The organism is Streptomyces sp. NBC_00249, assembly GCF_026342355.1.
Classification (GTDB): domain Bacteria; phylum Actinomycetota; class Actinomycetes; order Streptomycetales; family Streptomycetaceae; genus Streptomyces.
On record NZ_JAPEMV010000007.1, the window covers coordinates 115,012 to 170,730 of the forward strand.

The window sequence follows — 55,719 nt, forward strand, 5'->3', positions numbered from 1 at the left end:
GCCCCGAGGCGCCGCAGGAGCGCGGGTACTTCGTCGCCCCGACCGTCTTCGCCGACGTCACCCCCGACATGACCATCGCGCAGGAGGAGATCTTCGGCCCCGTGCTCGCGATCCTCCCCTACGAGGACGAGGACGACGCCCTGCGCATCGCCAACGGCACCGTCTACGGCCTGGGCGGCGCGGTCTGGGCCGCGGACGAGGAGACGGCCGTGGCCTTCGCCCGCCGCATGGACACCGGGCAGGTGGACATCAACGGCGGCCGCTTCAACGTGCTCGCGCCCTTCGGCGGCTACAAGCAGTCCGGTGTGGGCCGCGAGCTGGGCCCGCACGGGCTGGGGGAGTACCTCCAGACCAAGTCCCTGCAGTTCTGAGCCCCGTAGCCCCGTAGTCCGGTAGCCCGGTAGACCCACAGACACGGAGACGACGACCATGGTCCGCGCCGCCATCCTGCCCGCCGTAGGAGCCCCGCTGGAGATACGGGAGATCGTGCTGCCCGACCCCGGACCCGGGCAGGTCCGGGTCCGGCTCGCCGCGGCCGGGGTCTGCCACTCCGACCTCTCCCTCACCGACGGCACCATGCGGGTGCCCGTCCCCGCCGTTCTCGGTCACGAGGGCGCGGGGACGGTCCTCGCCGTCGGCGAGGGCGTCACCCACGTCGCCCCCGGCGACGGCGTGGTGCTCAACTGGGCCCCCTCCTGCGGGGAGTGCCACCACTGCCGGATCGGCGAGGTCTGGCTCTGCGCCAAGGCCCTGACCGGAGTGGGCGCGGTCTACGCCCATGACGCCGAAGGCACCGAACTGCACCCCGGGCTCAACGTCGCCGCCTTCGCCGAGGAGACCGTCGTCGCTGCGAACTGCGTCCTGCCCGCGCCCGCCGGGATCCCGCTCGCCGAAGCCGCGCTGCTCGGCTGCGCGGTACTGACCGGCTACGGCGCCGTCCACCACAGCGCCCGCGTCCGCGCGGGGGAGTCGGTGGCCGTCTTCGGTGTCGGCGGGGTCGGCCTCGCCGCGCTCCAGGCGGCCCGGATCGCCGGGGCGGGCCCGATCGTCGCAGTCGACGTCTCCCCGGCCAAGGAGGAACTCGCCCGCGCCGCCGGAGCCACCGACTTCGTCCTGGCCTGCGACACCACCGCCAAGCAGATCCGCGCCCTCACCGGCGGACAGGGCGCGGACGTGGCCGTCGAGTGCGTCGGCCGGGCGGAGACCATCCGCGGGGCCTGGGAGTCGACCCGCCGGGGCGGCCGCACCACGGTCGTCGGTATCGGCGGCAAGGACCAGCAGGTCACCTTCCACGCGCTGGAGATCTTCCACTTCGCCCGTACCCTCACCGGCTGCGTCTACGGCAACAGCGATCCGGCGCGCGACCTCCCGGTGATCGCCGACCACGTCCGCGCCGGCCGCCTCGACCTCGGCGCGCTGGTCACCGACCGCATCACCCTCGACGGCATCCCGGCCGCCTTCGACGCCATGCTCGCGGGCAAGGGCGGCCGCTCCCTGGTGATCTTCTGACCCACCAGCCGCCCGCCCCCGTCAGGGGGTCGGGTGGGTGGGTAGGGCTTCGTACTGGAGGGTCAGGCCGTCCAGGAGTGCCGTCAGGCCCGTCTCGAAGGCGCCCTCGTCGACCTCGCGCCGGCGTTCCGCCAGGAGGTGCGCCCGGCCCAGGTGCGGGTAGTCCGCCGGGTCGTACGCCGTCTCGTCGTCCACGAAACCCCGGGCGAAGGAGGCCACCGCCGAGCCCAGGATGAAGTACCGCATCAGCGCGCCGATCCGGGTCGCGTGCCCCGCCGGCCAGCCCGCCGCCGTCATCGCGCCGAACACCGCGTCGGCGACCCGCAGGCCCGCCGGGCGCCGCCCCGGCCCGCGCGCCAGCACCGGCACGATGTTCGGGTGGTCGGCGAGGGCGTCGCGGTAGGAGTGCGCCCAGTCGTGCAGGGCCCCGCGCCAGTCCCGGGAGCCGTCGAACATCGACAGGTCGACCCGCGCGCTCACCGCGTCCGCCACCGCCTCCAGGATCGCGTCCTTGGTGCGGAAGTGGTTGTACAGGGAGGGCCCGCTGACGCCGAGCGCGGCCGCCAGCCGGCGCGTCGACACCGCCTCCAGCCCCTCCGCGTCCACCAGCGCGCCCGCCGCCTCGACGATGCGGTCTCTGCTGAGGAGGGGCTTGCGCGGTCTGGCCATGCGCCACATAGTAGGCCCTGCCCGCCCTAAACTACCGGTGCTAGTTAAAGGCCCGGACCGCGCCCGGAGGCACCCCGTGAACCTGGAGCTCAGCGAGGAACAGGACGCCGTCCGCCGGCTCGCCCGCGCGTTCACCGAGCGCGAGATCGCCCCGTACGCCGCCGAGTGGGACCGCGCCGAGAGCGTCGACCGGGCCATCGTGAAGAAGCTCGGCGACCTCGGCTTCCTCGGCCTCACCGTCCCCGAGGAGTACGGCGGCAGCGGCGGCGACCACCTCTCCTACGTCCTCGTCACCGAGGAACTCGGCCGCGGGGACTCCGCCGTGCGCGGCATCGTCTCCGTCTCCCTCGGCCTCGTCGCCAAGACCCTCGCCGCCTGGGGCACCGAGGAGCAGAAGCGGGTCTGGCTGCCCCGCCTGTGCTCCGGCGACGCCCTCGGCTGCTTCGGCCTGACGGAGCCCGGCACCGGTTCCGACGCAGCCGCCCTCACCACCCGCGCCGTGCGCGAGGGGGACGCGTACGTGGTCAGCGGCAGCAAGATGTTCATCACCAACGGCACCTGGGCCGACGTCGTCCTCCTCTTCGCCCGCACGAACCCCGACCCCGGCCACCGCGGGATCTCCGCCTTCCTCGTCCCGGCCGACACCCCCGGCCTGACCCGCCGCGAGATCCACGGCAAGCTCGGACTGCGCGGTCAGGCCACTGCCGAACTCATCCTCGACGGCGTCCGCGTACCCGCCTCGGCGATGCTCGGCCCCGAGGGCAAGGGCTTCTCCGTCGCCATGTCGGCCCTGGCCAAGGGGCGGATGTCGGTGGCCGCCGGCTGCGTCGGCATCGCCCAGGCGGCGCTGGACGCGGCGGTCTCGTACGCGGCCGGGCGCGAACAGTTCGGCAAGCCGATCGCCCACCACCAGCTGGTGCAGGAACTGATCGCCGACATCTCCGTGGACGTGGACGCCGCCCGGCTGCTGACCTGGCGGGTCGCCGACCTCGTCGACCGCGGGCAGCCCTTCGCCACCGAGGCCTCCACCGCCAAGCTGTTCGCCTCCGAGGCCGCCGTCCGCGCCGCGAGCAACGCCCTCCAGGTCCACGGCGGTTACGGCTACATCGACGAGTACCCGGCCGGGAAGCTGCTGCGCGACGCCCGCGTGATGACCCTCTACGAGGGCACCAGCCAGATCCAGAAACTGCTGATCGGCCGCGCCCGCACCGGAGTCTCCGCCTTCTGAACCCCGCCTTCCGGCCCCGCCCGTGCGACCCGTCCCCCAGGGCGGGTTGAGTACGTACCCGGGTACCCGACCCCATGCGCCCGGCCCCCGCCCCCGGCGACGCTGGACCCATGAACGAGACACCGGTCAAGCAGCAGAACACGGGGGCGTACTACGGCCAGGCCGTCGCCTCCTTCGGCATCGCCATCGGCGCGGTGTCCCTGGGGATCTACAACCTCGACGCCAGCGGCTGGGTGCGGGCCTTCCTCGGCATCGCCGTCCTCTACCTGACCACCTCGGCCTTCACCCTCGCCAAGGTGATCCGCGACCGCCAGGAGGTCACCCAGATCGTCACCCGCGTCGACCAGGCGCGGATGGAGAAGCTGATGGCGGAGTACGACCCGTACGCGCCCAAGCAGCCGGGGCACCCCGCCCAGGCACAGGCCGCCCGGCCCGCACAGCCCGGCCACCAGAGCTAAGCGCTTGCTCACCCTCGGGTAAGGTGTTCATTCCTACAAGGCGAAGAGGGTGAGCGAGCGATGGACAGCGCGGCGGAGACCGGCGGCTACCAGCCGTGGTCGGAGGTCACCCCCGACGCCGCGCGGCGGCTGCTCGTCGCCGCGGTCGAGGCCTTCGCGGAGCGCGGCTACCACGCGACCACCACCCGCGACATCGCCGGCCGGGCCGGCATGAGCCCGGCCGCCCTCTACATCCACTACAAGACCAAGGAAGAGCTCCTCCACCGGATCAGCCGCATCGGGCACGACAAGGCCCTGGAGATCCTGGAGACCGCCGCCGACGGCCCCGGCAGCGCCGCCGAACGGCTCGACCAGGCCGTACGGTCCTTCGTACGCTGGCACGCCGCGCACCACACCACCGCCCGCGTGGTCCAGTACGAGCTCGACGCCCTCGCCCCGGAACACCGCACGGAGATCGTCGCGCTGCGCCGCCAGAGCGACGCCGCCGTGCGCCGCGTCATCGCCGAGGGCGTGCGGTCGGGCGAGTTCGAGGTCCCCGACGTGCCGGGCACCACCCTCGCCGTCCTGTCCCTGTGCATCGACGTGGCCCGCTGGTTCAGCGTCGCCGGGCCGCGCACGCCCGACGAGGTCGGCGCGCTCTACGCCGACCTCGTGCTCCGCATGGTGGGGGCTCGGCCGGAGCCGGCCGCCGCCGCGCCTCAGAAGAAGTAGCGCGACACCGACTGCGCCACGCACACCGGCTTCTCGCCGCCCCGGCGCTCCACGGTCACGGTCGCCGCGACCTGCACCCCGCCGCCCGCCTCGGTGACCGACGTGATCAAGGCGGTGGCCCGCAGCAGTGAGCCCACCGGCACCGGCGCGGGGAAACGGACCTTGTCCACCCCGTAGTTGATGCCCATCCGCATGCCCTCGACCCGCATGATCTGCGGCACCAGGCTCGGCAGCAGCGACAGCGTCAGATAGCCGTGCGCGATGGTGGAACCGAAGGGTCCGTCGGCCGCCCGCTCCGGGTCCACATGGATCCACTGGTGGTCGCCGGTTGCGTCCGCGAAGAGGTCGATCCGCTTCTGGTCCACCTCCAGCCAGTCGCTCGGGCCGAGCGGCTCGCCGACACCGGCGCTCAGCTCCTCGGCGGACGTGAAGATCCTCGGTTCGGCCATGCCCTGCCCCTGTCTGCTGTCTTCCCGCGGCTTCCTGGACGAATAAGCGTTTGCTCAGCATGGTGGGGCCCGTATGTGTATGTCAACGGACCTCCGACTACGCTCGGTCGCGTGCCGCAGATTCCCGAGAAAGTCCACGAACTCACCGTCGGCCAGCTGTCCGCGCGCAGCGGAGCGGCCGTCTCGGCGCTCCACTTCTACGAGGCCAAGGGCCTGATCAGCAGCAGCCGCACCTCCGGCAACCAGCGCCGCTACACCCGCGACGCACTGCGCCGGGTCGCCTTCGTGCGCGCCGCGCAGCGCGTGGGGATCCCGCTCGCCAGCATCCGCGACGCACTCTCCCAGCTGCCCGAGGAGCGCACCCCCACCAAGGAGGACTGGGCGCTGCTGTCGGAGAACTGGCGCACCGAACTCGACCAGCGGATCAACCAACTCGGCCGCCTGCGCGACCACTTGACCGACTGCATCGGCTGCGGCTGCCTCTCCCTGGAGACCTGCGCGCTGTCCAACCCCGACGACGTCTTCGGCGAGCGCATCACCGGCTCCCGGCTGTCGCAGTAGCGCCCGCGAGACGGGTCTCCTCCAGGGCCGCCGCCACCAGTTCGGCATTGGACCGCGCCGGCCTGCCGTCCGGCAGGCGCAGCACGTCCCCCACGCCGGTCCGCGCGCCCGCACCGCACCGCGCGGCGAGCCGCAGCACCGGCCAGGAGGCGGCGTCCCGCCCGTACAGCACCACCGGCACCGGCGGCAGCCAGCACAGCCCGGCCACCAGCGCCGGATCCGGCGCGGCCAGCTCCGCGACCAGCCGTACCGGCCCGCGGTCGGGAGCCGCCCACGCCAGGAACCGGGCCAGCGGCTCCGGCCCGGCCCCGCCCCCCAGCGGGACCACCGCGTCCACCGCCACCCCGCGCGCCAGCAGCACCTGCGCCAGCTCCCGGGCCCCCGGCTCCGCGAACCGTACGGTGGCCCGCTCCGGCAGTACCGTCCAGGACCGCACCCGCTCCAGGCGCGCGCCGGGATCCGGCTCGGCCTCGACATCGGCCGGAACCGACAGAGGTACGCGGACCCCCGCGCCGCGCAACTCCGCCAGTACCGGCCCGACCACGCGGGGCGAGAGGCTCTCCCGCCCGCACGGCGTCCTCGGGTGCACCAGCACCTCCCCGGCCCCGGCGGCGACGGCCGCCAGCGCCGACTCCGCGAGATCCGGCGGGGACAGCGGCACGGCGGCCCCCTCGGCGGCGCCGCGCGAACCGTTCAACACGACCTGGAGCACACCGCCCGGGCCCCCACCCGGGCCCCGGCTCGCGGTCCCGCCCCGCCCGCTCATGCCGCGCCCGCCGACGCCTGGTGGACCAGCGCGGTCTCCGCCAGCGCCGGTCTCGGCACCACGATCCCGCAGCCCCCGCACACCGGCCCGTCCCACGCCCAGGCCCCGGCCCACGCCCCGTGCCCGGCGAGGGGCGCCGGCCAGCTCAGCTCCCGCTCCCCGCACACCGGGCACGCCGTCCCCGGCTCCGACTCCAGCGCCGCGACCAGCCGCCGCAGCACCTCGCCCAGCGTCCCGTCCGGCCGCACCCCCGGATCGGCGCACCGCACCACGGCGTCCCCGCTGCCGCCCCACGCCCACTCCGGCCGGCGCACCCCGTCGTGCTTCTCCCGTCTGCGCCGCGCCGCGAACTGCCGCTCGTACTCCAGCCAGACCGCCCGCGCGTCCTCCAGCTCCTCCAGCGCCGCGACCAGCCGCAGCGGATCCGCCCCCCGGTCCTCGGGGGCGATCCCGTGCCGGTCGCACAGGTGCCACCACGTCGCCCGGTGCCCGTAGGGGGCGAACCGTTCCAGGCAGCGGCGCAGCGAATGGCGCCGCAGGGCCCGGTCGTTGCGCGCGTCGCGCACCTGATAGGCCAGACTCCGAAAACCCGCCATCGCACCTTCACCTCCGCCGTGCCCCTGCACCACACCCGTGTCCGCGCTACTCCGTCGAACGAAGCAGCCCTCCCCGACGTGCCCAACATGCCCTGCCGGATGTGGGCGCATGCGGGGGCGGTCGAGGCGTGCGGGTGGCACATGGCCGGAAGTCAGCGCCCCATGCGCCCCGCGGCAACCACGAGCCGGGCCAGTTCCTCGTGGCAGATGTCGCTGTGCGCCCCCGACGGGGCGCCGCCCCGCCGCACCACGGAGCCCGCGTCCACGCTGACGCAACCGGCCCCCGGCAGCCCCCCGCGCAGAGCGGCGTCGAGGGTCAGGCGCGGAGCGCCCGGTACCGCCTGCACCCCGTCGTGCCCGATCGCGCCCCACCGCTCGTCGAAACCGAGCAGACCGGCCGAATCCCCCGCCATCCGGGAGGCCAGCGGATAGAAGACCCGCAGGGCGGAGTCGTAGGAGGAATGGCAGGCCACCACCGGTCCGTCCACCCTGCTCTGGAGGCCGCCCAGCGCGCCGCCGCGCCGCGTGTCGTGGGGGAGCCGTCCGCTGAAGGAGTAGTGGGAGAAGGCTCCTTGGAGCAGCGTCAGCGACTTCAGGTGGCGGGAGCCCTCCGGTGCGGCGCGCAGCGAGAAGGAGACCGCGCGGGCCCCGAAGCTGTGGCCGACCAGATGGATCCGCAGGGCCGGCCGGCGCCGCGCCAGGTCGGTGAGCACCGGACCCAGCCCGCGCTCGCCGACCACCCCCGCCCGCTTCTTCATCTCGTAGTACGTCGCCTGGCGCAGCAGCTCCTTGGCCCCGCCCCACAGTGCGCGCAGCCCGCCGCCGAGCGCGAGTCCGGGCCGCTCGGCGCCGACGGCGGGCGCGTCTGCCTCGGCCAGGGCGTCCGCCTCGGCCAGGGCGTCCGCGAGGGCCCGGCACACCGCGAGCACGTCCAGCGCGAACAGCGCCGGCACCTCGGCCGCGGCCGCCGTCGGGGCCCCGTCGACCCGCGCCACCTCCCGTACCAGCGCCCCGAACTCGACGAGGGCCGCCTCCGACTCCGGCCGCTCCTCCAGCAGTTCGGCCACCCGGTCCAGCTCCGCCTCCCGGCCGGGCCAGAACGCCCCGAGGGCCGCCCGCGTGTCCGGGTCCAGGGTCGTACCCCGGCCCGGTCCGGCGAGGGCGCCGGGAGCCTCGAAGTCGGGTATCGGCTCGTCGGAGAAGCGGATCGAGGGCCATACGACCCCCACGTACCCCAGCCGCACCCCCGCCCCTACCAGCCCCGGGAACGGGGCGAAGAACCGGTCGTAGAGCCGCGTCGCCGTGGAGCGGTCGCTGTTCCATCCGTGCGCGAAGACCAGCAGGTCCGTCGCCTCGATCCGGGCCACCGCCGCCCGCGTGAGCGGATCCACGTCCCCCTGGGCATCGAAGGTCAGCTCCTCGTACGGACCCACCCCGATCCCGCCGCCGTCCGCCATGACGTCCCCCTCCCCGCCGCGCCCCGCGGCACCGCCCGCCGAGCTCGCAGCATCTCGCCGCGCGTGCCGTCCGGCCAGCCCCGCGGCAGCACGGGATCGGCGACCGAGCGGGGCGGGCGTCCGGGTTCACGGGTAGAGCAGGTACTCCTGACGGACCGCCGCGAACCGTGCGAGCCCCGCCGCCCAGTCGCCCGCGATCTCCTCCACCCCCGCCCCCGCGTCCACCATCGTCCGGACCCGGTCCGATCCGGTCAGCCGGTCGATCCAGTGGTCGGCCCGCCAGCCGAAGCCGCCCCACGTCCGGCGGGCCGTGACCAGCAGTCCGATGCCCGTCCGGACCGGGTCGAAGGCCTCCCGGTCGTGCACGACGAGGCGGACCCCGCCGCAGACCTTCCCGGCGTGCTTGGAGAACGACGGCGTGAACCAGGCCTCCCGGAACCACACCCCGGGCAGCCCCAGCCCGTCCGCCGCCTCCGCCCACCGCCGGTCGACGCCCTCCGCGCCCAGCACCTCGAAGGGCGTGGTCGTCCCCCGGCCCTCCGACAGGTTCGTCCCCTCGAACAGGCAGGTGCCCGCGTACGCGAGCGCCGTGTCCGGGGTCGGCATGTTCGGGCTCGGGGGCACCCACGGCAGGCCCGTCGCCCCGAAGAACGACTCCCGCCGCCACCCGCCCGTACGGACCACCCGCAGCCGCGCCGGCCGGTCGGCCAGGAACTCCCCGTTGAACAGCAGGGCCAGCTCCGCCGCCGTCATCCCGTGCGCGAGCGCGATCGGCTCCCGGCCCACGAAGCTCGCGTACGGCCGCTGGAGCACCGGCCCGGCCGCCCGGCGTCCGCCCACCGGGTTGGGTCGGTCCAGCACCACCACCGCCTTGCCGGCGAGCGCGGCCGCGCGCATGCAGTCGTAGAGGGTCCAGACGTAGGTGTAGAAGCGGGCCCCGACGTCCTGGATGTCGAAGACCAGCGTGTCGATCCCGGCGGCGGTGAAGAGGTCCGCGAGCTTCTGCCCGCTCAGGCCGTACGTGTCGTGCACGGGCAGCCCCGTCGCCGGATCCCGGCCGGCCCCCTCCGAACCGCCCGCCTGCGCCGTGCCCCGGAAACCGTGCTCCGGCCCGAACACCGCGACCAGGTCGACCCGTTCGTCGGTGTGCAGTACGTCGACCAGGTGGCGGGCGTCGGCGGTGATCCCGGTGGGGTTGGTCACCACCCCGACCCGCTGCCCGGCGAGCTCCGCGTACCCGCCGGCGGCGAGCCGCTCGAACCCGGTCCGCACCCGCTCGCCGGCCGCCGCCGGGGCCGCCCCGGCGCTCCCCACCGCCCCTGCGGCCCCCACGGCCCCCGCCAGTCCCAGCACCCCGCGTCGCGACAGCGTCATCCGGACAAGCTAGAGGGCGTGCCCCTTCCGCCCCGACATACCGACTGGTTAGTCTGCCCGGGATCCGGCAGTCTGCGACGAGAGGTGACCCCCGTGAGCGCGTACCAGGACCAGCGAGTCGTCGTCACCGGCGCGGGCGGCGGCATCGGCGCCGCCCTCGCCCACCGCTTCGCCGCCGAGGGGGCCACGGTCGTCGTCAACGACCTCGATCCCGCGAAGGCCGCCGCCGTGGCGGCGGAGATCGGCGCCCGCGCCGTCGCGGTGCCCGGCGACGCCTCCACCGTCGCCGCGCAGGCCCGCGAAGCCCTCGGCGGCACCGTCGACGTCTACTGCGCCAACGCCGGACTCGCCTCGGGCGGCGACGCCTTCGCGGACGAGTCCGTCTGGGAGGCCGCCTGGGACACCAACGTCATGGCCCACGTCCGCGCCGCCCGCACCCTGCTGCCCCAATGGCTGGAGCGCGGCAGCGGCCGCTTCGTGTCCACCGTCTCCGCCGCCGGACTGCTGACCATGATCGGAGCCGCGCCGTACAGTGTCACCAAGCACGGTGCCCTCGCCTTCGCGGAATGGCTCTCGCTGACCTACCGCCACCGGGGTGTGCAGGTCCACGCCATCTGCCCGCAAGGGGTGCGCACCGACATGCTGACCGCCGCGGGCTCGGCGGGCGAACTCGTCCTGACGCCGACCGCGATCGAGCCGGACGCGGTCGCGGACGCCCTGTTCGACGGCATGGAGAAGGGCCGGTTCTTGATCCTCCCGCACCCCGAGGTGGCCGACTACTACGCCGCCCGCGCGACCGACCCCGACCGCTGGCTCGGCTCCATGAACCACCTCCAGCGCAAATGGGAGGCCTCATGACCCAGGCGCCGACCCCTGCGTCCCCGGCCCCGGCCTCGGTCCTGGCCGCCGAGCCGCCGCTCCAGCGGGCCGTGCCGGCGGCTTCGCCCTCGGGCTCCGAGCCGGGGGTCGCGCACGCGGTCCCCGGCTCCCCCTACGCCGCCCGGCCGTGGTTGCGGCAGCTGAGCGCCGCCCAGCTCGCCCCGGTCACGCCACCGCCCAGCGTGTTGCACGCCTTCAAGGACGCCGTGGCCCGCGCCCCCCGCCGCACCGCGCTCGCGTACTTCGACGGCCGGATCGACTACTCCGAGGCCGACGCCCTGTCCGACTCCCTCGCCGGGTACCTCGCCGCGCGGGGCGTCCGCCGCGGGGACCGGGTCGCGGTGATGCTCCAGAACACCCCGCAGTTCGTGCTCGCCGCGCTGGCCGCCTGGAAGACCGGAGCGGTGGTCGTACCGCTCAACCCCATGTACAAGGCCGCCGAGGCCGCGCACATCCTGCGCGACTCGGGCGCCGCCGCGCTGGTCTGCGAGGAGCGGGCCTGGACGGCGTACCTGGGCGGGTGCGCCCGGGACGCGGGCATCCGGGTCACCCTGACCACCCGCGACCAGGACCTCCAGACCCGCGACGACCCCCGCGTCTTCCCGGAGCCCGCCGCCCCGGCCCCAACCGCCGCCCCGGCCCCCGCCCCCGCCGCCCCCCGGCCCGCCGCGAGCCCGGCCCCCGGGTCCCGCGCCGCCGCGAGCCCGGCCCCCGCCCCCCGGCCCGTGGTCGCCCCCGGCGGAGGAGGGGCCGAGGCCGTCGACCTCGTAGCCGTGGCCCGCCAGGGCCACCCCGCTCCGGGCGATCCGCGGCTCACCGCCGCCGACACCGCCCTCATCAGCTACACCTCCGGCACCTCCGGCCCTCCCAAGGGCGCCATGAACCCGCACGGCGCGCTCACCTACAACGCCGTCCGCCAGGTCACCGGCCACCCCCTCCCCGAAGGCGCCGGCTACTTCGCCCTCGCCCCGCTCTTCCACATCACCGGCCTGGTCTGCGAGCTCACCGCCTGCCTCGTCAACGCCGGCACCCTCGTCCTCGCCCACCGCTTCCACCCCGGCGCCGTCCTCGACGCCTTCCTCGAACACCGCCCCGCCTACGCCATCGGGCCGGCCACCGCATTCACCGCCCTCGCCGCCCACCCCGCCGCCACCCCGGAGCACTTCGCCTCCTTCCAGGTCCTCTCCTCCGGCGGCGCCCCGCTCCCGCCCGCCCTCGTCGAACGCCTCCGCGCCTCCTTCGGCTTCTACCTCCGCAACGGCTACGGCCTCACCGAGTGCACCGCCCCCTGCGCCTCGGTCCCCTTCCACCTCGAAGCCCCCGTCGACCCCGCCTCCGGCACCCTCTCCGTCGGTGTCCCCGGCGCGCAGACCCTCGTACGCATCCTCGACGAGCACGGCGCGGAGCTCCCCCTCGGCGAGACCGGCGAGATAGCCGTCCGCGGCCCCCAGGTCGTCCCCGGCTACTGGCGGCGGCCCGAGGAGAGCGCCGAGGCCTTCCCCGACGGCGAACTGCGCACCGGGGACGTCGGGTTCATGGACGCCGAAGGCTGGCTCTACGTGGTCGACCGGAAGAAGGACATGATCATCGCCTCCGGCTTCAAGGTCTGGCCGCGCGAGGTGGAGGACGTCCTCTACACCCACCCCGCCGTCCGCGAGGCGGCCGTCGTCGGCGTCCCGGACCCCTACCGGGGCGAGAGCGTCAAGGCCTACGTCAGCCTGCGTCCCGGCGCCCGCGCCGAACCCGCCGAACTCTCCGCGTACTGCGCCGGACGCCTCGCCGCCTACAAGTACCCGCGCGAGGTCGAGATCCTGCCTGTTCTTCCCCAGACCACGAGTGGCAAGATCCTGCGACGGGAACTGCGCGACCGCGCGGCTGAAAACTGTCGGACGGTCGTACAGCCCATGACAGGCGAGGGATAGGAAAGGAAGGCGAGCGCCATGGCCGCCAGGACCACCACGGAGCCCGACGACGGCAACCGGGAGACCCCGGTTCCGCAGCGGCTGCTGGCCGTCGCCACCAGGCTGTTCGCCGAACGGGGCTACGACCGCACCTCCGTCCAGGAGATCGTCGAGGCGGCCGGCGTCACCAAGGGCGCGCTGTACCACTACTTCGGCTCCAAGGACGACCTGCTCCACGAGGTGTACGCGCGGATGCTGCGCCTCCAGCAGCAGCGGCTCGACGCGGTGGCCGGATCCGACGCACCCGTCGAGGAACGGCTGCGGGCCGCGGCCGCCGACGTGGTCGTCACCACCATCGAGAACCTCGACGACGCGATGATCTTCTTCCGGTCGATGCACCAGCTCAGCCCCGAGAAGTACAAGCAGGTACGGGCGGAGCGCCGGCGCTACCACGAGCGCTTCCGCGCCCTCGTCGAGGAGGGTCAGCGCACCGGGGTGTTCGCCACGGCCACCCCCGCCGACCTGGTGGTGGACTACTACTTCGGCTCCGTGCACCACCTGTCCACCTGGTACCGCACCGACGGCCCGCTCACCCCGCACCAGGTCGCCGACCACCTCGCCGACCTCCTGCTGCGCTCGCTGCGCCCCTGAGCGCGGAGCCCTGAGCGCGGGGCCCTGAGCCTTGAGCCCTGAGCCCCGGGCCACGCCGGCGTCAGCGGGCCGCCAGCGCGGGGTAGTCGTTGTAGCCCTCCGCCCCGTGCACGTGCATCAGGAACTCGGGGCGGATCTCGTTGAGCGGGGCGCCCGTGCGCAGCCGCTCGACGAAGTCGGGGTTGGCGAGGAAGCCCCGGCCCAGCGCGACGAGGTCGGCGCCCTCGGCCAGCAGCCGTTCGCCGGCCCGCTCGCCCCCGTCGGCGGCGACCTCCTCGCGGGACAGCACGGGGTTGCCGATCAGCGTGCCGGGCCAGGACTCACGGATCGCCCGGAAGAGGGGCCCCGCCGGGTCCGAGTGGATCTGGTGCAGGTAGACCGGCTCCAGGCCGGCCAGGGCCGCCAGCAGGGGCGGGTAGATCTCCGCGGTGTCGCCCTCGTGGATGCTGTTGACCTCCACCCCCGGGGAGATCCGTACGCCGACCCGCTCGCGGCCGATCGCCTCGGTGACGGCGCGGACCACCTCCACGGTGAACCGGATCCGCTTCTCCACGGACCCGCCCCAGGCGTCCGTCCGCAGGTTGGTGCTCCGCGACAGGAACTGGTGGGGCAGGAAGCCGTTGGCGGCGTGCACCTCCACCCCCTCGAACCCAGCCTCGACGGCGTTCCGGGCGGCCGCCGCGTAGTCGGCGACGGTGGAGCGGATGTCCTCCTCCGTCATCGCGCGGGGCGTGACCCCGTCCCGGAGTCCGCCGGGAGTCCGGAGCGCCTCCGGGAACCGCACCGTGGACGGGGAGACCGGGACGAGGCCGCTGGTGTCGGGGTGGCTCACCCGCCCGGCGTGCTGGAGCTGGAGGAACATCCGCCCGCCGGCGGCCCGTACCGCGTCCGTGACCCGGCGCCATCCGGCGACCTGGGCGGGGGTGTGGATGCCGGGGACGCGCGGGTAGGTCTGGCCGGCGGCGTTCGGGGTGGTGCCCTCGGCGATGATCAGCCCGGCCGAGGCGCGCTGCGCGTAGTGGGTGGCCATGAGCTCGCCCGGAACCCCGTCGGCCCCCGCGCGGTTGCGCGACAACGGGGCCATCACCAGGCGGTTGGGGAGCTCCAGGCCGCCGAGGCGGGCGGGGGAGAGGAGGGGGGAAGTGGCCGGAACCTGCGGTGAGTTCGTCATGCCGGTACCGTAAAACCTCACACTGATGTCAGATTCAAGACCTGGGGTGGGGCATGAGGATCGGTGAACTGGCGGCGCGCACCGGTGTCGGCGAGCGTTCGCTGCGCTACTACGAGGAGCAGGGCCTGCTGGCCTCCGACCGGACGCCCGGCGGGCACCGGGACTTCCCCGAACGGGCCGTCGACCGGGTCATCCGGATCCAGGAGCTCTACGCGGCCGGCCTGCACAGCGCGAAGATCGCCAAGATCCTGCCCTGCATGCGCGACGAGGACGGCGGCCCGGCGGTACGGGCCACACCGGCGCTGGTGGCCGAACTGACCACGGAGCGGGACCGGATCGACCGGATGATCGGCGACCTGCTGCGCTCGCGCGAGGTGCTGGACGAGGTCATCGCGACGGCGGCGGGCCGCGCGAACACCGGACCCGCCGCCTGAGGACCCGCGGACCGCCATGTGCGCGGTGAAGACGAACCGGGCGACCGGGAACCACCCGGTCGCGACGTGCGCCTGGCCGCCCGGGACCGAAGCCCCCAAGCCCGGCGCCGGCCCCGCCCCGTTCCGTCCCGCGGCCTACCGGTACCTCTTCAGCTCCCGCTGCGCCAGCGAGCGCTGGTGCACCTCGTCCGGCCCGTCCGCCAGCCGCAGCGTCCGCGCCGCCGCCCACAGCTCGGCCAGCGGGAAGTCCTGGCTGACCCCGCCCGCCCCGTGCAGCTGCACCGCGTCGTCCAGGATGCGCACCACCGCGCGCGGCGTCGCGATCTTGATGGCCTGGATCTCGGTGTGCGCCCCCCGGTTCCCGACCGTGTCCATCAGCCAGGCCGTCTTCAGCACCAGCAGCCGCAGCTGCTCCACCGTCACCCGCGCGTCCGCGATCCAGTTCTGCACGACCCCCTGCGCGGCCAGCGGCTTGCCGAAGGCCGTACGCTCCACCGCGCGCCGGCACATCAGCTCGATCGCCCGCTCCGCCATCCCGATCAGCCGCATGCAGTGGTGGATCCGCCCCGGGCCGAGCCGGGCCTGGGCGATGGCGAAGCCCGCGCCCTCCTCGCCGATCAGGTTCCCCGCCGGGACCCGGGCCCCGTCGAAGACCACCTCGGCGTGCCCGCCGTGGTCGTGGTCCTCGTACCCGTACACGGTCATCGCCCGGCGCACCTCGACGCCCGGGGTGTCGCGCGGGACCAGGACCATCGACTGCTGGCGGCGCGGGTCGGCGCCCTCCGGGTCGGTCTTGCCCATCACGATGAAGACCTTGCAGTCCGGGTTCATGGCCCCGGAGATGAACCACTTGCGGCCCGTGACCACGTACTCGTCACCGACGCGCTCGATGCGGGTCTCGATGTTCGTCGCGTCCGAGGAGGCCACCTCGGGCTCGGTCATCGCGAAGGCCGACCGGATCTCCCCGGCGAGCAGCGGCAGCAGCCACTGCTTCTTCTGCGCCTCGTCGCCGAACTGCGCGAGCAGCTCCATGTTCCCGGTGTCCGGGGCCGCGCAGTTGGTGGCCGTCGGCGCCAGGTGCGGGCTGCGGCCGGTGATCTCGGCGAGCGGGGCGTACTGGAGGTTGGTCAGCCCGGCGCCGTGCTCGGCGTCCGGCAGGCTGTGCTGGTCCACGAAGAAGAGGTTCCACAGCCCCTGGCGGCGCGCCTCGGCCTTCAGTTCACCGAACACGGCCGGGGTGTCCCAGGGCGAGGCGAGCCGTGCGCGCTGCTCGGCGGCGAGGGCCTCCGCCGGGTAGACGTACTCCTCCATGAACGCGAGCAGCCGCTCGCGGAGTTCCTCGGTCCGGGCATCGAATGCGAAATCCATGCTGATCGGCTCCTCAGCCTTCCTGGCGGTCCTGGAGTGTGGTCAGGCCGTGCTCGATGAAGACCGGCACCAGTTCGCCGATCCGGTCGAAGCCCGCGCCGACGGTCTGCCCGAGCGTGTAGCGGTAGTGGATCCCCTCGAGGATCACGGCGAGCTTGAACCAGGCGAAGGCCGTGTACCAGGCGATCGCGCCGGTGTCCCGCCCCGAGCGGACGGCGTACCGCTCGATCAGTTCCGCGGGCCGCGGATGCCCCGGCGCCCGGCTGGTCGTGCTGACGGGGGAGTCCGCGAGGCCCAGGTCGGAGCTGTACATCACCAGCAGCCCCAGGTCGGTCAGCGGATCGCCGAGGGTGGACATCTCCCAGTCCAGCACCGCCCGGATCGTGTCGTCCGGCCCGCCGATCAGCACGTTGTCCAGCCGGAAGTCCCCGTGCACCACCGTCGGGGCGGGGGAGGCGGGCAGGGCCCGGCCGAGCGCGGCGTGCAGCTCGTCGACCCCGGCGAGCTCCCGCCCCCGGGAAGCCGCGAGCTGCTTGCCCCAGCGGCGCAGCTGCCGGTCGAGGAAGCCCTCGGGCCGGCCGAAGTCGCCCAGGCCCACCGCTGCGGGGTCCACCGCGTGCAGGTCGACCAGGGTGTCCACCAGGGCGAGCACCGCCCGCCGGGTCCGCTCGGGGCCGATCCCGGCGAGCTGGTCCGCCGTCCGGTACGGGACCCCGTCCACGTACTCCATGACGTAGAACGGCGCGCCCAGCACCTCCTCGTCCTCGCACAGCAGGACCGGCCCGGGCACCGGCACGGCCGTGCCGTGCAGGGCGGAGATCACCCGGTGCTCGCGCCGCATGTCGTGCGCGGTGGCCAGGACGTGCCCCAGCGGCGGGCGGCGCACCACCCAGCGCGAGACTCCGTCGGTGACCGCGTACGTGAGGTTCGACCGGCCCCCCTCGATCAGCCGGCCGCTCAGCGGCCCGGCCACGAGTCCGGGACGCGCGGTGTCGAGCCGGCCGCGCAGCCGCTCCAGGTCGAGGCCTCGCGGATCCTCCGGGGCTGGGGTCATGGTGGGCACCTCCGTGCGCAGTTCTCGGTGACGACGTGACGATGGTCCGCAGCCATCATGCCGACCAGTCGGTATGCCGTCCAGGGGGCGGGCCGGGGAAAACTTCCCCCGGCCCGCCTCAGCTCACGCGTGGCACAGGATCGGCGTCCCGCCGTTCATCACCGTCATGTCCCGCAGGACGGCCATGATGTCGAGCGGCGCCCCCTCCGGCTCCCCGGCCAGCTCCGCGTACGCCCGGTGCACGTTCGCCACCAGCCGCTCGCTCTCCCGCCAGGCCGCGAACTCCCCGAGATCGGCCTGCCGCGCCGTCTCCAGAGGGGTCAGCCCCTTCTCCCGGCCCTCCCGGGCCAGTTCGGCGACGTGGCGCAGGTACCGTGCGGTGGCCTCGTACGCCGACGGGTCGGTCAGCGGCCCGTGCCCCGGTACGACGGTCTCCGCGCCCAGCGAGCGCAGCAGCTCCAGCGCCCGCAGTGAGCCGGCCAGCGAGCCCATCGCCAGGAACGGGGTCCCCTCGGCGAACACCAGGTCCCCGGTGAACACCACCCGCTGCCGCGGCAGCCACACGACGGAGTCCCCGGTGGTGTGCGCCACGCCCGGGTGGATCACCTGCACCTCGCTCGAGCCGACGTGCAGGGTCAGCCGGTCGCCGTACGTCAGATCGGGCGCGGTGATCTCTATCGCGCCGAAGTCGGTGGCGGGCCAGATCAGTTCCAGCTGGTGCCCGGCGGCGAGCTGCTCGGCCCGCGCGTTCTCGTGCCCGACTATGACGGCCCCGGGCGCGAACACCCCGTTGCCGTAGGTGTGGTCGCCGTGGTGGTGGGTGTTCACCACGGTCCGGGGCAGCGGCGCCCCGGCCGCCTCGACCGCCGCCCGCAGGGCCAGGGCCCGCCGCTCGGTGGCGGCCGTGTCGACCAGCAGCGTCCGCCCGCCGTCACTGACGAAGCCGGCGTTGTTCAGGCACCAGCCGCCGTCCGGCTGGACGTAGGCGTACACCCCGGGTGCGGGCTGGACGACGTAAGGCTCTTCGGCGGTCATGGACGCTCTCCCCAGGTCGCGTTGACAGACGCCTCGCATCCTGCCAGCCGCCGCCGGACCCGGGGAGAGCGGGAGGGTCAGTGGTCGTCGTAGTGGCCGTCGTGCTCCGCGTGCCGGTGACCGTCGTGCAGGTAGTCGAGGTGGTCGCCGTGCGGCACCGACTCGTGCCCGCAGTCCGCGCCGTGCGCGTGGGTGTGGCCGTCGTGCGCGGAGTGGCCCGGGCTCTCGCACTCGTCCCAGTGCCCGGAGTGCTCCCGGTGCAGGTGGCCGTCGTGGGCGTAGTCGACGTGGTCGCCGTGCTCGACCGCCCGGTGCCCGCAGTCGGGGCCGTGCGTGTGCGCGTGCGTGGGGTGCTCCTGGTGCAGGGTCGTCATGGCGCAGAGGCTAGTCCGAAACATCCCCGCGTACCCCCTCTGTCCCGCCTCGTGTCGTCGGCGGCCCCGGACCTACCCCGCACGCCTCAGAACACGAGCGCCACCGCGACCACCGCCAGCGCCACCGTGCACGCCACCAGCGCCGACGCCGCCCGGGGCGCGAGCCCCGGGGGCCGGGCCGCCGCCAGGGCCCGGATCCTGCCGTGCGCCACCCCGAGGAAGGCCAGCCACAGCAGCGCGGTCACCGCCGCCCCGGCCACCTCCACCGCCGAACCGGACCCGCGCAGCGCCTGCCGCAGCGCCAGTACGGCCACCACCGAGCAGGCCAGGGTCGTACGCCGCCACGCCAGCCGGGTCCGCTCCGGCTGCAGACCGGCGTCCCGGCCGCCCGCACCGGGACCGCTCACTGCCCGGTCGTCCAGCCCAGCAGCACGACCACCACCATGGCGACCGCGACCAGCCCGACGCCCAGACTCAGCACCACCGGGAACCGCGACAGCGGCAGGTCCTCACCCCGGCGCATGGCCCGCTCGCACCGCACCCAGTGGTTCACCGCCCGCAGCGCGCAGGCCGCACCCACCGCCAGCAGGGCGAAGGCCATGGACACCCGCACCCCCCAGCGCAGGTCCGGCAGGAACTGGTCGACCGCGAACCCGCCGCCCACCAGCGCCAGCGCGGTCCGGATCCAGGCCAGGAAGGTCCGCTCGTTGGCCAGCGAGAAGCGGTAGTCCGGGGTCTCGCCCTCGTCCCTCAGCCGCTGCGGTGCGAACCAGAGGCGCACGTCCTTGACGAAACCGATCATCGGACCAATCTACGGGGACACGCCCCCCGGATCCGGGACCGCCCCGGCCACGCCCACCCCGGCCGCGGCCACCCCCGGCCGAGGTCACCCGGAGCCGCTCACCCCCGGAAAGCCGCCAGCCTCCGGTACGCCTCCAGCCCGTCCGGCACCCACGCCCACTTCCCGTCCGCGACCCGCCGCTCCAGCTCGGCCGGCTCCAGCCACGCGTGCCAGGCCACCTCCGAGACCTGCGGGGACACCGGCAGTCCGCACCGCACCTCGTACACGTACGACCACCAGGCCCCGCCGGGCCCCTCGTAGAGGAACTTGAACAGCGGGAGGGGCCGCTCCAGCCCGCTGACCCCGAGCTCCTCCTCGGCCTCCCGCAGCGCCGCGCCGTCGTAGTCCTCCCCGGTGCCCAGCACCCCGCCCACGAACATGTCGTAGTGCGAGGGGAACACCAGCTTGGAGGCGGTCCGGCGGTGCACGAAGACCCGCCCCCGCTCGTCCCTGGCCAGCACGAACACACACCGGTGGAGCAGCCCCCGCCGGTACACCTCACCGCGCGGGGCCCGCCCGACGACCCGGTCGTCGCGGTCCACCACGTCCAGCACTTCGTCAGCGGCACTCACACCACTCATCCAACCACCCCTGTTGACTGGTTACCGCTCCGTAGCAAAGGATCTGCCCCACCACCGACCGGAGGACGGGCAACCCATGACCTACGACGCTGACGTGATCGTGATCGGAGCGGGCCTCGCGGGGCTCGCGGCCACCGCCGAGCTCGTCGACGCGGGACGCAAGGTGATCCTCCTCGACCAGGAGCCCGAGCAGTCGATCGGCGGCCAGGCCCACTGGTCCTTCGGCGGGCTGTTCTTCGTGAACTCGCCCGAACAGCGCCGCATGCGCATCAAGGACAGTCACGCCCTCGCCCGCCAGGACTGGCACGGCACCGCCGGCTTCGACCGCGAGGAGGACGCCTGGCCGCGCCGCTGGGCCGAGGCCTACGTGGACTTCGCGGCCGGCGAGAAGCGGCCCTGGCTGCACGCCCAGGGCGTCCGCTTCTTCCCCGTCGTCGGCTGGGCCGAGCGCGGCGGCTACGACGCCAACGGGCACGGCAACTCCGTCCCCCGCTTCCACATCACCTGGGGCACCGGCCCCGGCCTCGTCGAACCCTTCGAGCGCCGGGTCCGGGCCGGCGCCGCCCGCGGCCTGGTCCGGCTCGCCTTCCGCCACCGGGTCACCGGCCTCGCCACCACCGGCGGCACGCTCGACACCGTCACCGGCGAGATCCTGGCCCCCTCCGACGCCGTACGCGGCTCCGCGAGCAGCCGCGAGGCCACCGGCACCTTCACCCTGCGCGCCCAGGCGGTGATCGTCACCTCCGGCGGCATCGGCGGCAACCACGACCTCGTCCGCGCCCAGTGGCCCGCCCGGCTCGGCACCCCGCCGTCCCGGATGCTCTCCGGGGTCCCGGCGCACGTGGACGGCCTGATGCTCGGCATCGCGGAGGGCGCCGGCGCGAGCCACATCAACAAGGACCGGATGTGGCACTACACCGAGGGCATCGAGAACTGGAACCCGATCTGGGCCCGGCACGGCATCCGCATCCTGCCCGGCCCCTCCTCGCTGTGGCTGGACGCCACCGGCAAGCGGCTGCCCGTACCGCTCTTCCCGGGCTTCGACACCCTCGGCACCCTCGACCACATCATGAGGACCGGCCACGACCACACCTGGTTCGTCCTCAACCAGCGCATCATCGGCAAGGAGTTCGGCCTCTCCGGCTCCGAGCAGAACCCGGACCTCACCGGCAGGTCGATCCGTGACGTGATCGACCGCGCCCGCCAGGCCGTACCCGGCCCGGTCAAGGCCTTCATGGACAACGGTGCGGACTTCGTCGTCGAACGCGACCTGGCCTCCCTCGTCCGCGGGATGAACGCGGTCACCAAGGAGGACCTGCTCGACGAGGCCACCGTCCGCCACGAGATCGTGGCCCGCGACCGCGAGATCGCCAACCCCTTCACCAAGGACCTCCAGGTCATGGCGATCCACGGAGCCCGCAAGTACCTCGGCGACAAACTGATCCGCACCGCCGCCCCGCACCGGATCCTGGACCCCGGGGCGGGCCCGCTGATCGCGGTCCGGCTCTCCGTCCTGACCCGCAAGTCCCTCGGCGGCCTGGAGACCGACCTCTCCTCCCGCGTCCTGACCCCCGCCGGCGAACCCCTCCCCGGGCTCTACGCGGCCGGCGAGGCGGCCGGCTTCGGCGGTGGAGGCGTCCACGGCTACCGCGCCCTGGAGGGCACCTTCCTCGGCGGCTGCCTCTTCTCGGGCCGTACGGCCGGCCGGGCGGCGGCCGCGGCCACCGCCTGACGCTGCGCCGCGGCGTCACGGCGTCACGGCGCGGCGGGGGAGCGGGAGGGGGCCTCAGGCGAGCCCGGGGCCCTCCACCAGCGCGAACCGCTCCATCACGACCAGGGTGTCGTCGTCCGCCGTGAACCCGGGGTCCCCCAGCTCGGCGCGCAGCGGCCCGCTGTGCCAGAACCCCTCGTGCGCGGAGCGCCATTCGGCCACCGAGGCGAAACCCTCGCCCTCGTCCAGGGCGTGCCGCAGTTCCACCTCGGCCAGCCGCAGCACGCGCACCTCCGTCATTTCCAGGACAGCCAGCGGATGCTCCCGCGAATCCACCAGTGCCATCCGGGTGCCCGGCTCGGGCAGCGGCTCGGCCATGGCCTCGTACCACCGCAGCAGCCCCGTGGTCGAGGTCTTCGCCCCGCTCAGCACCGCCGCCACCAGCCGGTCGCGCTGTTCCCCGGGGAAGCCCAGCTCGAACGGGGGAAGATCGTCAAAGGTCGTCATGCCGTCACCCTACAGAGCCCCGCCCGCGTCCCCCGGGCGTCCGCGACCGCACCAACTCGGCCACTCTCCGTACCAGTTGAAACCCGCCACCCCGGCTGACGGTCCTTGACGCGGAGTCGTACGTACCGCTTTGCTGTGCGTGATCATCCGGATCGCTCACCGGCGTGATCCGGGCGCACCGCGAGCGCCACCGGCACCACCCGCACCACCGGCATCAGCACCGCTCGCCCGGCTCTCCCCGTGCGCCCCCGCGTACGCCGTCCACCCGCGCCGCGCCCTGGAGGGAACCCGCGGATGTCCCCGCCTCCGCCGCCCCTCGGCCGCGCCCGCAAGCGGGACGCCCAGCTCTTCGACCCGGCCCTGGGCGACGCCGAACTGGTCGAGGTGCGCGGCCAGTTCACCCAGGGCCGGTGGTCCAGGGTCCGCTCCCTCCTGGCCGGCACCGGCGACGACTGGGACCGCCGCGGCCACCGCCTCGTCGTCCTCGCCGAGACCCCGGCCGCCACCGCCTGGGCCCGCGAATGGCTCCTCGCCGAACCCGCCAGCGCCGACGCCGCCACCCTCCTCGCCTGCGCCGCCGTCTTCAGCGCCCTGCGCCGCAAGGGCACCCCCGAAGCCGCCGAGGAGGCCTGCCGCCGGGCCGCCGCACTGCACCCCGCCGACCCCACCCCCTGGCTGGGCCTGCTCATGCTCTCCCGCGCCTTCGGCCCCGAGGAGGAGTTCGGCCGCCACTTCGACCAGGTACGGGCCCGCCACCGCGAGCACCACCACGCCCACCACCTGATGGTCGCCCAGCTCGCCGAACGCACCCCCGCCAGCGGCCGCGACCCCCTCCACGAGGTCTACGACTTCGCCGCCTGGGCCGCCGAGGAAGCCCCGGCCGACTCCCCCCTCGCCGTCCTGCCCGTCATCGCCCACGCCGAGCGCTACCGCGTCCTCGCCACCGCCCAGGGCCGCACCGCCCCCGAGGCCGCCGCCGAGCACTGGACCGGCCGACGCGCCCGCCAGGTGCTGCGCACCGCCTTCGACTGGTGGCTGGAGTGGGAACGCGAGGACCACCCCCGCAACCGGGTCGACCTCAACTTCCTCGCCCACGCCAAGCTCTGCGAAGGCCGCCCCGCCGAGGCCGCCGCCCTCTTCCACCGCATCGGCAGCCACGCCACCCGGGCCCCCTGGTCCTACCCGGACCGCGACCCCCACCAGGCCTTCCTCGCCGCGCGCAGCGCCGCGCTCGGCACCGTCTAGCACAGCACCGTCCAGCACCGTCCAGCACAGCACCAGCCCCGAGCCACCTCCGAGACCACGCTCCCGAAAGGACCCCGCCATGCCGACGGGCAGATCCACCACGATCGCGGCCGAGGCCGAGATACGCACCTACAAGGGCCAGGACCGGGCCCTGCGCGCGGACCGCCTCGGCACCGCCGGACTGCTGCTCTCCGTACTCGCCGCCAGCGCACCCCTGATGGTCGTCGCCGGTGTCATGCCCACGATCTTCGGGGTCATGGGCATCGTCGGCCAGCCCCTCCTCTTCGTCATCCTCGGCGTCGTACTGGCCCTCTTCGGCGTCGGCTACGCCGAGATGAGCCGCCACGTCCACAACGCCGGCGCCTTCTACGCGTACATCGCCCGCGGTCTCGGCCCCACCGCCGGAGCCGCCGCCTCCCTCGTCGCGCTCGTCGCCTACAGCGCCATGCAGGTCGGCGTCTACGGCATCCTCGGCTTCGAGGTCTCCGGCCTCTTCGCCACCTACCTGGACACCGAGCTCGCCTGGTGGATCCCCGCCCTGGCCGCCGTCGCCGCCACCGGCGCCCTCGGCTGGCTGAAGATCGACCTCAACGCCAAGGTGCTCGGCGTCCTGCTCCTCGTCGAGTGCGCCCTCGTCGTCGTCTTCGACCTCGCCGCCCTCGGCAAGCCCGGCCCGGAAGGCCTCTCGCTCGGCGCCTTCGACCCCGCCGGCCTCTCCGGCGCCGGACTCGGCACCGCCCTGTGCTTCTGCATCGCCGCCTTCGTCGGCTTCGAGCAGTCCCCGGTCTACGCCGAGGAGACCAGCAGGCCGCACATCGTCGTCTCCCGCGTGATGTTCCTCGCCGTCGGCTTCGTCGCCCTCTTCTTCGCCCTCAGCGCCTGGGCCCTGTCCGTCGCCACCGGCCCCACCGGGATCGTCAAGGCCTCCGCCGACGCGGGCCCCGCCCTGCTCTTCGAACTCACGGCGAGCCGCCTGGGCGCCACCTTCACCGACGTGCTCCACGTGCTCTTCGTCACCGGCATGTTCGCGGCCATGCTCAGCTTCCACAACGTCGTCGCCCGCTACGCCTTCGCCATGGGCCGCGAGGGCCTCCTCCCGGCCCGCTTCGGCCGCACCAGCCCCGGCACCGGCGCCCCCGCCACCGGCTCCCTGCTCCAGACCGTCGTCGCCGCCCTCGTCGTCCTCGCGTTCGCGCTCACCGACGACCTGCCGACCGGCGACCCCACCGCGCCCGTCCTGCACCTGTTCACCTGGATGGGAAGCGTCGGCGCCCTCGGCGTGACCGTCCTGATGGCCGCCGCCTCCTTCGCCGTCATCGCCTTCTTCGTGCGCCGCGGCACCGCCCGAGCCCAGGTGTGGCGCCTCGTCGCGGCCGGCCTCGCCGGAGCCGCCCTCGTCGGCATCGCCGTGTACACCGTCAAGGACTTCGCGGTCCTCGTCGCCGCCGACGAGGGCTCCGCGCTGAGCTGGGCCCTGCCCGGCATCATCGCCCTCGCCGCCCTGGGCGGACTGGCCCACGGACTGCTCCTGAAGTCCCGCCGCCCCGGGACGCACGCCCGCATCGGCCTCGGCAACGAAGCCTTCCGCCTCGACCAGGCCGCGGAAGCCACCGAGCGCACCTGAGGCCCACCACCTCCGATTCCAGCCCGCCCGAAGCCCCCGGCGCCCCTTTCCATGGTCGCCGGGGGCTTGCGTGCACACAGGCCGGATTTTTGCGGTGGCCGGGCCTCGTGGTCTCCTGGGGCGACAAAATCACCGGAACGCGGCACGGGGGACACCACCCAGCTCCCCCGCTCCGCCGCCCGGACCTGCCTGTCCCACCCACGAAGGCGAAGTCCCGTATGAGTGACCGCACCTTGACCACGGCCCCCGCCGAGGCGTCGTCCCGCCATGTCGACGCCGGTGACGAGGGCTACAGCAAGGACCTCAAGTCCCGCCACATCAACATGATCGCCATCGGCGGGGCGATAGGCACCGGCCTGTTCCTCGGCGCCGGAGGCCGTCTCGCCGGCGCCGGCCCCTCCCTCGCCATCGCCTACGCGGTCTGCGGCGTCTTCGCCTTCTTCGTGGTCCGCGCCCTCGGCGAGCTCGTCCTCTACCGCCCCTCCTCCGGAGCCTTCGTCTCCTACGCGCGCGAGTTCATGGGGGAGAAGGGCGCCTACACGGCCGGCTGGCTCTACTTCCTCAACTGGTCCACGACCACCGTGGCCGACATCACCGCCGCCGCGACCTACGCCCACTTCTGGTCGATGTTCACCGACGTCCCCCAGTGGGTCCTCGCCTTCATCGCCCTGGCCGTCGTCCTCACCGCGAACCTGATCTCGGTGAAGTACTTCGGCGAGATGGAGTTCTGGTTCTCCCTGGTCAAGGTCGCCGCCCTGGTGGTCTTCCTGATCGTCGGCATCTACCTCGTCGCCACCAGCCACGACATCGGCGGCACCACCCCGGGCCTCGCCAACATCACCGACAACGGCGGCATCTTCCCGACCGGCGTGCTCCCGATGCTCATGGTCGTCCAGGGCGTGGTCTTCGCGTACGCCTCCGTCGAGCTCTGCGGCGTCGCCGCCGGCGAGACCGAGAACCCCGAGAAGATCATGCCGAAGGCGATCAACTCGATCATGTGGCGCGTGGGCCTCTTCTACGTGGGCTCGGTCGTCCTCCTCGCCCTCCTCCTGCCCTACACGGCGTACTCCTCCGACCAGAGCCCCTTCGTCACCGTCTTCGACAAGCTCGGGGTCCCCGGCGCCGCGGGCGTCATGAACCTGGTCGTCCTCACCGCCGCCCTCTCGTCGCTGAACTCCGGCCTCTACTCCACCGGCCGGATCCTGCGCTCGATGGCCGTCTCCGGCTCCGCCCCGAAGTTCACCGGCGTCATGAACAAGGGCAAGGTCCCCTACGGCGGCGTCCTGTTCACCGCCGCCTTCGGCGTCGCGGGCGTCGGCCTGAACGCCTGGATGCCGGGCGAGGCCTTCGAGATCGTCCTCAACCTCGCCTCCATCGGCATCCTCGGCACCTGGGCGATGGTCATGATCTGCTCGCTCTTCTTCTGGCACCGCTCGAAGAGCGGCCTGGTCGAGCGGCCGGCCTACCGCCTGCCCTGGGCCCCGTACACGCAGATCGTGACGCTGGTGTTCCTCGTCACCGTCCTGGTGCTGATGTGGAGCGACGGCGGCGTCGGACGCACCACCGTCATGTTCCTCCCGGCCATCGCCGCCGCCCTGGTCGGCGGCTGGTTCCTGGTCCGGCGCCGGGTGGCCGAGCTCGCCGCCCCGCGCGACTGACGGGCGTCCGCGCTCCGTAACGACGAAGGACCCCGCCTGACCGGCGGGGTCCTTCGTGTCTCACGCCTCGGGAGGGGGCGCCTCGGGAGGGGGCGGCTCAGGCCTTCTTCACCACGCTCGACTTCAGCTGCATCGCGCCGAAGCCGTCGATCCGGCAGTCGATGTCGTGGCCGTCGACCCCGTCCACGAGCCGGATGTTGCGCACCTTGGTGCCGGCCTTGATCCCCGACGGGCTGCCCTTGACCTTGAGGGCCTTGGCCACGGTGACGGTGTCCCCGTCCTGGAGCACGTTGCCGACGGAGTCGCGTACGACGCGCTCACCGGCCGGCTCCGCGTCCTGGACGCCGTCCTCGGCGGGCACCCACTCGTGGCCGCACTCGGGGCACACGACGAGCGCGTTCATCTCGTAGGTGTAGGCGCAGGAACATTTCGGGCAAGGCGGAAGATTCTCGATCACATCATCAGAATATCCGCACCGGTTGCCCGGCGGACCCCGGGAAGAGGCCGGGAAAAGCAGAGAACCCCACGTGAAGTGGGGTTCTCGCTGTGGTGTCCGAGGGGGGACTTGAACCCCCACGCCCGATAAAGGGCACTAGCACCTCAAGCTAGCGCGTCTGCCATTCCGCCACCCGGACAAGGTGTCTGTCTCGCGTCCCTCGCGGGCCGTTCCGACGTGGAAAACATTACCAAACATTCCGGGGTCCTCGATCACACCCCCTCTGGCCGGGGAACGGCCTTGGGGAGAGGGGCCCGGGGCGGGAGGATGGGGGAGGTAGTCGGTACTGACCAGTGGGAGGAAGCAGCGTGAGCGAATCGGGCGCGGGCAAGACCGTCTCCGGCGAGGACGAGGTCGTCGACCTCTGCCGGGACCTCATCCGGATCGACACCAGCAACTACGGGGACCACTCGGGACCGGGCGAGCGCAAGGCGGCCGAGTGGGTCGCCGAGAAGCTGGCCGAGGTCGGGCTGGAACCGCAGATCTTCGAGTCGCACAAGGGACGCGCCTCCACGGTGGCCCGCATCGAGGGCGAGGACCCCTCCCGGCCGGCGCTGCTGATCCACGGGCACACCGACGTGGTCCCGGCGAACGCCGCCGACTGGACGTACGACCCCTTCGCCGGCGAGATCGCCGACGGCTGCGTCTGGGGCCGCGGCGCGGTCGACATGAAGGACATGGACGCGATGACGCTGGCCGTCGTACGCGACCGCATGCGCAGTGGGCGCAAGCCTCCCCGCGACATCGTGCTGGCCTTCCTGGCGGACGAGGAGGCCGGCGGCATCTACGGGGCCCGCCACCTCGTCGACAAGCACCCCGGTCTCTTCGAGGGCGTCACCGAGGCCATCGGCGAGGTGGGCGGCTTCTCCTTCACGGTGAACGAGAACCTGCGGCTCTACCTCGTGGAGACCGCCCAGAAGGGCATGCACTGGATGCGGCTCACGGTGGAGGGCACCGCGGGCCACGGCTCCATGACCAACAACGACAACGCGATCACGGAGCTCTGCGAGGCCGTGGGGCGCCTCGGCCGCCACCAGTGGCCGGTGCGCGTGACCAAGACCGTACGGTCCTTCCTGGACGAGCTCTCGGACGCCCTCGGAACCCCGCTCGACCCCGACGACATGGACGCCACCCTCGCCAAGCTGGGCGGCATCGCCAAGATGGTCGGCGCGACCCTGCGCAACTCGGCGGCCCCGACGATGCTCGGCGCCGGCTACAAGGTCAACGTCATCCCCGGCCAGGCCACGGCGCACGTCGACGGCCGCTTCCTGCCCGGCTACGAGGACGAGTTCTTCGCGGACCTCGACCGGATCCTCGGCCCGCGCGTCAAGCGCGAGGACGTGCACGGGGACAAGGCCCTGGAGACGGACTTCGACGGACGCCTCGTGGACGCCATGCAGGGCGCCCTGAAGGCGGAGGACCCCATCGCGCGGGCCGTCCCGTACATGCTCTCGGGCGGTACGGACGCGAAGTCCTTCGACGACCTCGGGATCCGCTGCTTCGGCTTCGCGCCGCTCCAGCTGCCGCCGGAGCTGGACTTCGCCGGGATGTTCCACGGGGTGGACGAGCGGGTGCCGGTGGACGGTCTCAAGTTCGGTGTCCGCGTGCTCGACCGATTCATCGACAACGCCTAACGCCGGGGATTCGGGAAGGTGTGCGGATTCCACTGAGAAGAGTGAATGCGCTCATACGCTCGTAGCCCTGGTGATCCCTCCTCGTTACAGGTGGTGCGGTCCGCGGCTGGGACCGCACTTGCCTACTAGGAGGAACAATGTTCAAGAAGGTTGCCGCCGCTGCGGCTGCCACCGGTGGTCTGGTTCTCGCGGGTGCCGGCCTCGCCGTCGCCGACGCGGGTGCCCAGGGTGCGGCCATCGGCTCCCCCGGCGTCCTGTCCGGCAACGTCGTCCAGGTCCCGGTCCACGTCCCGGTCAACGTCTGCGGCAACACCGTGAACGTGATCGCGCTGCTGAACCCGACCTTCGGCAACACCTGCGTCAACGCCTGACGCATCTGAAAGTTCTGGCCCCGGAGCGCATTCCAGCGCTCCGGGGCCACCGGGCTTTCCGGCCCGGATTCTCACTTTCTCGGCGTACCAGGCAGGGGAGCCTGGCCGAGAACACGTACACACCAGGGGACGAGTGCAGATGCGACGACCGGTTCAGGTCACGAGGAAGACGCTGATCACGATGGCGGCGGCGGGGGGTGTTCTCGCGCTGGCCGGTGGTCAGGCGCAGGCCGACTCCGGAGCGTCCGGACACGCCGCGAACTCCCCGGGCCTCCTGTCCGGGAACAACGTGCAGGCACCGGTGGACGCGCCGGTGAACCTCTGCGGCAACACGGTGACGGTGGTGGGAGGCCTGAACCCGGCCTTCGGCAACCGCTGCGCCAACGACTCCGGCAAGACCGGACACCCGGAACACCCGGGCGGCGGGGACGACGAACCCTGCGACGAGGAACCGGGCGGCCACAACCCCGGCACCCCGGGCGGCCACACGCCCGGTACCCCCGGCGGCCAGAACCCGGGCACTCCCGGCGGCCACACGCCCGGCACCCCGGGCGGCCACACGCCGGGTACTCCGGGCGGCCACACGCCCGGTACCCCCGGCGGTCACAACCCCGGCACCCCCGGCGGGCACACGCCCGGCACCCCGGGCGGGCAGAACCCGGGCGGGGGACACACCCCGGGCGGCCAGACCCCCGGTACGCCGGGCACGGGCACGCCCGGTACCTCCACCGGCCCCGGCGCGGGCACCGTCACCCCCGTCACCCACCCCGGCCAGGGGAACGGCGGCCAGGAGGTCGGTCTCGCGGCCACCGGCGCCGGTGACGCGCTGACGGCCGGTGTCCCGCTCGCGGGCGGACTGCTGCTGGCCGGAGCCGTGCTCTACCGCCGCGCCCGCAACGCGGCCTGACGGGCACTCACGACGCGGGCCCGCCACGGCGGGCCCGCGTCACCAGGTCGCGCGGACCTGGCGGATGATCCGGCGGCGCAACCGCACGCGGCGGCTGCCGTCCCGGAACAGGGCGAGACGGTCCAGTTCCCAGTGCCCGTACTCGGCATGGTCGGTCAACAGGCGGGTCGCCTCCTGGCGGGAGGTCCCGCGAGGCACGTACACGTCGACAAATTCGTATTCCGGCATCGCATCTATTGTGCGGGCAGAGCCCCGCTACGGATAGCGTCTGCACTATGTCTGATGCCGCTCTGCCCACTGTTGCCGAGGTACGCGCCGCCGCCGAGGCGGTCAAGGCCGCTCTCGACCGTCACCTCGCCGCGGTCGAGAGCAGGATCGGGGACGAGGACCCGGCCGTCTACGCCGCCTTCAACGAACTCGCCGCCGCGGCCGAGGAGTACGACGAACTCCTCTACGACCGCTACGACGAGGTCACCCCCTTCGAGATCCCCACACCGGAGGACGGGGCCCCGTACACCGGCCCCGCCGAGCCCGCCGCCTTCAGCGTGCTCATCCGCCGCGACTACGCCGTCGTCGAACCCGCCCGGCTGATCGCCCAGGCCGAACGGGTCGCCGCCCACGACCGGGACGCGGAACTCGTGGACGACGGCGGCACGGCCGGAGCGCTCGGCGTGCTCTTCGGGGAGTACGAACCCGACGAGATCGCCTCCCGCTACAAGGAGTTCGGCCTGGAGGAGGGCGACTCCACCCTCTGGATCGCGGCCCTGGAGGAGGTGGCGGAGCCCGGGGACTGGCTCGGCTCGCCCTTCGGGCAGACCGACCCGCAGGACGTCCTGCACCGCTTCGACGTCAGCTCCGTCTTCGACGAGGAGACCGATTTCCTGGAGGACGAGGCCGACGGCGAGGAGGAGACCGCCCGGCCGGGACTGACCCCTGCCTGAGGACGCGTACGCCCCCGCCCGGACACCGGACGGGGGCGTACGCGCACGGGGCGCGGCCCGCTGCTAAGGCTGTGGCTCCTGAGCTTCCGTCAGGGCCCGCAGCAGACCCGTCAGACGGGTCGTGCGCGGCTTCGGCAGCACCTGCGCCACCGCCTGCGCCAGCGCCTGGTCGACCCCGTGCACCACGGACAGGTGCCGCCCGGCCCGCCCGAACGCCGTGTACACCCAGTCCCGGGACAGGGCCTGCGCCGCGTCCCCCGGGAGCACGACGACCACCGCCGGCCAGCGCGCACCGACGGCCTGGTGCGCCGTCACCGCCCAGCCGTGCCGCACCCGCGACTCCACCCGGTCCTTCGGTACGAGGATCCGGGCGCCCTCCGCGTCCTCCAGGTGCAGCCCCTGCGCGTCCGCCGACACCACCCGGGCCGGCAGCGCCCGCCCGGGGGAGGGCACGTACGCCACCCGGTCACCCGGGTCGAAGCCGCCGAAGCGGCCGGGGCCGGGGTTCAGCCGCTCCTTGAGGGCCGCGTTCAGCGCGCGGGTCCCCGCCGAGCCGCCGTGGCCCGGGGTGATCACCTGCACGGCCTCCGCCGGGATCCCGAAGGCCCGCGGCACCGACTCGGCCACCAGCTGCACGGTGCGGTGCACGGCTTCCCCGGCGTCCCGCACCGGAACGATGACGACCTCCTTGCCGGGGGCGTCGACCTGGTTCAGCTCCCCGATCCCGATCCCCGAGACCAGCTCGCCGAGCGGGCCGGGGTCCGGCTTACGGGACACCACCTGGGGGCAGCCCCGGGCCGCCAGGAGATCGGCGAACACCCGCCCGGGCCCGGCCGAGCCGAGCACGCCGGGGTCCCCCGACAGCACCAGACGGGCCCCGTCCGGCACCGACTCCACGAGGGCGGCGGCCGTCTCCACGTCCAGCTGAGGGGCGTCCAGCACGACCAGCAGGTCCAGGTCGAAGCGGCCGTCGGCGTCCCGCCCCGGGCCGTCCGTCCCGGACAGGAGCCCCGCCACGGTGACGGCGCCCGCCGCCGGTACGTGCGCGGCCAGGCAGGCGCGCAGGCCGAGCCCGCGGGCGGCCGCCAGGAGGGCCGTCGGCTCGGCCCGGGCGGCCTCCCCGCCGGTGTGGACGACCAGGCCGTGGCCCGCGACCGCCCGGACCAGCTCGGCGCCGGGGCCGGTGGCGGCCGCGCTCCAGTCCGCCGGGGCGGTGAAGGTGGCCGACAGCCGGGCCAGGCCGTCGGCGAGGCTCTCCTCCGCGAGGGCGTACTCCTCCAGGCCCACCAGGATCCGTACGGGCTGCTCCTCGCCCTCCGCGACGGGCTCGCCGAGCGGCTCGTGGAACACCAGCACCGCGCCGTCCCCGATGGCCGCCTCCAGGGCCTCGGCGGGGGTCGGCACCCCGTACTGCGCGAGTGCCTTCTCCAGCACGGGGGCCTCCAGGGCGGTGTGCCCCTTCAGCGCCGCCTGCGCCAGCAGCCAGCCCACCAGGGCGCCGCCGCGCCGGGCGTCTCCGGGGCCGGCCCCGGCGCCCAGCAGGGCCTGCGCGAAGCCGTCCGCCTGCGTCGGGCGGACCCCGGGGACCCCGAGCAGCAGCCAGGGGTCCTCGGCGAGGCGCTCGGCCGCGCCGTCCCCGAGGGCCTCGGCGGCCGTGGCGGCCAGGGCCTCCGGGGCCCCGCCGCGAGCCAGGACGGCCCGTACGGCGTCCACGTCCCCGGCGGTCACGGCGGCTGCCGGGGCGGGCGCCGGCCGGGGCTGCGGGGGCGCGGGGGCCGCGGCCCTGCGGGGTGCGGCCGGGGCCTCGTCGAAGTACCCGGGGGAGGGCTTGGCGCCGCTCTCCACGGCCCGTACGGCGGCCAGCAGGTCGGCGGCCTTCCCGCTGAGCTTCGCGCCGGCGTCCACGGGGGCCTCGCGTTCCGCCTTGCGGCGGGCGATGCGCTCCCGTTCGACCTTCTGCGCGGCCAGCTCGGCCTGCGCCTCGCTCAACGCGGGCGCCACCGCCTCCCCGCCCCCGGCGGTCCCGTCCGTCACGGCCTCCCCGTCCCCGGCGGTCCCGTCCGTCACGGCCTCCCCGTCCCCGGCGGTCCCGTCCGCCGCGCCTTCGGCCTCCCCGGCGTCCCCGTCCGCCGCCGCTCCGGCTTCCTCGGCGGTGCTGTCCGCCGCGCCTTCGCCGTCCCCGGCGGTGTCGTCGGCGGCGCCTTCGCCGTCCGCGTCGGCGTTCGCGGCGGTGTCGTCCGCCGCCTGTGCCCCGGTGTCTTCGCTCGTGCCGGCCGCGCCGTCGGCACCGCTGTCCGGCGCGGGCTCCCGGTCAACCCGCTCGGGGTCGGCCGGCGCGTCCGGTGCGGCCTCGTCGTCGGGCCCTGCGGGGCTTTCCCCCACCCCGCCCCTTCCCGAAACCGGGGGCTCCGCCCCCGGACCCCCTTCGCCGTCCCCCTCGGCGGGGCCGTGGGAAGCCGGGGCTTCGCCCCGCGCCCCCTCCGCCCCGGCGGGCTCCCCGTCGGGGTCGGCAGGGGCTCCGCCCCGAGCCGCCCGGCCGTCGGCCCCGGGCTCCCCGTCCCCGGTGGGGGAGTCCGGGGCTCCGCCCGGCTCCGCCTGATCGCCGCCGCGCGGGGCACCGTGGCCGTCGGAGCCGGCCGCCCCGTCCCCGCCGGGGGGCACCTCGGCTTCGCCCGAAGGTCCCTGGTCGCCGGAGTCGGAGCCCGTGGCCCCGCCGGGGGACGCCTGGGCTCCGCCCGGGGCCTCCTGGTCGGTGTCGGCGGGGGGCTCCGGGGGTGCCTGCGGGGTGGGGGACGGGGCGGGGGCCTCGTGCGGGTCCTCCGCGGCAGCGGGCTGGGCGGCCTCGGGGTCCGTACTCACAACGTGCTCCAGTCCTGATCGGGGTAGCGGTGCACGGGCGCGGAAACGTCGTCCAGCGCCTGGCAGATCTCCTCCGGAAGACTAAGGGCCTCCACCGACAGCGCCGCCGCGAGCTGCGCGGACGTCCGCGCGCCGACGATCGGGGCGACCACCCCCGGCCGGTCCCGGATCCACGCGAGCGCCACCTGGAGCGGGGTCACCGCCAGCCCCTGACCGGCCGTCACCACCGCGTCCACGATCCGCCCGGCCGCCTCGTCCAGGTACGGGTCCACGAACGCGGCGAGGGACTCCGACGCGCCCCGGGAGTCGGCGGGGGTGCCGTCCCGGTACTTGCCCGTGAGCACCCCGCGCCCCAGCGGGGACGAGGGCAGCAGGCCCACCCCCAGGTCCAGGGCGGCGGGCAGCACCTCCCGCTCCACGCCCCGCTGGAGGAGCGAGTACTCCATCTGGGTCGAGGCCAGCCGGGTCCGCGTCCCCGGGGCGGCCAGCTGCCAGGTCGCGGCCTTCGCCAGCTGCCAGCCGCTGAAGTTGGACACCCCCGCGTACCGGGCCCGCCCGCTGCTGACGGCCAGGTCCAGCGCCTGGAGGGTCTCCTCCAACGGGGTCGCCGGGTCGAAGGCGTGCACCTGCCACAGGTCCACGTAGTCGGTGCCGAGGCGGTCCAGGGAGTCGTCGAGCGCGGTCAGCAGGTGCCCGCGCGAGCCGTTGAACCGCCGGTCCGGGTCCGGCACGCTGCCGGCCTTGGTCGCGATGACCAGGTCCCGGCGCGGGACCAGGGAGCCCACCAGCTGCCCCAGCAGGTACTCGGCCTCACCGCCGCCGTACACATCGGCGGTGTCGACGAGCGTGCCGCCCGCCTCCCAGAACGTCTTCAACTGCTCGGCGGCGGCTTCCTCGCCGGTGTCACGGCCCCAGGTCAGGGTGCCGAGGCCGATCCGGGAGACGCGCAGTCCGGTGCGGCCGAGATGCCTCTGCTCCATGAGCGCTGAGACTACTGGGGCACTGCCGCGCGGCCGCCTGGCGCGCTACAGTCCCCGCAGACTCACGTTACTGATGGGTACACCACACCGCGTGAACCGCGCATCGTAAGGGGACGACACATGAGGCTCGGCATCAATCTCGGCTACTGGGGTGCTGGCATGGACGCCGACAACCTCTCCGTCGCGCAGGAGGCCGACCGCCTCGGCTACGACGTCTGCTGGGCCGCCGAGGCCTACGGCTCCGACGCGGCCACCGTCCTCGCCTGGGTCGCGGCCCAGACCGAGCGGATCGACGTCGGCTCGGCGATCTTCCAGATCCCGGCGCGCCAGCCCGCGATGACGGCCATGACCGCCGCCACCCTCGACTCCCTCACCAAGGGCCGCTTCCGCCTCGGCCTCGGAGTCTCTGGCCCGCAGGTCTCCGAGGGCTGGTACGGGGTCAAGTTCGACAAGCCCCTCGCCCGGACCCGCGAGTACGTGGAGATCGTCCGCAAGGCCATGACCCGCGAACGCCTCTCCTACGACGGCGCGCACTGGACCCTCCCGCTGCCCGGCGGCCCCGGCAAGCCGCTCAAGCTGACCGTGCACCCGGAGCGCGAGCACATCCCCCTCTACATCGCGGCGATCGGCCCGAAGAACCTGGAACAGACCGGCGAGATCGCCGACGGCGCCCTGCTGATCTTCCCCGCCGCCGAGCACCTGGAGGAGACGGCCCTGCGCCACATCCGCGCGGGCCGCGAGAAGGCCGGGCTGACGATGGACGGCTTCGACGTCTGCCCGACCGTCCCGCTGGCCCTCGGCGAGGACGTGACGGCCCTGGCGGACATGTTCCGCCCGTACACGGCCCTGTACGTGGGCGGCATGGGCAGCCCGAAGCAGAACTTCTACAACCAGCTCGCCCAGCGCATGGGCTACGAGAAGGAGGCCGCCGAGATCCAGGCCAAGTACCTGGGCGGCGACAAGACGGGCGCGGCCGCCGCCGTCCCGCACTCGCTGATCGACTCGACCACCCTGCTCGGTTCCGTCGAGCGGATCGCGGACGGGATGCGGGCCTACGCCGAGGCCGGGGTCACCACCCTCACGCTCGCCCCGGCCGGGTTCACCCTGGACGAGCGGATCGCCGCCCTGCGCGCCGGCACCGAGGCCCTGGAGCTCGCCGGCCTGGCCTGACCCGGCCCCGCCGGACGGAGTCCGGCGTTCAAAAGAGGCCCTGCGGCCGTGGTGGGGGCTCGGGGGGTCTTCCCCGCCACGGCCGACACCCGCAACAACGCGCGGCCGGCCCCCGGGGTTACGCCCCGGAGCGGGCCGCGTGTCTGCATCGTTCGGCCGATCGGCGGGACCCCCTCGGTTGCCCGACCGGTAGATCCGCATTTGACTCGTTCCATGCTCTCTGCCCGCAGCCTGTTCCAGGAGATCGTCGACCACGACGACTCCTTCCAGCTGTTCTGCTCCATCGCCGCCAGCGGGGAGTCCCAGGGCGGCTGGGAGAACGCCCGGATCGCCGCCCTCGTGCCCGAACCGATGCGCGCGCTCGCCCCCAAGATCACCCGGCACGGCGCCGACGAGGACAAGCACGGCCGGATCTTCCACGCCCTGCTGCGCAAGCGCGGACTGCCCGCCGTCCCCGTCCCGCCCGAGACCGACTACACGATGCTGCTGGAGCGCCGCGGCATCGGCCTCGCCCACGAGAAGCTGCGCCGCGACGAGGCCCTGACCGAGCGGGACATCGTCGTCTACCTCGCGCACAGCCGCGTCACCGAACAGCGCGCCTCCGACCAGATGCGCCTGCTGGTGCGGTACTTCGGCGACCACCCCGACCTCGGCAGGGCCGTCCGCATGATCAGCGACGACGAGGACAACCACCTCGCCTACTGCCACGAGGAACTGCTGCGCCTGGCCCGCGAGGGACACGGCCGGGCCATCCAGCGGATCCTGCGCGAGAGCGCCCTCGCCGAGATCGCCGTCCACCGGGACGTGAGCCTCGCCGTCATGGACCGCATGGCCCGGCTGCTGCGCTGGCCCGCGCCCAAGGCCGCCGCCCTCGCCGCCGGCATCCGCGCCACGTACGCCTACGAGCGCTTCAGCGGCTGGCACCGGATGGTCGCCCTGCGCCCGCCGGAGCGGGCGGACGCCCTGGGCGCGGCGCCCGCCCCCTCGCACGGGTTCGCGTAGCCCCCCGGCCCTACAGCCAGCCGCGCCGCTTGAACATCCGGTGCAGGCCCAGGCACAGGGACACCATCAGCACCACCACCGCCGGATAGCCCCAGCCCTGCCGCAGCTCCGGCATGTGGTCGAAGTTCATCCCGTAGATCCCCGCGACCATCGTGGGGACCGCCGCCATCGCCGCCCAGGCGGAGATCTTGCGCATGTCGTCGTTCTGCCGGACGCCCATCTGCGCCAGGTGCGCGGCCAGCGCGTCCGACAGCAGCCGGTCCAGGCCCTCGACGTACTCGTTCGCCTTGGTCAGGTGGTCGGCGACGTCACGGAAGAAGGGCTGGGCGTGCTCGTGCACGAACGGCACCTGCCCGAAGGCGAGCCGGTCCATCGGCTGGAGCAGCGGAATCGTGGCCCGGCGGAACTCCAGCACCTGCCGCTTGAAGCCGTAGATCCGGGCGGCCGTGTTCTTCGACTCGGACGGGTTGGGCGAGAAGACCTCCGCCTCCAGCTCCTCCAGATCGCCCTGGAGCTCCGCGGCCACCTCGATGTAGTGGTCCACGACCGCGTCGGACACCGCGTACAGCACCGCCGTCGGCCCGTGCCGCAGCACGTCAGGCTCGTGCTCCAGCCGGCGGCGTACGGCGGCCAGCGCGGCCCCCTCGCCGTGCCGGACGGTGACCACGAAGGAGTCGCCGATGAAGACCATCAGCTCGCCGGTCGTCACAGTGTCCGCGGTCTCGTCGTAGATCACCGGCTTGAGGACCACGAACAGCGAGTCGTCGTACACCTCCAGCTTCGGCCGCTGGTGCGCCGTCAGTGCGTCCTCCACCGCCAGCGCGTGCAGCCCGAACTCCCGGCTCACATGGTCGAACTCCTTCGCCGTCGGCTCGTGCATGCCGACCCAGACGAAGGCGTCCCCGCAGGCCCGCGCCTCGTCGAGGGCGTCGGAGAAGTCCTCGGGCGCCTCGGATCGGCGGCCGTCCCGGTACATCGCGCAGTCGACAATCACCCGGGGCATTCTTCCCTGACCGCGGCCCGCCCGCACACCCGCGGCACCGCATAGGGTGCTTCCATGGCCATGCTGATCCTCGTACGACACGGGCGGTCCACCGCCAACACCGCAGGCTTGCTCGCCGGATGGACCCCGGGAGTGGCCCTCGACGAACGCGGCGCCGAACAGGCCGCCGCACTGCCCGCACGGCTCGACGGCATCCCCCTCGCCGCCGCCGTCACCAGCCCGCTCCAGCGCTGCCGGGAAACCCTGGCCCCGCTGCTCGCGGCCCGCCCGGACCTGCCCCTGCACACCGACGAGCGGATCGGCGAGTGCCACTACGGCGACTGGTCCGGCCGCAAACTCTCCGAGCTCGCCGACGAACCCCTCATGAAGATCGTCCAGCAGCACCCCTCGGCCGCCTCCTTCCCCGGCGGCGAGTCCATGCGCGCCATGCAGGCGCGCGCCGTGGACGCCGTACGCGAGTGGAACGCCCGGATCGAGGAGGAGCACGGCTCCGACGCCGTGTTCCTCATGTGCTCGCACGGCGACATCATCAAGTCCCTCGTCGCCGACGCCCTCGGCATGCACCTCGACCTCTTCCAGCGGATCCACGTCGACCCCTGCTCGGTCACCGCGATCCGCTACACCCCCACCCGCCCCTTCCTGCTGCGCCTCGGCGACACGGGGGACTTCGCCCCGCTGATCCCCCGCCCGGCGCCCTCCGCCGACAGCGAGGCCGAGGGCGGCGGCAACGCCGTCGTGGGAGGCGGCGCGGGCGCGGCCTGATCGAACGGAGCAGTAGGGTGGCAGGGCCAGCGCACGCGCGCAGCCCTGCCCCGCCTCAGACTTGGAGACTGGACGTGCCCCGTCAGGTGTTCCTTTACGACCCGCCGGACCGCTTCGTGGCCGGCACGGTCGGTCTGCCTGGACGCCGTACGTTCTTCCTCCAGGCCTCCTCAGGTACCCGCGTCACCAGCGTCTCCCTGGAGAAGACCCAGGTCGCGGCGCTGGCGGAGCGGATGGACGAGCTGCTCGACGAGGTCGTGCGCCGCACCGGGGGCAACGCCCCCGTCCCGGCCGTGGCCGCCACCGAGGCCGCCGACACCGCCCCGCTCGACGTCCCCGTCGAGGAGGAGTTCCGCGTCGGCACCATGGCGCTCGCCTGGGACGGCGAGGAGCAGCGGATGATCGTCGAGGCCCAGGCCCTCGTCGAACTCGACGCCGACTCGGACGAGGATCTCGCCGAGGCGGAGGAACGCCTGCTCCAGGACGAGGAGAACGGCCCGCCCATGCTCCGGGTGCGGCTCTCCGGCGCGCAGGCCCGCGCCTTCGCCAAGCGGGCCCTGGACGTGGTCAACGCCGGCCGCCCGCCGTGCCCGCTGTGCAGCCTGCCCCTGGACCCCGAGGGACACGTGTGCCCCCGCCAGAACGGGTACCGGCGCCAGGTGTGAGCGCCGTGACCCCGATCGAGGAGCTGCTCACCCGCGGTGAGCTCACCGTCCGCGGCCGCATCGCCGAGGCGTCGAACGCCGTACTGCTGTGCACGGTGGCCTACGAGGGCCGCAGCGCGGAGTGCGTCTACAAGCCCGTCAAGGGCGAGCGGCCGCTGTGGGACTTCCCCGACGGCAACCTCGCCCAGCGCGAGCGCGCCGCCTACCTGGTCTCCGAGGCCACCGGCTGGGGCCTCGTACCGACGACCGTGCTGCGCGACGGCCCGTACGGAGAAGGCATGGTCCAGCACTGGATCGACGCCGGAGAACCACCGGAGGCCTCCCTGCTCGCGCTCGTCGACGGCGAGGAGGCGGAGGAGGGCTGGAAGCCCGTCGCCTTCGCCGAGGTCGGGGAGGGCCGCACCGCCCTGCTCGTGCACGCCGACGACCCGAGGCTGCGCCGCCTCGCCGTCCTGGACGCCGTGATCAACAACGGCGACCGCAAGGGCGGCCACCTGCTGCCCGCCCCCGACGGCCGGCTGTACGGCATCGACCACGGGGTGACCTTCCACACGGACGACAAGCTCCGCACCCTCCTGTGGGGCTGGGCGGGGGAGCCCCTCACCGAGGAAGCCCGGTCCGTACTGGCCTCCCTGGAGGCGCAGCTGGCCGAGGACGGTCCGCTCACCACCCGGCTGGCCGAACTGATCACCCCCGTGGAGCTGGCCGCCGTACGGGCCCGTGTGGCCCTCCTGCTGCGCAACGGGACGCATCCCCAGCCCTCCGGACAGTGGCCCGCGATCCCCTGGCCACCGGTCTGAGCAGGGCGGCTGCCGGACGCACAGATCCAGCCGGACCGCAAGAGTGCCGATCCGGCCAACAGTGCTGGTCCGGTTCGTTTCCGGAACACCCGTCCGGTTAGGCTCGAAGCATGCATGCCTGGCCCGCTTCTGAGGTCCCCGCCCTGCCTGGCAAGGGCCGCGACCTCCAGATCCACGACACCGCGACCCAGGGGACGATCACCCTCGACCCCGGTCCCGTCGCCCGTATCTATGTCTGCGGGATCACCCCGTACGACGCGACCCACATCGGTCACGCGGCGACCTACAACGCGTTCGACCTCGTACAGCGCGTGTGGCTCGACAACAAGCGGCAGGTCCACTACGTCCAGAACGTCACCGACGTGGACGACCCCCTCCTGGAGCGGGCGCTGCGCGACGGGCAGGACTGGACCGAGCTCGCCGAACGCGAGACGGCCCTCTTCCGCGAGGACATGACCGCCCTGCGGATGCTCCCGCCGCAGCACTACATCGGCGCGGTCGAGGCCATACCGGGCATCGTGCCGCTGGTCGAGCGGCTCCGGGACGCGGGCGCCGCGTACGAACTCGAGGGCGACGTCTACTTCTCGGTGGAGTCCGACCCGCACTTCGGCGGAGTCTCCAACCTCGACGCGGCGGCGATGCGGCTGCTGTCCGCCGAGCGCGGCGGCGACCCGGACCGGGCGGGGAAGAAGAACCCCCTCGACCCGATGCTGTGGATGGCCGCCCGCCCGGGCGAGCCCAGCTGGGACGGCGGCTCGCTGGGCCGCGGCCGGCCGGGCTGGCACATCGAGTGCGTGGCCATCGCCCTCGACCACCTCGGCATGGGCTTCGACATCCAGGGCGGCGGCTCGGACCTGGCCTTCCCGCACCACGAGATGGGCGCCTCGCACGCGCAGGCCCTGACGGGCGAGTTCCCGATGGCCAAGGCGTACGTCCACGCCGGAATGGTCGCGCTGCACGGCGAGAAGATGTCGAAGTCCAAGGGCAACCTGGTCTTCGTCTCGGCCCTGCGCCGCGCCGGGGTCGACCCGGCGGCGATCCGCCTGGCCCTGCTGTCGCACCACTACCGCGCGAACTGGGAGTGGACCGACGCCGTCCTCGCCGAGGCCGTGACCCGGCTGGAGCGCTGGCGCGCGGCCGTCTCCCGCCCGGACGGGGTCCCGGCGGACGCCCTGGTCGAGGAGGTCCGCGAGGCCCTCTCCCGCGACCTGGACGCCCCCGCCGCGCTGGCGGCCGTCGACCGCTGGGTCGAGCTCCAGCTCGCCTCCGACGAAACCGACGAATCGGCCCCGGGCCTGGTCTCCCGCACGGTGGACGCCCTCCTGGGCGTAGCCCTGTAACGCCCAGGCTTTCTGGGGCTCCGCCCCGGACCCCGCGCCTCAAACGCCGGCGGGGCTGGATTTCTCAGCCTCGCCGGCGTTTGAGGCGGGAACCGGGGGCACCTCCCAGCGGTAGCTGGGGGAGGAAGGGCGGGTAGGGGACGGCCCCGCGCAGCGGCACCGCCCCCCGCCCACCCGCCCGGCTACGTCTCCGGGGTCCCGGGGGTCTCCGGGGTGTCGTCCCCGGGCTCCTCCGGACCCGCCGTCGGCTCGGGCTCCGGCGCGGCGGCAGGCGGCTGCGGCTCCGGCCCCTCCGGTGCGGCGGCAGGCGGCTGCGGATCCTCCCCGGACAGGTCCGGCCTCCGCTTCGCCGGCTTCGTCAGCCCGCTGGAGGTGTCCCGCAGGTACGAGCCGTCCCCCGGCTCCCCGCCCGCGGACGGGTCCCGCCGCCGCAGGTACCGCTCGAACTCCCGGGCGATCGCGTCCCCGGACGCCTCCGGCAGATCCGCGGTGTCCCGCGCCTCCTCCAGCGTCTGGACGTACTCCGCCACCTCGCTGTCCTCGGCGGCCAGTTGGTCCACGCCCAGCTGCCACGCCCGCGCGTCCTCCGGCAGCTCGCCCAGCGGGATCCGCAGGTCGATCAGGTCCTCCAGCCGGTTCAGCAGCGCCAGCGTCGCCTTCGGGTTCGGCGGCTGCGACACGTAGTGCGGCACCGCCGCCCACAGGGACACGGCCGGCATCCCCGCATGGGTGCAGGCCTCCTGGAGGACGCCGACGATCCCGGTCGGGCCCTCGTACTTGGTCTCCTCCAGGTCCATCGTCCGCGCCAGGTCCGCGTCCGAGGTCACCCCGCTCACCGGTACCGGCCGGGTGTGCGGGGTGTCCCCGAGCAGCGCGCCCAGGATGACCACCATCTCCACACCCAGCTCGACCGCGAAGCCGAGGATCTCCTCGCAGAACGACCGCCACCGCATGGACGGTTCGATCCCGCGCACCAGCACCAGGTCGCGCGGTTTCGCGCCGCCGATCCGGACCACCGACAGCCGCGTCGTCGGCCAGGTGATCTTCCTGACCCCGTTGTCCAGCCACACCGTCGGCCGGTTGACCTGGAAGTCGTAGTAGTCCTCGGCGTCCAGCGCCGCGAATACCTCGCCCTTCCACTCCCGGTCCAGGTGCGCCACCGCACCGGAGGCGGCGTCACCCGCGTCGTTCCAGCCCTCGAACGCGGCCACCATGACCGGGTCGATCAGCTCGGGCACGCCCTCAAGCTCGATCACCCAGGTCTCCTTCCGAAGTTCCCTTGCGTACGTGGGTCAGCCTAAGCCTTGATGAGGCAGCGGCCACAGCCCACGACAGAGGGGCGGTTCCCCTCGGAACCGCCCCTCTTCCCCACCTGCGGGAGAGCTATGCCTTGCGGCCCAGCATCTCCTCGACACGGGCCCGTACGGACGCGTCGTCCAGGCCGCGGACCGTCACCGTCGTACGGCGGCGCAGCACGTCGTCGACCGTCTCGGCCCACTCGTTGTCACGGGCGTACGCGACCTGCGCCCAGATCTCCGGACCGTCGGGGTGGATCCGCTCGGCCAGCGCCGCGTCCTCGTTCGCCAGGCGCGCGACGTCGAAGGCCAGCGAGCCGTAGTGCGAGGCCAGGTGGCGGGCCGTCAGCGGGTCCATCCGGGTGCCGGGCTCGCGGTCCACCAGCAGCCGGTGCGCGACCGCGTTCGGGTTGGCGACACCGGGCAGCGGGACACGGCGCACCAGCGACTTCACCGGCTCCATGTCCTCGGTCAGCGGGCTGCCGGGGAGCTTGGCCAGCTTGTCCATGACCACGCGGCCGATGTGACGGTACGTCGTCCACTTGCCGCCGGCCACGGACAGCATGCCGCCCGCGCCCTCGGAGACCACCGTCTCGCGCTTGGCCTTCTCGACGCCGCCGGGGCCGCCGGGCAGCACCCGCAGGCCGGCGAAGGCGTATGTCATCAGCGAGCGGTCCAGGTCCGCGTCCTTCACCGAGAAGGCCGCCTCGTCCAGGATCTGCTGGATGTCGGACTCGGTGGCGCGCACGTCCGCCGGGTCGCCCTCGTAGACCTCGTCGGTGGTGCCCAGCAGGAGCTGGTCCTCCCACGGCAGGGCGAAGGTGATGCGGTACTTGTCGATCGGGGTGGCCATGGCGGCCTTCCACGGCGACTTGCGCTTCATGACGATGTGCGCGCCCTTGGAGAGGCGGATCGACGGCATCGCGTGCTTGTCTTCCATGCGCCGCAGGTGGTCCACCCACGGGCCGGTGGCGTTGAGCACGACGCGCGCGTCGACACCGAACTCGGTGCCGTCGAGACGGTCCTTGAGCTCGGCGCCGCTGACCCGGCCGCGCGTGGTGCGCAGCCCGGTGACCTCGGCGTGGTTCAGGACGACCGCACCCGACTCGACCGCGGCGCGCACCGTCATGACGGCGACGCGGGAGTCGTTCATCTGGTGGTCGTAGTAGACGGCGACGGCCTTGAGGTTGTCCGTCTTCAGACCCGGGTTGTCGGCGACGGCGCGGGCCGGCGAGATGACCTTGCCGATGCCGTCGCCGAAGGCCGAGAGCGCCGAGTACGCGAAGACGCCCGCGCCCAGCTTCGCCGCGCCGACCGGGCCGCCCTTGTACACGGGCAGGTAGAAGGTCAGCGGGTTGACCAGGTGCGGGGCCACGTCCTTGGCCAGCACCCGGCGCTCGTGGTGGTTCTCGGCGACCAGCTTGACCGCGCCGGTCTGCAGGTAGCGCAGGCCGCCGTGGACGAGCTTGGAGGAGGCCGAGGAGGTGGCGCCGGCGAAGTCGCCGGCGTCCACCATGGCAACCCGCAGACCCGACTGCGCGGCGTGCCAGGCCACGGAGGTGCCCAGGATGCCACCGCCGATGACGAGCAGGTCGTACGTGGCCTTCGCCAGCTGCTCACGGGTTTCGGCGCGGCTCGGGTTCGAACCGGCGGTCGGGTGCGTGCCCAGTGCGGTCACGCTCTGCGGGATGCTCATATCTCTCTTAGCTCCTCGTCGATTGACTCAGCTGAGTGCGGTCAGCTGGCGTCTTCGTCGTCGACCCAGCCCATGGACCGCTCCACGGCCTTGAGCCAGCTCTTGTACTCGCGGTCCCGCTGCTCGGCGGGCATCCGCGGGGTCCACTCCGCCGCGCGGCGCCAGTTGGCGCGCAGGGCGTCGGTGTCGGGCCAGAAGCCGACGGCCAGGCCGGCGGCGTAGGCGGCGCCGAGGCAGGTGGTCTCGGCGACCATCGGGCGCACCACGGGGGCGTCCAGGAAGTCCGAGAGCGTCTGCATCAGCAGGTTGTTGGAGGTCATGCCGCCGTCGACCTTGAGGGCGGCGAGCTCGACGCCCGAGTCCTTGGTCATGGCGTCGGTGATCTCGCGGGTCTGCCAGGCGGTGGCCTCCAGGACCGCGCGGGCGATGTGCGCCTTGGTGACGTACCGGGTGAGGCCGGCGATGACACCGCGGGCGTCGGAGCGCCAGTACGGGGCGAAGAGGCCGGAGAAGGCCGGGACGAAGTAGGCGCCGCCGTTGTCCTCGACGGAGGAGGCCAGGGTCTCGATCTCGGCCGCGGACTTGATCAGGCCCATCTGGTCGCGCATCCACTGGACGAGCGAGCCGGTGACGGCGATGGAGCCCTCCAGCGCGTAGACCGGCTTCTGGTCGCCGATCTGGTAGCCGACGGTGGTCAGCAGGCCGCTGTAGGAGTTGATGATCTTGTCGCCGGTGTTCATCAGCATGAACGTTCCGGTGCCGTACGTGGACTTCGCCTCGCCCTCGGCGAAACAGGTCTGGCCGAACAGCGCGGCCTGCTGGTCACCGAGCGCCGAGGCGACCGGGACACCGGCGAGGACGCCGTCCTTGACGTGGCCGTAGACCTCGGCGGAGGACTTGATCTCCGGGAGGACGTTGAGCGGCACGTCCATGGACTCGGCGATCTTCTCGTCCCAGGCCAGGCTGTGCAGGTTCATCAGCATGGTGCGCGAGGCGTTGGTGACGTCGGTGACGTGCACGCCGCCCTCGGCGCCGCCGGTGAGGTTCCAGATGACCCAGGAGTCCATGGTGCCGAAGAGGATGTCCCCGGCCTCGGCGCGCTCGCGCAGGCCCTCGACGTTGTCGAGCAGCCAGCGGACCTTCGGGCCGGCGAAGTAGCTCGCCAGCGGCAGGCCGGTCTCGCGGCGGAAGCGGTCCTGGCCGACGTTGCGGCCGAGCTCCTTGCACAGGGCGTCGGTGCGGGTGTCCTGCCAGACCAGCGCGTTGTGCACCGGCTCGCCGGTGTTCTTGTCCCACAGGACGGTGGTCTCGCGCTGGTTGGTGATGCCGACGGCCTTGACGTCGGCGGCGGTGATCTCGGCCTTGGCGATGGCCCCGGCGACGACCTCCTGGACGTTGGTCCAGATCTCGGTGGCGTCGTGCTCGACCCAGCCCGGCTTCGGGAAGATCTGCTCGTGCTCCTTCTGGTCGACGGCGACGATGCGGCCGTCGCGGTCGAAGACGATGCAGCGGGAGGAGGTGGTGCCCTGGTCGATCGCGGCGATGAAGGGGCCGGTGCTGCTGGTCATGATGGCTGCTCCTGGCAGGTCTGGTGAGTAGGCGGAATCAGGAGGGCGGTACGGATCTTGCGATCTTTCCGATGCTGATCAGGCGAACGCGATGTTGTACAGACCGCCGGCGAGTGCGGCACCGACGAGCGGGCCGACGACCGGGATCCAGGAGTACCCCCAGTCCGAGCCGCCCTTGTTGGGCAGCGGGAGCAGGGCGTGCACGATGCGCGGACCGAGGTCGCGCACCGGGTTGATGGCGTAGCCGGTCGGGCCGCCCAGCGAGAGGCCGATGCCGACGACGACGAAGGAGGTGATCAGGACGCCGATGACACCGAGGCCCTTGCCGTCGTCCTGGAGGCCCTGGGTCAGGATGGCCAGGACCAGGACGACGGTGCCGATGATCTCGGTCGCGAGGTTCTGGACGACATTACGGATCTCGGGGCCCGTGGAGAAGATGCCGAGCACGGGGCCGGCCTGGTCGTGCGGGTGCGGGTCCTCGGGACCGAGCTTGGCGTCCTTGATGTTCTCGGGGTCCGCCAGGTGCACGCGGAACTGGCCGTAGTAGGTGATCCACATCAGGACCGCGCCGAGCATGGCACCGAGGAGCTGGCCGGCGAAGTAGACGGGGACGTCACCCCACTCGCCGGTCTTGACCGCGATGCCGACGGTGACCGCCGGGTTGAGGTGCGCGCCGGAGAGCGGAGCGGAGACGTACGCGGCGATCAGTACGGCGAAACCCCAGCCGAAGGTGATCGCGAGCCAGCCCGCGCCGCGGGCCTTGGAGCTCTTGAGCGTGAGGGCGGCGCAGACGCCACCACCGAGCAGTGTGAGCAGGGCGGTACCGATGGTCTCGCCGATGAAGATGTCGGAGCTGGACACCCGCGACTCCTTTGTCTTACGTCCAGGGGTGGGCGGACACCGGGTCCCTCCGGTGGTCCACGCACTCGGTGAGTGCTGCACCGGTCCTTGGCCTCGCCATACCCTAACGCGTATTGCCGGTAGGTGTTCGACAATGCCGACCGATGAACGGCAGTTTTCCGCCTAGGTGAAGAACGCGTCAAGGGTCGACCAGGTCAAAGAACCGGATCGTTACCACTCGGTACGATCGCCCAAATTCGGCCATTGAGCGATCCGAAAATGACAAAATCCACCCAAATGGCCCACAAAGTGGCCATCGGGTGGACTGTTGGCATCAGGTCAAGCTCAGAACCGGCCCGCTCCGAGGTCGCGCGAAACCGACCGCGCGCAGTCCCGTACGGAGGCCACCAGCGCCGCCCGCGGCTCCCCGGACTCCCCGCACACCCGCTCCACGGCCCCCGCCACGGCCACCGCACCGACCGGCATCCGGCGCCGGTCGTGGATGGGCGCGGCCACCGAGGCGATGCCCTCCCAGGTCTCCTCCACGTCCGCGGCCCAGCCCCGCGCCCGGGTCAGCCCCAGGACCTCCTCGAAGCCCGCCGCGTCCGTGACGGTGCGCGGGGTGAACGCCTCCCGGTCCGCCTCCACGACCTGGGTGTGCGCGACCGGGTCGTAGGCCGACAGCACCTTGCCCAGCGCCGTGGAGTGCAGCGGCTGCATGGCCCCCACCTCCAGCACTTGACGGCTGTCGTCCGGGCGGAACACGTGGTGCATGATCAGCACCCCGCTCTGGTGCAGCACCCCCACGTACACGCTCTCCCCGCTCGCCCGGGCCAGGTCGTCCGTCCAGACCAGCGCGCGGGCGCGCAGCTCGTGCACGTCCAGGTAGCTGTTGCCCAGCCGCAGCAGCTCCGCGCCCAGCTGGTACCGCCCCGAAGCCGGGTCCTGCTCCACGAAGCCCTCGGCCTGCAGGGTGCGCAGGATCCCGTGCGCCGTGCCCTTGGCCAGGCCCAGGGCGGACGCCACGTCCGACAGGCCCAGCCGGCGCTCCCCGCCCGCCAGGAGTCGCAGCATCGCAGCGGCTCGTTCGAGCGACTGGATGTTCCGTGCCATCGCGCAGCCTCCTGCTGACGTAGTTCGACAATGCTGAACAGTATCGGTCGATGCCGACCTTGTGCATGGTTGGGCGTTTCCCTGTCTGGTGCGACCCACCAGATCCGGCCACCCGGCCGACGAACGGCCCCCCGCGCACAGAATGCAGTCCGCCACGTGGGACAGCCTCACCGGGGCGGGCGCCGCACGGTTACCCTGACCGCGTGCACCCTTGACACAGAGGGGGTGCAAAGCCGACAGCCGTCGCATCCCAGGGAGCTCGCCCATGGCCTCGTTGCCGAACCAGCCCGCAGACACCCAGACCCGGGCAGATGCCCTCCGAGAGGCGCTCGCGACCCGCGTGGTCGTCGCCGACGGAGCCATGGGAACCATGCTCCAGGCGCAGGACCCCTCCATGGAGGACTTCCAGCAGCTCGAAGGCTGCAACGAGGTACTCAACGTCACCCGCCCCGACATCGTGCGCTCCGTCCACCAGGAGTACTTCGCCGTCGGCGTCGACTGCGTGGAGACCAACACCTTCGGCGCGAACTACGCCGCCCTCGCCGAGTACGACATCCCCGAACGCAACTTCGAGCTGTCCGAGGCCGGCGCCCGCATCGCCCGCGAGGTCGCCGACGAGTTCACCGCCTCCACCGGACAGCAGCGCTGGGTCCTGGGCTCCATCGGCCCCGGCACCAAGCTGCCCACCCTCGGCCACATCACCTACGCGCAGATCCGCGACGCCTACCAGATCAACGCCGAGGGCCTGATCTCCGGCGGCGCCGACGCGCTGCTCGTCGAGACCACCCAGGACCTCCTGCAGACCAAGTCCTCCATCATCGGCGCCCGCCGCGCCATGGAGGCCCTCGGCGTCAGCGTCCCGCTGATCTGCTCCGTCACCGTCGAGACCACCGGCACCATGCTGCTCGGCTCCGAGATCGGCGCGGCCCTGACGGCCCTGGAGCCCCTCGGCATCGACATGATCGGCCTGAACTGCGCCACCGGCCCCGCCGAGATGAGCGAGCACCTGCGCTACCTCGCGCGCAACGCCCGCATCCCCATCTCCTGCATGCCCAACGCCGGCCTGCCCGTCCTGACCAAGCAGGGCGCCCACTACCCGCTGAGCGCCCCCGAGCTGGCAGACGCCCAGGAGACCTTCGTCCGCGAGTACGGCCTCTCCCTCGTCGGCGGCTGCTGCGGCACCACCCCCGAGCACCTGCGCCAGGTCGTGGAGCGGGTCCGCGGCACCGCGATCACCCCCCGCGTGCCCCAGCCCGAGGCGGGCGCGGCCTCCCTGTACCAGACCGTGCCGTTCCGGCAGGACACCTCGTACATGGCGATCGGCGAGCGCACCAACGCCAACGGCTCGAAGAAGTTCCGCGAGGCCATGCTCGAGGCCCGCTGGGACGACTGCGTGGAGATGGCCCGCGACCAGATCCGCGAGGGCGCGCACATGCTCGACCTGTGCGTGGACTACGTCGGCCGCGACGGCGTCGCCGACATGAAGGAGCTCGCCGGGCGCTTCGCCACGGCCTCCACCCTCCCCATCGTCCTGGACTCCACCGAGGTCCCCGTCCTCCAGGCCGGCCTGGAGAAGCTGGGCGGCCGCGCCGTCATCAACTCCGTGAACTACGAGGACGGCGACGGCCCGGAGTCCCGCTTCGCGAAGGTCACCCGCCTCGCCCAGGAGCACGGCGCCGCGCTGATCGCCCTGACCATCGACGAGGAGGGCCAGGCCCGCACCGTCGAGCACAAGGTCGCCATCGCCGAACGCCTCATCGAGGACCTGACGGCGAACTGGGGCATCCGCGAGTCGGACATCCTCATCGACACCCTCACCTTCACCATCTGCACCGGCCAGGAGGAGTCGCGCAAGGACGGCATCGCGACGATCGAGTCGATCCGCGAGCTCAAGCGCCGCCACCCCGACGTCCAGACCACCCTGGGCCTGTCCAACATCTCCTTCGGCCTCAACCCGGCCGCCCGCGTCCTGCTCAACTCGGTCTTCCTCGACGAGTGCGTCAAGGCCGGCCTGGACTCCGCCATCGTCCACGCGAGCAAGATCCTGCCGATCGCCCGCTTCGACGACGAGCAGGTGGGCACCGCCCTCGACCTGATCTACGACCGCCGCGAGGGCGACTACGACCCCCTCCAGAAGCTGATGGCCCTCTTCGAGGGCGTCAACACCAAGTCCCTCAAGGCCGGCCGCGCCGAGGAACTCCTCGCCCTGCCCCTGGACGAGCGCCTCCAGCGCCGCATCATCGACGGCGAGAAGAACGGCCTGGAGAGGGACCTCGACGAGGCCCTCCAGACCCGCCCCGCCCTCGACATCGTCAACGACACCCTCCTGGAGGGCATGAAGGTCGTCGGCGAGCTCTTCGGCTCCGGCCAGATGCAGCTCCCCTTCGTCCTGCAGTCCGCCGAGGTCATGAAGACCGCCGTCGCCTTCCTCGAACCGCACATGGAGAAGACCGACGACGAGGGCAAGGGCACCATCGTCCTCGCCACCGTCCGCGGCGACGTCCACGACATCGGCAAGAACCTCGTCGACATCATCCTCACCAACAACGGCTACAACGTCGTCAACATCGGCATCAAGCAGCCGGTCTCCGCGATCCTCGAAGCCGCCCAGGAACACAAGGCCGACGTCATCGGCATGTCCGGCCTCCTCGTGAAGTCCACCGTGATCATGAAGGAGAACCTGGAGGAGCTGAACCAGCGCAAGCTGGCCGCCGACTACCCGGTGATCCTCGGCGGCGCCGCCCTCACCCGCGCCTACGTCGAACAGGACCTCCACGAGATCTACGAGGGCGAGGTCCGCTACGCCCGCGACGCCTTCGAGGGCCTGCGCCTCATGGACGCCCTCATCGCCGTCAAGCGCGGAGTCCCCGGCGCCACCCTGCCCGAGCTCAAGCAGCGCCGCGTCGCCAAGCGCACCACCCCCCTCCAGACGGAGGAGCCCGAGGAGACCGGCGGCCGCTCCGACGTCTCCGTCGACAACCCCGTCCCCACCCCGCCCTTCTGGGGCACCCGCGTCGTCAAGGGCATCCCGCTCAAGGACTACGCCTCCTGGCTGGACGAGGGCGCCCTCTTCAAGGGCCAGTGGGGCCTCAAGCAGGCCCGCGCCGGCGGCGCCACCTACGAGGAGCTCGTCGAGAGCGAGGGCCGCCCGCGCCTGCGCGGCCTCCTGGAGAAGCTGCACACCGAGAACCTGCTCGAAGCGGCCGTGGTCTACGGGTACTTCCCCTGCGTCTCCAAGGGCGAGGACCTGATCATCCTCGACGAGCAGGGCAACGAGCGCACCCGCTTCACCTTCCCGCGCCAGCGCCGCGGCCGCCGCCTGTGCCTCGCCGACTTCTTCCGCCCGGAGGAGTCCGGCGAGACCGACGTCGTCGGCCTCCAGGTCGTCACCGTCGGCTCGAAGATCGGCGAGGCCACGGCCAAGCTGTTCGCCACCGACGCCTACCGCGAGTACATGGAGCTGCACGGACTCTCCGTCCAGCTCGCCGAGGCCATGGCCGAGTACTGGCACGCCCGCGTCCGCGCCGAGCTCGGCTTCGGCGGCGAGGACCCGGCCGCCGTCGAGGACATGTTCGACCTCAAGTACCGCGGCGCCCGCTTCTCCCTCGGCTACGGCGCCTGCCCCGACCTGGAGGACCGCGCCAAGATCGCCGACCTCCTCCAGCCGGAGCGGATCGGCGTCCACCTCTCGGAGGAGTTCCAGCTCCACCCCGAGCAGTCGACCGACGCGATCGTGATTCACCACCCCGAAGCGAAGTATTTCAACGCACGCTGACACGGACCGGCGTACACTGGTCGGTCCCATACAGGCCGGTCACCTGTTCCCCAGGGGGGTACCCCGAGGGGCCGAGGTGACCGGCCTTGTCGTCCCCGGAGAGAGGCGTTACGCATGACCAGCACCGTTCCCGTCCCCGTCGCCCACACGGCCGACGGGCACGCCCTGCAGGCGGTGCTGCTCGACATGGACGGCACCCTCGTCGACACCGAGGGCTTCTGGTGGGAGATCGAGGCCCAGATCTTCCAGGAACTCGGCCACCGCCTCGACGAGTCCTGGCGCGACGTCGTCGTCGGCGGCCCCATGAGCCGCAGCGCCGCCTTCCTCATCCAGGCCACCGGCGCCGACATCGGCCTCGCCGAACTGAGCGTCCTGCTCAACGAGCGCTTCGAGGCCCGCATCGCCGACCGGGTCCCCCTGATGCCCGGCGCCGAGCGGCTGCTGAGCGAGCTGGCCCGGCACAACGTACCCACCGCCCTCGTCTCCGCCTCCCACCGCCGGGTCATCGACCAGGTCCTGCTCACCCTCGGCCGCGACCGCTTCACCATGACCGTCGCCGGCGACGAGGTGCCCCGCACCAAGCCCCACCCCGACCCCTACCTCCTCGCCGCGGGAGCCCTCGGCGCACACCCCTCGCGCTGCGCGGTCATCGAGGACACCGCCACCGGGGTCGCCGCCGCCGAGGCCGCAGGCTGCCGCGTCGTGGCCATCCCCTCCGTCGGCAGCATCGAGCCCGCGCCCGGCCGGACCGTCGTGCGCTCCCTGGAGGAAGTGGACCTGACGTTCCTGCGCTCCCTCATCACTCCGATGAACTGACCGCGCACGCTCCGTACCGAACGGAACAGGGGTAGACCCGAGGTCCCACGGGAGGATCTTCCGCCCCGTGCCCCGGAGGCCGAAATTCCATCCCCTCCGGAACCCTTGCGCCGGGTGACCTTGGTCACCCGGCAGCACCCCCGGACGCCCGCACCCGGCCCCCACGGCCTTCCCAAGTGTCCGGATTGATCATCTCATGACCCCTTCTGCGAAGACTCCCGCATAAGCGGTCAGTCCGCTCCCATCACCGTGCGATTACGCCCCAACTCCTGCCAGTTCCAGCCATCCCGTCCCAGCCCACTAATGTCGACGGCGGGCACTACGCACGCACCTCTGCCGTACCGGACACACACCCCTGTGCCGGCGCCGCGTGGACCGATCGTCACACACCGGCCCGATCGTTCCGCCCTGAACGGGCGACCGCCGCGAAGTGCCCTCTACGCCGCTTTGACCAAGTGCCGGGTGAGGGAGTACTTCCAGCATGAACCGCAAGACCATGGTGCTGACGGCCGCGATAGGCCTGCTCACCCCCGCGCTGTCCGCCTGCGGCAGCGCGAGCGGCGGAGGAGCAGCCTCGGGAGCGATCGTCGTCGGCACCACCGACCGGTTCGAAGCCGCCGACTACGCCCCCGCACCCTTCGACCCCGCCTACGCCTACGACGCCGGCGCCTGGAACGTACTGCGCCAGACCGTCCAGACGCTGATGCACACCCCGCGAGGCGGCGGCCAGCCCGTCCCCGAAGCCGCGTCCGACTGCCGCTTCACCGACACCGGCAACGAGAGCTACCGCTGCACCCTGCGCCCCGGCCTGAAGTTCGCCGGCGGCGACCCGCTCACCGCCAAGGACGTCAAGTTCTCCATCGACCGCGTCCTCGCGATCAAGGACGAGAACGGCCCCTCCTCCCTCCTCTCCACCCTCGACACCGTCGAGGTCAAGGGCGCCGACACCGTCGTCTTCCACCTCAAGACCGCCGACGCGACCTTCCCGTACAAGCTCTCCACCCCGGCCGCCGGCATCGTCAGCGAGAAGAACTACGAGGCCAAGAAGCTCCGCCCCGGCTTCGCCGTCGACGGCTCCGGCCCCTACACGATGAAGGCCGAGGTCAAGGACAACCACCTCGTCCGGGCCGTCTTCACCAAGAACCCGAACTACAAGGGCGACATCAAGCTGCAGAACGACAAGGTCGAACTGCGCTCCTTCGCCGACTCCGCCGCCATGACCAAGGCCCTCGCGGCCGGCTCCGTCCACATGGTCTCGCGCACCCTGTCGCCCGCCCAGATCACCGAGCTCTCCGCCAAGCCCCCCAAGGGCGTCAAGCTCGTCCCCATGCCCGGCCTGGAGATCCGCTACCTCGGCTTCAACACCGAGGCCCCGGTCACCAAGGACAAGGCAGTACGCCAGGCCCTCGCCGCCGCCGTCGACCGCAACAACGTCATCTCCAAGGTCTACGGCAAGTCCGCGCAGCCCCTGTACTCCCTCGTCCCCACCACCGTCACCGGACACGTCAACTCCTTCTTCAACAAGTACGGCGAGGCCAACACCGCCAAGGCCGCCGGCCTGCTGAAGGAAGCCGGGATCAAGACCCCCGTCAAGCTGACCCTGAACTACACCTCGGACCACTACGGCGACGGCACCGCCACCGAGTTCGAGGCCCTCAAGACCCAGCTCAACGCCACCCAGCTCTTCGACATCACCGTCCAGGGCAACGAGTGGACCGACTTCCGGCCCGCGCAGAAGAAGGGCGACTACGCCGCCTACGGGCTCGGCTGGTTCCCCGACTACCCGGACGCCGACAACTTCCTCGCCCCGTTCCTGGAGCAGGACAACTTCCTGGGCACGCCGTACGCCAACAACGCGGTGCGCACCAGGCTCATCCCCGACTCCCGTCGCGCGGTCGACCGCACCGTCGCCCTCCCCGCGATCACGGAGATGCAGGACATCGTCGCCGACGACGTACCCGTCCTGCCCCTGTGGCAGGGCAAGCAGTACGTCGCCGCACGCGACGGGATCACCGGGGTGGAGTGGTCGGTCAACGCCATCTCCGACCTCCAGCTGTGGGAACTCGGCCGCGGCAAGAGCGGCTGAGACCCCAGCAGCAACCGGCGGCGGACGTCGCAGGCCGGCGCAATGATCAGACAAGACTGTGAAGGACATTCGCGTGAAGAGACGTAACCAGTGGTTGGCGGCCCCGCTCGGCGCGGCCACCGCCGCAGCGCTGCTCAGCGGTTGCGGTTCGACCGATGGCGCCAATGCCGGCAGCGGCAAGGGCGTGGTCATGGGGATATCCGACAAGGTGAAGTCCACCGACCCGGCCTCCGGCTACGACCCGGGCTCCTGGCTGCTCTTCAACAACGTCTTCCAGTCGCTGCTCAGCTTCCCCAAGGGCGGCACCACCCCGGAGCCCGACGCCGCCCAGTCCTGCAACTTCGAGGGCGGCGACAGCAAGCAGTACAAGTGCGTCCTGCGCTCCGGCCTGAAGTTCAGCAACGGCCACAGCCTCACCTCCAAGGACGTCAAGTACTCCTTCGAGCGCACGCTGAAGATCAACGACGACAACGGCCCGGCCGTCATGCTGTCCTCGATCGCCGGCATCGACACCCCGGACGAGAAGACCGTCGTCTTCCGCCTCAAGACGTCCGACGCGACCTTCCCCAGCAAGATCGCCTCGGGCGCGGGCTCCATCGTCGACCACGCCGAGTACCCGGCCGACAAGCTCCGCACCGACAGCAAGGCCGTCGGCTCCGGCGTCTACAAGCTCGACTCCATCAGCGCCAAGAGCGCCAGCTTCTCCGTCAACGACTCCTACAGCGGCAAGGCCAAGGCCAAGAACACCGGCGTCACGCTGAAGTTCTTCAACGGCGACCAGGCCGCCC

The 55,719-nt window shown here is 72.8% G+C and carries 53 protein-coding genes and 1 tRNA gene (2 of these 54 cut by a window edge); 28 read left to right on the forward strand and 26 right to left on the reverse strand.

Going from position 1 to position 55,719, the window contains the following annotated elements:
• Together OOK31_RS27815 and OOK31_RS27820 are read left to right on the forward strand one after the other, a co-directional pair.
• Window positions 1-371: the end of an aldehyde dehydrogenase family protein gene (locus OOK31_RS27815; protein WP_267090114.1), read on the forward strand. It extends 1,042 nt beyond the left edge of the window; the window shows 371 of its 1,413 coding nt (coding positions 1,043-1,413); the start codon falls outside the window, past its left edge; the stop codon is at window positions 369-371.
• A 58-nt stretch (window positions 372-429) separates the two neighbouring features.
• Window positions 430-1,509: a Zn-dependent alcohol dehydrogenase gene (locus tag OOK31_RS27820; RefSeq protein WP_267090115.1), complete on the forward strand. Its 1,080-nt coding sequence runs from the start codon at window positions 430-432 to the stop codon at window positions 1,507-1,509.
• 21 nt (window positions 1,510-1,530) lie between these two features.
• On the opposite strand, the gene OOK31_RS27825 is transcribed toward OOK31_RS27820, so the two are convergent.
• Complete coding sequence (locus OOK31_RS27825) at window positions 1,531-2,178, reverse strand: TetR/AcrR family transcriptional regulator (RefSeq protein ID WP_267090116.1); 648 nt, start codon at window positions 2,176-2,178, stop codon at window positions 1,531-1,533.
• Between the two features lie 76 nt (window positions 2,179-2,254).
• Here OOK31_RS27825 and OOK31_RS27830 point away from each other — a divergent pair, with 76 nt between their 5' ends.
• The 3 genes from OOK31_RS27830 (at window position 2,255) to OOK31_RS27840 (ending at window position 4,575) form a co-directional block, all read left to right on the forward strand.
• On the forward strand, window positions 2,255-3,406 hold the full coding sequence (locus tag OOK31_RS27830) for an acyl-CoA dehydrogenase family protein (protein WP_267090117.1): 1,152 nt from the start codon (window positions 2,255-2,257) through the stop codon (window positions 3,404-3,406).
• 110 nt (window positions 3,407-3,516) lie between these two features.
• A complete protein-coding gene (locus tag OOK31_RS27835) occupies window positions 3,517-3,864 on the forward strand; it encodes a YiaA/YiaB family inner membrane protein (protein WP_267090118.1) in 348 nt (115 codons plus the stop codon).
• Window positions 3,865-3,924: 60 nt separating this feature from the next.
• On the forward strand, window positions 3,925-4,575 hold the full coding sequence (locus OOK31_RS27840) for a TetR/AcrR family transcriptional regulator (protein WP_267090119.1): 651 nt from the start codon (window positions 3,925-3,927) through the stop codon (window positions 4,573-4,575).
• Here the strand turns inward: OOK31_RS27840 and OOK31_RS27845 are convergent.
• The gene (locus OOK31_RS27845) at window positions 4,563-5,024 is read right to left on the reverse strand and encodes a MaoC family dehydratase (RefSeq protein WP_267090120.1); all 462 of its coding nucleotides are present in this window, start codon (window positions 5,022-5,024) and stop codon (window positions 4,563-4,565) included. The genes OOK31_RS27840 and OOK31_RS27845 overlap by 13 nt on opposite strands.
• Before the next feature lie 111 nt (window positions 5,025-5,135).
• Here OOK31_RS27845 and soxR point away from each other — a divergent pair, with 111 nt between their 5' ends.
• Window positions 5,136-5,585, forward strand: a complete 450-nt coding sequence (gene soxR, locus OOK31_RS27850) for a redox-sensitive transcriptional activator SoxR (protein WP_267090121.1) — start codon at window positions 5,136-5,138, stop codon at window positions 5,583-5,585.
• On the opposite strand, the gene OOK31_RS27855 is transcribed toward soxR, so the two are convergent.
• From OOK31_RS27855 to OOK31_RS27870, 4 genes are all read right to left on the reverse strand, one after another.
• Entirely contained in the window at window positions 5,560-6,285 is a 726-nt protein-coding gene (locus tag OOK31_RS27855) for a 3-keto-5-aminohexanoate cleavage protein (RefSeq protein WP_323188258.1), read from the reverse strand. The two genes, soxR and OOK31_RS27855, sit on opposite strands and share 26 nt — an antisense overlap.
• Window positions 6,286-6,347: 62 nt before the next feature.
• The gene (locus tag OOK31_RS27860) at window positions 6,348-6,947 is read right to left on the reverse strand and encodes a hypothetical protein (RefSeq protein ID WP_267090123.1); all 600 of its coding nucleotides are present in this window, start codon (window positions 6,945-6,947) and stop codon (window positions 6,348-6,350) included.
• A 152-nt stretch (window positions 6,948-7,099) separates the two neighbouring features.
• A complete protein-coding gene (locus OOK31_RS27865; protein WP_267090124.1) occupies window positions 7,100-8,404 on the reverse strand; it encodes a serine-threonine protein kinase in 1,305 nt (434 codons plus the stop codon).
• Window positions 8,405-8,530: 126 nt separating this feature from the next.
• Entirely contained in the window at window positions 8,531-9,778 is a 1,248-nt protein-coding gene (locus tag OOK31_RS27870; protein ID WP_267090125.1) for a DUF1343 domain-containing protein, read from the reverse strand.
• Between the two features lie 84 nt (window positions 9,779-9,862).
• Between OOK31_RS27870 and OOK31_RS27875 the strand changes: the two genes are divergently transcribed.
• Genes OOK31_RS27875 through OOK31_RS27885 form a run of 3 tightly spaced genes read left to right on the forward strand, consistent with a single transcriptional unit; the run spans window position 9,863 to window position 13,209 of the window.
• Window positions 9,863-10,636, forward strand: coding sequence for an SDR family oxidoreductase (locus OOK31_RS27875; protein ID WP_267090126.1), 774 nt, complete (start codon window positions 9,863-9,865; stop codon window positions 10,634-10,636).
• Window positions 10,633-12,579: a class I adenylate-forming enzyme family protein gene (locus tag OOK31_RS27880; RefSeq protein WP_267090127.1), complete on the forward strand. Its 1,947-nt coding sequence runs from the start codon at window positions 10,633-10,635 to the stop codon at window positions 12,577-12,579. The genes OOK31_RS27875 and OOK31_RS27880 overlap by 4 nt, the downstream gene beginning before the upstream one ends.
• An 18-nt stretch (window positions 12,580-12,597) precedes the next feature.
• Entirely contained in the window at window positions 12,598-13,209 is a 612-nt protein-coding gene (locus OOK31_RS27885) for a TetR/AcrR family transcriptional regulator (RefSeq protein ID WP_267090128.1), read from the forward strand.
• A 61-nt stretch (window positions 13,210-13,270) separates the two neighbouring features.
• On the opposite strand, the gene OOK31_RS27890 is transcribed toward OOK31_RS27885, so the two are convergent.
• Window positions 13,271-14,380 carry an alkene reductase gene (locus OOK31_RS27890; RefSeq protein WP_267090129.1) on the reverse strand — a complete coding sequence of 370 codons (1,110 nt, stop codon included), beginning with the start codon at window positions 14,378-14,380 and terminating at the stop codon, window positions 13,271-13,273.
• A gap of 53 nt (window positions 14,381-14,433) precedes the next feature.
• Between OOK31_RS27890 and OOK31_RS27895 the strand changes: the two genes are divergently transcribed.
• Window positions 14,434-14,814: a MerR family transcriptional regulator gene (locus OOK31_RS27895; RefSeq protein WP_267090130.1), complete on the forward strand. Its 381-nt coding sequence runs from the start codon at window positions 14,434-14,436 to the stop codon at window positions 14,812-14,814.
• Window positions 14,815-14,949: 135 nt separating this feature from the next.
• Here the strand turns inward: OOK31_RS27895 and OOK31_RS27900 are convergent, their stop codons facing one another.
• From OOK31_RS27900 to OOK31_RS27930, 7 genes are all read right to left on the reverse strand, one after another.
• Window positions 14,950-16,182, reverse strand: a complete 1,233-nt coding sequence (locus OOK31_RS27900; RefSeq protein WP_267090131.1) for an acyl-CoA dehydrogenase family protein — start codon at window positions 16,180-16,182, stop codon at window positions 14,950-14,952.
• A gap of 13 nt (window positions 16,183-16,195) precedes the next feature.
• Complete coding sequence (locus OOK31_RS27905) at window positions 16,196-17,236, reverse strand: phosphotransferase family protein (protein WP_267090132.1); 1,041 nt, start codon at window positions 17,234-17,236, stop codon at window positions 16,196-16,198.
• A 123-nt stretch (window positions 17,237-17,359) separates the two neighbouring features.
• A complete protein-coding gene (locus OOK31_RS27910) occupies window positions 17,360-18,271 on the reverse strand; it encodes an MBL fold metallo-hydrolase (RefSeq protein ID WP_267090133.1) in 912 nt (303 codons plus the stop codon).
• A 77-nt stretch (window positions 18,272-18,348) separates the two neighbouring features.
• The gene (locus OOK31_RS27915; RefSeq protein ID WP_267090134.1) at window positions 18,349-18,645 is read right to left on the reverse strand and encodes a hypothetical protein; all 297 of its coding nucleotides are present in this window, start codon (window positions 18,643-18,645) and stop codon (window positions 18,349-18,351) included.
• An 86-nt stretch (window positions 18,646-18,731) separates the two neighbouring features.
• On the reverse strand, window positions 18,732-19,052 hold the full coding sequence (locus tag OOK31_RS27920) for a DUF202 domain-containing protein (RefSeq protein ID WP_267090135.1): 321 nt from the start codon (window positions 19,050-19,052) through the stop codon (window positions 18,732-18,734).
• Window positions 19,049-19,447 (reverse strand): YidH family protein, encoded by a 399-nt coding sequence (locus OOK31_RS27925; protein WP_267090136.1) that lies wholly within the window; start codon window positions 19,445-19,447, stop codon window positions 19,049-19,051. Before OOK31_RS27925 ends, OOK31_RS27920 begins: the two co-directional genes overlap by 4 nt.
• Window positions 19,448-19,545: 98 nt before the next feature.
• Window positions 19,546-20,067, reverse strand: coding sequence for an NUDIX domain-containing protein (locus OOK31_RS27930; protein ID WP_267090137.1), 522 nt, complete (start codon window positions 20,065-20,067; stop codon window positions 19,546-19,548).
• 76 nt (window positions 20,068-20,143) lie between these two features.
• Here OOK31_RS27930 and OOK31_RS27935 point away from each other — a divergent pair, with 76 nt between their 5' ends.
• The gene (locus tag OOK31_RS27935) at window positions 20,144-21,799 is read left to right on the forward strand and encodes an FAD-binding dehydrogenase (RefSeq protein ID WP_267090138.1); all 1,656 of its coding nucleotides are present in this window, start codon (window positions 20,144-20,146) and stop codon (window positions 21,797-21,799) included.
• A 54-nt stretch (window positions 21,800-21,853) separates the two neighbouring features.
• Here the strand turns inward: OOK31_RS27935 and OOK31_RS27940 are convergent, their stop codons facing one another.
• Window positions 21,854-22,285, reverse strand: coding sequence for an ASCH domain-containing protein (locus OOK31_RS27940; protein WP_267090139.1), 432 nt, complete (start codon window positions 22,283-22,285; stop codon window positions 21,854-21,856).
• A 294-nt stretch (window positions 22,286-22,579) separates the two neighbouring features.
• Between OOK31_RS27940 and OOK31_RS27945 the strand changes: the two genes are divergently transcribed.
• The 3 genes from OOK31_RS27945 to OOK31_RS27955 all read left to right on the forward strand — a co-directional run bounded on the left by OOK31_RS27945 (window position 22,580) and on the right by OOK31_RS27955 (window position 26,812).
• Window positions 22,580-23,530, forward strand: a complete 951-nt coding sequence (locus OOK31_RS27945; protein ID WP_267090140.1) for a hypothetical protein — start codon at window positions 22,580-22,582, stop codon at window positions 23,528-23,530.
• Between the two features lie 79 nt (window positions 23,531-23,609).
• The gene (locus OOK31_RS27950; RefSeq protein ID WP_267090141.1) at window positions 23,610-25,154 is read left to right on the forward strand and encodes an APC family permease; all 1,545 of its coding nucleotides are present in this window, start codon (window positions 23,610-23,612) and stop codon (window positions 25,152-25,154) included.
• 218 nt (window positions 25,155-25,372) lie between these two features.
• Window positions 25,373-26,812: an amino acid permease gene (locus tag OOK31_RS27955; protein ID WP_267090142.1), complete on the forward strand. Its 1,440-nt coding sequence runs from the start codon at window positions 25,373-25,375 to the stop codon at window positions 26,810-26,812.
• Between the two features lie 97 nt (window positions 26,813-26,909).
• On the opposite strand, the gene OOK31_RS27960 is transcribed toward OOK31_RS27955, so the two are convergent.
• A complete protein-coding gene (locus tag OOK31_RS27960; RefSeq protein WP_323188259.1) occupies window positions 26,910-27,269 on the reverse strand; it encodes a zinc ribbon domain-containing protein YjdM in 360 nt (119 codons plus the stop codon).
• 90 nt (window positions 27,270-27,359) lie between these two features.
• Window positions 27,360-27,447: transfer RNA gene (locus OOK31_RS27965), tRNA-Leu, on the reverse strand.
• A 169-nt stretch (window positions 27,448-27,616) separates the two neighbouring features.
• On the opposite strand from OOK31_RS27965, the gene OOK31_RS27970 reads away from it, so the two are divergent.
• The 3 genes from OOK31_RS27970 (at window position 27,617) to OOK31_RS39440 (ending at window position 30,220) form a co-directional block, all read left to right on the forward strand.
• Window positions 27,617-28,942, forward strand: coding sequence for a M20/M25/M40 family metallo-hydrolase (locus tag OOK31_RS27970; protein WP_267090143.1), 1,326 nt, complete (start codon window positions 27,617-27,619; stop codon window positions 28,940-28,942).
• A gap of 137 nt (window positions 28,943-29,079) precedes the next feature.
• On the forward strand, window positions 29,080-29,313 hold the full coding sequence (locus tag OOK31_RS27975; protein WP_267090144.1) for a chaplin: 234 nt from the start codon (window positions 29,080-29,082) through the stop codon (window positions 29,311-29,313).
• A 139-nt stretch (window positions 29,314-29,452) separates the two neighbouring features.
• Window positions 29,453-30,220, forward strand: a complete 768-nt coding sequence (locus OOK31_RS39440) for a chaplin (protein WP_323188260.1) — start codon at window positions 29,453-29,455, stop codon at window positions 30,218-30,220.
• A 39-nt stretch (window positions 30,221-30,259) separates the two neighbouring features.
• Here OOK31_RS39440 and OOK31_RS27985 read toward each other — a convergent pair whose 3' ends face one another.
• Window positions 30,260-30,448 (reverse strand): DUF5703 family protein, encoded by a 189-nt coding sequence (locus OOK31_RS27985; RefSeq protein WP_266578090.1) that lies wholly within the window; start codon window positions 30,446-30,448, stop codon window positions 30,260-30,262.
• 47 nt (window positions 30,449-30,495) lie between these two features.
• On the opposite strand from OOK31_RS27985, the gene OOK31_RS27990 reads away from it, so the two are divergent.
• The gene (locus OOK31_RS27990) at window positions 30,496-31,161 is read left to right on the forward strand and encodes a hypothetical protein (RefSeq protein ID WP_267090145.1); all 666 of its coding nucleotides are present in this window, start codon (window positions 30,496-30,498) and stop codon (window positions 31,159-31,161) included.
• A gap of 63 nt (window positions 31,162-31,224) precedes the next feature.
• On the opposite strand, the gene OOK31_RS27995 is transcribed toward OOK31_RS27990, so the two are convergent.
• On the reverse strand, window positions 31,225-33,822 hold the full coding sequence (locus tag OOK31_RS27995; RefSeq protein WP_267090445.1) for a helix-hairpin-helix domain-containing protein: 2,598 nt from the start codon (window positions 33,820-33,822) through the stop codon (window positions 31,225-31,227).
• Between the two features lie 194 nt (window positions 33,823-34,016).
• Entirely contained in the window at window positions 34,017-35,000 is a 984-nt protein-coding gene (locus tag OOK31_RS28000) for an aldo/keto reductase (protein ID WP_267090146.1), read from the reverse strand.
• Between the two features lie 120 nt (window positions 35,001-35,120).
• Between OOK31_RS28000 and OOK31_RS28005 the strand changes: the two genes are divergently transcribed.
• Both OOK31_RS28005 and OOK31_RS28010 read left to right on the forward strand, forming a co-directional pair.
• Window positions 35,121-36,170 (forward strand): LLM class F420-dependent oxidoreductase, encoded by a 1,050-nt coding sequence (locus OOK31_RS28005; protein ID WP_267090147.1) that lies wholly within the window; start codon window positions 35,121-35,123, stop codon window positions 36,168-36,170.
• Between the two features lie 213 nt (window positions 36,171-36,383).
• Window positions 36,384-37,172, forward strand: coding sequence for a ferritin-like domain-containing protein (locus tag OOK31_RS28010; RefSeq protein WP_267090148.1), 789 nt, complete (start codon window positions 36,384-36,386; stop codon window positions 37,170-37,172).
• Window positions 37,173-37,182: 10 nt separating this feature from the next.
• On the opposite strand, the gene corA is transcribed toward OOK31_RS28010, so the two are convergent.
• Window positions 37,183-38,175 carry a magnesium/cobalt transporter CorA gene (gene corA, locus OOK31_RS28015; RefSeq protein WP_267090149.1) on the reverse strand — a complete coding sequence of 331 codons (993 nt, stop codon included), beginning with the start codon at window positions 38,173-38,175 and terminating at the stop codon, window positions 37,183-37,185.
• Between the two features lie 54 nt (window positions 38,176-38,229).
• Here corA and OOK31_RS28020 point away from each other — a divergent pair, with 54 nt between their 5' ends.
• The 4 genes from OOK31_RS28020 (at window position 38,230) to mshC (ending at window position 41,742) form a co-directional block, all read left to right on the forward strand.
• Window positions 38,230-38,937: a histidine phosphatase family protein gene (locus OOK31_RS28020; RefSeq protein WP_267090150.1), complete on the forward strand. Its 708-nt coding sequence runs from the start codon at window positions 38,230-38,232 to the stop codon at window positions 38,935-38,937.
• A 74-nt stretch (window positions 38,938-39,011) separates the two neighbouring features.
• Window positions 39,012-39,602 carry a DUF3090 domain-containing protein gene (locus OOK31_RS28025; RefSeq protein ID WP_267090151.1) on the forward strand — a complete coding sequence of 197 codons (591 nt, stop codon included), beginning with the start codon at window positions 39,012-39,014 and terminating at the stop codon, window positions 39,600-39,602.
• Between the two features lie 5 nt (window positions 39,603-39,607).
• Window positions 39,608-40,402, forward strand: a complete 795-nt coding sequence (locus OOK31_RS28030) for an SCO1664 family protein (RefSeq protein WP_267090152.1) — start codon at window positions 39,608-39,610, stop codon at window positions 40,400-40,402.
• 110 nt (window positions 40,403-40,512) lie between these two features.
• Window positions 40,513-41,742 (forward strand): cysteine--1-D-myo-inosityl 2-amino-2-deoxy-alpha-D-glucopyranoside ligase, encoded by a 1,230-nt coding sequence (gene mshC / locus OOK31_RS28035; protein ID WP_267090153.1) that lies wholly within the window; start codon window positions 40,513-40,515, stop codon window positions 41,740-41,742.
• Window positions 41,743-41,924: 182 nt separating this feature from the next.
• On the opposite strand, the gene OOK31_RS28040 is transcribed toward mshC, so the two are convergent.
• The 5 genes from OOK31_RS28040 to OOK31_RS28060 form a co-directional block, all read right to left on the reverse strand.
• Window positions 41,925-42,998, reverse strand: a complete 1,074-nt coding sequence (locus OOK31_RS28040; RefSeq protein WP_267090154.1) for a PAC2 family protein — start codon at window positions 42,996-42,998, stop codon at window positions 41,925-41,927.
• Between the two features lie 127 nt (window positions 42,999-43,125).
• The gene (locus OOK31_RS28045; protein ID WP_267090155.1) at window positions 43,126-44,733 is read right to left on the reverse strand and encodes a glycerol-3-phosphate dehydrogenase/oxidase; all 1,608 of its coding nucleotides are present in this window, start codon (window positions 44,731-44,733) and stop codon (window positions 43,126-43,128) included.
• Window positions 44,734-44,774: 41 nt separating this feature from the next.
• Window positions 44,775-46,301: a glycerol kinase GlpK gene (gene glpK / locus OOK31_RS28050; protein WP_267090156.1), complete on the reverse strand. Its 1,527-nt coding sequence runs from the start codon at window positions 46,299-46,301 to the stop codon at window positions 44,775-44,777.
• A 78-nt stretch (window positions 46,302-46,379) separates the two neighbouring features.
• A complete protein-coding gene (locus OOK31_RS28055) occupies window positions 46,380-47,162 on the reverse strand; it encodes an MIP/aquaporin family protein (protein WP_267090157.1) in 783 nt (260 codons plus the stop codon).
• A gap of 324 nt (window positions 47,163-47,486) precedes the next feature.
• On the reverse strand, window positions 47,487-48,254 hold the full coding sequence (locus OOK31_RS28060) for an IclR family transcriptional regulator (RefSeq protein ID WP_267090158.1): 768 nt from the start codon (window positions 48,252-48,254) through the stop codon (window positions 47,487-47,489).
• 265 nt (window positions 48,255-48,519) lie between these two features.
• Here OOK31_RS28060 and metH point away from each other — a divergent pair, with 265 nt between their 5' ends.
• From metH to OOK31_RS28080, 4 genes are all read left to right on the forward strand, one after another.
• Window positions 48,520-52,029 carry a methionine synthase gene (gene metH, locus OOK31_RS28065; RefSeq protein WP_267090159.1) on the forward strand — a complete coding sequence of 1,170 codons (3,510 nt, stop codon included), beginning with the start codon at window positions 48,520-48,522 and terminating at the stop codon, window positions 52,027-52,029.
• A 114-nt stretch (window positions 52,030-52,143) separates the two neighbouring features.
• Complete coding sequence (locus tag OOK31_RS28070) at window positions 52,144-52,845, forward strand: HAD family phosphatase (RefSeq protein WP_267090160.1); 702 nt, start codon at window positions 52,144-52,146, stop codon at window positions 52,843-52,845.
• Between the two features lie 481 nt (window positions 52,846-53,326).
• Window positions 53,327-54,931: an ABC transporter substrate-binding protein gene (locus OOK31_RS28075; RefSeq protein WP_267090161.1), complete on the forward strand. Its 1,605-nt coding sequence runs from the start codon at window positions 53,327-53,329 to the stop codon at window positions 54,929-54,931.
• Window positions 54,932-55,004: 73 nt separating this feature from the next.
• Window positions 55,005-55,719 carry the beginning of an ABC transporter substrate-binding protein gene (locus tag OOK31_RS28080; protein ID WP_267090162.1) on the forward strand. Its footprint extends 869 nt past the window's final position, so 715 of the gene's 1,584 nt are visible here — the first part of the coding sequence; the start codon lies at window positions 55,005-55,007; its stop codon lies off the right edge, out of view.

Coding starts and splice junctions, on each gene's coding strand:
- OOK31_RS27820 (WP_267090115.1), top strand. CDS start 430: ATGGTCCGCGCCGCCATCCTGCCCGCCGTAGGAGCCCCGCTGGAGATA.
- OOK31_RS27825 (WP_267090116.1), bottom strand. CDS start 2,178: ATGGCCAGACCGCGCAAGCCCCTCCTCAGCAGAGACCGCATCGTCGAG.
- OOK31_RS27835 (WP_267090118.1), top strand. CDS start 3,517: ATGAACGAGACACCGGTCAAGCAGCAGAACACGGGGGCGTACTACGGC.
- OOK31_RS27840 (WP_267090119.1), top strand. CDS start 3,925: ATGGACAGCGCGGCGGAGACCGGCGGCTACCAGCCGTGGTCGGAGGTC.
- OOK31_RS27845 (WP_267090120.1), bottom strand. CDS start 5,024: ATGGCCGAACCGAGGATCTTCACGTCCGCCGAGGAGCTGAGCGCCGGT.
- OOK31_RS27860 (WP_267090123.1), bottom strand. CDS start 6,947: ATGGCGGGTTTTCGGAGTCTGGCCTATCAGGTGCGCGACGCGCGCAAC.
- OOK31_RS27865 (WP_267090124.1), bottom strand. CDS start 8,404: ATGGCGGACGGCGGCGGGATCGGGGTGGGTCCGTACGAGGAGCTGACC.
- OOK31_RS27870 (WP_267090125.1), bottom strand. CDS start 9,778: ATGACGCTGTCGCGACGCGGGGTGCTGGGACTGGCGGGGGCCGTGGGG.
- OOK31_RS27880 (WP_267090127.1), top strand. CDS start 10,633: ATGACCCAGGCGCCGACCCCTGCGTCCCCGGCCCCGGCCTCGGTCCTG.
- OOK31_RS27885 (WP_267090128.1), top strand. CDS start 12,598: ATGGCCGCCAGGACCACCACGGAGCCCGACGACGGCAACCGGGAGACC.
- OOK31_RS27890 (WP_267090129.1), bottom strand. CDS start 14,380: ATGACGAACTCACCGCAGGTTCCGGCCACTTCCCCCCTCCTCTCCCCC.
- OOK31_RS27895 (WP_267090130.1), top strand. CDS start 14,434: ATGAGGATCGGTGAACTGGCGGCGCGCACCGGTGTCGGCGAGCGTTCG.
- OOK31_RS27900 (WP_267090131.1), bottom strand. CDS start 16,182: ATGGATTTCGCATTCGATGCCCGGACCGAGGAACTCCGCGAGCGGCTG.
- OOK31_RS27905 (WP_267090132.1), bottom strand. CDS start 17,236: ATGACCCCAGCCCCGGAGGATCCGCGAGGCCTCGACCTGGAGCGGCTG.
- OOK31_RS27910 (WP_267090133.1), bottom strand. CDS start 18,271: ATGACCGCCGAAGAGCCTTACGTCGTCCAGCCCGCACCCGGGGTGTAC.
- OOK31_RS27915 (WP_267090134.1), bottom strand. CDS start 18,645: ATGACGACCCTGCACCAGGAGCACCCCACGCACGCGCACACGCACGGC.
- OOK31_RS27925 (WP_267090136.1), bottom strand. CDS start 19,447: ATGATCGGTTTCGTCAAGGACGTGCGCCTCTGGTTCGCACCGCAGCGG.
- OOK31_RS27930 (WP_267090137.1), bottom strand. CDS start 20,067: ATGAGTGGTGTGAGTGCCGCTGACGAAGTGCTGGACGTGGTGGACCGC.
- OOK31_RS27935 (WP_267090138.1), top strand. CDS start 20,144: ATGACCTACGACGCTGACGTGATCGTGATCGGAGCGGGCCTCGCGGGG.
- OOK31_RS27940 (WP_267090139.1), bottom strand. CDS start 22,285: ATGACGACCTTTGACGATCTTCCCCCGTTCGAGCTGGGCTTCCCCGGG.
- OOK31_RS27945 (WP_267090140.1), top strand. CDS start 22,580: ATGTCCCCGCCTCCGCCGCCCCTCGGCCGCGCCCGCAAGCGGGACGCC.
- OOK31_RS27950 (WP_267090141.1), top strand. CDS start 23,610: ATGCCGACGGGCAGATCCACCACGATCGCGGCCGAGGCCGAGATACGC.
- OOK31_RS27955 (WP_267090142.1), top strand. CDS start 25,373: ATGAGTGACCGCACCTTGACCACGGCCCCCGCCGAGGCGTCGTCCCGC.
- OOK31_RS27975 (WP_267090144.1), top strand. CDS start 29,080: ATGTTCAAGAAGGTTGCCGCCGCTGCGGCTGCCACCGGTGGTCTGGTT.
- OOK31_RS39440 (WP_323188260.1), top strand. CDS start 29,453: ATGCGACGACCGGTTCAGGTCACGAGGAAGACGCTGATCACGATGGCG.
- OOK31_RS27985 (WP_266578090.1), bottom strand. CDS start 30,448: ATGCCGGAATACGAATTTGTCGACGTGTACGTGCCTCGCGGGACCTCC.
- OOK31_RS27990 (WP_267090145.1), top strand. CDS start 30,496: ATGTCTGATGCCGCTCTGCCCACTGTTGCCGAGGTACGCGCCGCCGCC.
- OOK31_RS28000 (WP_267090146.1), bottom strand. CDS start 35,000: ATGGAGCAGAGGCATCTCGGCCGCACCGGACTGCGCGTCTCCCGGATC.
- OOK31_RS28005 (WP_267090147.1), top strand. CDS start 35,121: ATGAGGCTCGGCATCAATCTCGGCTACTGGGGTGCTGGCATGGACGCC.
- OOK31_RS28010 (WP_267090148.1), top strand. CDS start 36,384: ATGCTCTCTGCCCGCAGCCTGTTCCAGGAGATCGTCGACCACGACGAC.
- corA (WP_267090149.1), bottom strand. CDS start 38,175: ATGCCCCGGGTGATTGTCGACTGCGCGATGTACCGGGACGGCCGCCGA.
- OOK31_RS28020 (WP_267090150.1), top strand. CDS start 38,230: ATGGCCATGCTGATCCTCGTACGACACGGGCGGTCCACCGCCAACACC.
- mshC (WP_267090153.1), top strand. CDS start 40,513: ATGCATGCCTGGCCCGCTTCTGAGGTCCCCGCCCTGCCTGGCAAGGGC.
- OOK31_RS28045 (WP_267090155.1), bottom strand. CDS start 44,733: ATGAGCATCCCGCAGAGCGTGACCGCACTGGGCACGCACCCGACCGCC.
- glpK (WP_267090156.1), bottom strand. CDS start 46,301: ATGACCAGCAGCACCGGCCCCTTCATCGCCGCGATCGACCAGGGCACC.
- OOK31_RS28060 (WP_267090158.1), bottom strand. CDS start 48,254: ATGGCACGGAACATCCAGTCGCTCGAACGAGCCGCTGCGATGCTGCGA.
- metH (WP_267090159.1), top strand. CDS start 48,520: ATGGCCTCGTTGCCGAACCAGCCCGCAGACACCCAGACCCGGGCAGAT.
- OOK31_RS28070 (WP_267090160.1), top strand. CDS start 52,144: ATGACCAGCACCGTTCCCGTCCCCGTCGCCCACACGGCCGACGGGCAC.
- OOK31_RS28075 (WP_267090161.1), top strand. CDS start 53,327: ATGAACCGCAAGACCATGGTGCTGACGGCCGCGATAGGCCTGCTCACC.